This window comes from Parasediminibacterium schistidii (assembly GCF_046546515.1).
Lineage (GTDB): Bacteria > Bacteroidota > Bacteroidia > Chitinophagales > Chitinophagaceae > Parasediminibacterium.
Genome location: NZ_JBKHKJ010000015.1, coordinates 1 through 57,671, shown reverse-complemented (window position 1 = coordinate 57,671; position 57,671 = coordinate 1). Strand labels below are relative to the sequence as shown.

General features: G+C 39.8%; 49 protein-coding genes and 1 riboswitch. Of the genes, 24 read left to right on the top strand and 25 right to left on the bottom strand.

Features of this window, described 5'->3' with window-relative positions; translation table 11 throughout:
- The first annotated feature begins 424 nt into the window (after nt 1-424).
- A complete protein-coding gene (locus tag ACHFIY_RS10295; RefSeq protein WP_410846004.1) occupies nt 425-2,272 on the top strand; it encodes an amidophosphoribosyltransferase in 1,848 nt (615 codons plus the stop codon).
- 159 nt (nt 2,273-2,431) lie between these two features.
- Here ACHFIY_RS10295 and ACHFIY_RS10290 read toward each other — a convergent pair whose 3' ends face one another.
- The 8 genes from ACHFIY_RS10290 to ACHFIY_RS10255 all read right to left on the bottom strand — a co-directional run bounded on the left by ACHFIY_RS10290 (nt 2,432) and on the right by ACHFIY_RS10255 (nt 8,285).
- Nucleotides 2,432-4,366, bottom strand: a complete 1,935-nt coding sequence (locus ACHFIY_RS10290; protein ID WP_410846003.1) for a TonB-dependent receptor plug domain-containing protein — start codon at nt 4,364-4,366, stop codon at nt 2,432-2,434.
- 209 nt (nt 4,367-4,575) lie between these two features.
- Nucleotides 4,576-4,810: riboswitch (cobalamin riboswitch) on the bottom strand.
- Nucleotides 4,811-5,032: 222 nt separating this feature from the next.
- Nucleotides 5,033-5,449, bottom strand: a complete 417-nt coding sequence (locus ACHFIY_RS10285; protein ID WP_410846002.1) for a hypothetical protein — start codon at nt 5,447-5,449, stop codon at nt 5,033-5,035.
- A 407-nt stretch (nt 5,450-5,856) separates the two neighbouring features.
- Nucleotides 5,857-6,102 (bottom strand): hypothetical protein, encoded by a 246-nt coding sequence (locus ACHFIY_RS10280; RefSeq protein WP_410846001.1) that lies wholly within the window; start codon nt 6,100-6,102, stop codon nt 5,857-5,859.
- 60 nt (nt 6,103-6,162) lie between these two features.
- Complete coding sequence (locus ACHFIY_RS10275; RefSeq protein WP_410846000.1) at nt 6,163-6,408, bottom strand: transposase; 246 nt, start codon at nt 6,406-6,408, stop codon at nt 6,163-6,165.
- A 195-nt stretch (nt 6,409-6,603) separates the two neighbouring features.
- Nucleotides 6,604-6,777 (bottom strand): hypothetical protein, encoded by a 174-nt coding sequence (locus tag ACHFIY_RS10270; protein WP_410845999.1) that lies wholly within the window; start codon nt 6,775-6,777, stop codon nt 6,604-6,606.
- A gap of 28 nt (nt 6,778-6,805) precedes the next feature.
- The gene (locus ACHFIY_RS10265; protein WP_410845998.1) at nt 6,806-7,192 is read right to left on the bottom strand and encodes a hypothetical protein; all 387 of its coding nucleotides are present in this window, start codon (nt 7,190-7,192) and stop codon (nt 6,806-6,808) included.
- A 158-nt stretch (nt 7,193-7,350) separates the two neighbouring features.
- Nucleotides 7,351-7,605, bottom strand: coding sequence for a hypothetical protein (locus tag ACHFIY_RS10260; RefSeq protein ID WP_410845997.1), 255 nt, complete (start codon nt 7,603-7,605; stop codon nt 7,351-7,353).
- A gap of 134 nt (nt 7,606-7,739) precedes the next feature.
- Entirely contained in the window at nt 7,740-8,285 is a 546-nt protein-coding gene (locus tag ACHFIY_RS10255) for an REP-associated tyrosine transposase (protein WP_410845996.1), read from the bottom strand.
- 711 nt (nt 8,286-8,996) lie between these two features.
- On the opposite strand from ACHFIY_RS10255, the gene ACHFIY_RS10250 reads away from it, so the two are divergent.
- A complete protein-coding gene (locus ACHFIY_RS10250; RefSeq protein WP_410845995.1) occupies nt 8,997-9,896 on the top strand; it encodes an alpha/beta fold hydrolase in 900 nt (299 codons plus the stop codon).
- 93 nt (nt 9,897-9,989) lie between these two features.
- Here ACHFIY_RS10250 and ACHFIY_RS10245 read toward each other — a convergent pair whose 3' ends face one another.
- From ACHFIY_RS10245 to namA, 3 genes are all read right to left on the bottom strand, one after another.
- Nucleotides 9,990-10,718 (bottom strand): alpha/beta hydrolase, encoded by a 729-nt coding sequence (locus ACHFIY_RS10245; protein WP_410845994.1) that lies wholly within the window; start codon nt 10,716-10,718, stop codon nt 9,990-9,992.
- A 182-nt stretch (nt 10,719-10,900) separates the two neighbouring features.
- Nucleotides 10,901-11,584, bottom strand: coding sequence for an HAD family hydrolase (locus ACHFIY_RS10240; RefSeq protein WP_410845993.1), 684 nt, complete (start codon nt 11,582-11,584; stop codon nt 10,901-10,903).
- Nucleotides 11,585-11,691: 107 nt separating this feature from the next.
- Nucleotides 11,692-12,759: an NADPH dehydrogenase NamA gene (gene namA, locus ACHFIY_RS10235; protein ID WP_410845992.1), complete on the bottom strand. Its 1,068-nt coding sequence runs from the start codon at nt 12,757-12,759 to the stop codon at nt 11,692-11,694.
- A gap of 158 nt (nt 12,760-12,917) precedes the next feature.
- Between namA and ACHFIY_RS10230 the strand changes: the two genes are divergently transcribed.
- The 4 genes from ACHFIY_RS10230 (at nt 12,918) to ACHFIY_RS10215 (ending at nt 16,140) form a co-directional block, all read left to right on the top strand.
- Nucleotides 12,918-13,418 (top strand): Xre family toxin-antitoxin system antitoxin, encoded by a 501-nt coding sequence (locus ACHFIY_RS10230; protein WP_410845991.1) that lies wholly within the window; start codon nt 12,918-12,920, stop codon nt 13,416-13,418.
- On the top strand, nt 13,418-13,876 hold the full coding sequence (locus tag ACHFIY_RS10225) for an RES family NAD+ phosphorylase (RefSeq protein WP_410845990.1): 459 nt from the start codon (nt 13,418-13,420) through the stop codon (nt 13,874-13,876). The genes ACHFIY_RS10230 and ACHFIY_RS10225 overlap by 1 nt, the downstream gene beginning before the upstream one ends.
- Nucleotides 13,877-13,989: 113 nt before the next feature.
- On the top strand, nt 13,990-15,393 hold the full coding sequence (gene fumC, locus ACHFIY_RS10220) for a class II fumarate hydratase (RefSeq protein WP_410845989.1): 1,404 nt from the start codon (nt 13,990-13,992) through the stop codon (nt 15,391-15,393).
- 168 nt (nt 15,394-15,561) lie between these two features.
- On the top strand, nt 15,562-16,140 hold the full coding sequence (locus ACHFIY_RS10215) for a hypothetical protein (protein ID WP_410845988.1): 579 nt from the start codon (nt 15,562-15,564) through the stop codon (nt 16,138-16,140).
- A gap of 67 nt (nt 16,141-16,207) precedes the next feature.
- Here ACHFIY_RS10215 and ACHFIY_RS10210 read toward each other — a convergent pair whose 3' ends face one another.
- On the bottom strand, nt 16,208-16,723 hold the full coding sequence (locus ACHFIY_RS10210; protein ID WP_410845987.1) for a DUF8685 domain-containing protein: 516 nt from the start codon (nt 16,721-16,723) through the stop codon (nt 16,208-16,210).
- Nucleotides 16,724-17,076: 353 nt separating this feature from the next.
- On the opposite strand from ACHFIY_RS10210, the gene trmB reads away from it, so the two are divergent.
- Entirely contained in the window at nt 17,077-17,772 is a 696-nt protein-coding gene (gene trmB, locus ACHFIY_RS10205; protein WP_410845986.1) for a tRNA (guanosine(46)-N7)-methyltransferase TrmB, read from the top strand.
- Between the two features lie 290 nt (nt 17,773-18,062).
- Nucleotides 18,063-20,273, top strand: coding sequence for a phosphoribosylformylglycinamidine synthase subunit PurL (gene purL / locus ACHFIY_RS10200; protein ID WP_410845985.1), 2,211 nt, complete (start codon nt 18,063-18,065; stop codon nt 20,271-20,273).
- 17 nt (nt 20,274-20,290) lie between these two features.
- Here purL and mnmE read toward each other — a convergent pair whose 3' ends face one another.
- The 11 genes from mnmE to ACHFIY_RS10145 form a co-directional block, all read right to left on the bottom strand.
- Nucleotides 20,291-21,673, bottom strand: a complete 1,383-nt coding sequence (mnmE, locus tag ACHFIY_RS10195) for a tRNA uridine-5-carboxymethylaminomethyl(34) synthesis GTPase MnmE (protein WP_410845984.1) — start codon at nt 21,671-21,673, stop codon at nt 20,291-20,293.
- A 73-nt stretch (nt 21,674-21,746) separates the two neighbouring features.
- Nucleotides 21,747-22,577: an energy transducer TonB gene (locus ACHFIY_RS10190; RefSeq protein WP_410845983.1), complete on the bottom strand. Its 831-nt coding sequence runs from the start codon at nt 22,575-22,577 to the stop codon at nt 21,747-21,749.
- A 64-nt stretch (nt 22,578-22,641) separates the two neighbouring features.
- On the bottom strand, nt 22,642-23,175 hold the full coding sequence (locus ACHFIY_RS10185) for an ExbD/TolR family protein (RefSeq protein WP_410845982.1): 534 nt from the start codon (nt 23,173-23,175) through the stop codon (nt 22,642-22,644).
- Between the two features lie 58 nt (nt 23,176-23,233).
- A complete protein-coding gene (locus ACHFIY_RS10180) occupies nt 23,234-23,977 on the bottom strand; it encodes an ExbD/TolR family protein (RefSeq protein WP_410845981.1) in 744 nt (247 codons plus the stop codon).
- A gap of 59 nt (nt 23,978-24,036) precedes the next feature.
- Nucleotides 24,037-24,891, bottom strand: a complete 855-nt coding sequence (locus ACHFIY_RS10175; protein WP_410845980.1) for a MotA/TolQ/ExbB proton channel family protein — start codon at nt 24,889-24,891, stop codon at nt 24,037-24,039.
- A gap of 109 nt (nt 24,892-25,000) precedes the next feature.
- Nucleotides 25,001-26,059 carry a type IX secretion system ring subunit PorN/GldN gene (gene porN, locus ACHFIY_RS10170; RefSeq protein ID WP_410845979.1) on the bottom strand — a complete coding sequence of 353 codons (1,059 nt, stop codon included), beginning with the start codon at nt 26,057-26,059 and terminating at the stop codon, nt 25,001-25,003.
- Nucleotides 26,060-26,063: 4 nt separating this feature from the next.
- On the bottom strand, nt 26,064-27,611 hold the full coding sequence (gene porM, locus ACHFIY_RS10165; RefSeq protein ID WP_410845978.1) for a type IX secretion system motor protein PorM/GldM: 1,548 nt from the start codon (nt 27,609-27,611) through the stop codon (nt 26,064-26,066).
- Between the two features lie 56 nt (nt 27,612-27,667).
- Nucleotides 27,668-28,417: a type IX secretion system motor protein PorL/GldL gene (gene porL, locus ACHFIY_RS10160; RefSeq protein ID WP_410845977.1), complete on the bottom strand. Its 750-nt coding sequence runs from the start codon at nt 28,415-28,417 to the stop codon at nt 27,668-27,670.
- Between the two features lie 73 nt (nt 28,418-28,490).
- Nucleotides 28,491-29,777 carry a T9SS ring complex lipoprotein PorK/GldK gene (porK, locus tag ACHFIY_RS10155; RefSeq protein WP_410845976.1) on the bottom strand — a complete coding sequence of 429 codons (1,287 nt, stop codon included), beginning with the start codon at nt 29,775-29,777 and terminating at the stop codon, nt 28,491-28,493.
- A 205-nt stretch (nt 29,778-29,982) separates the two neighbouring features.
- Nucleotides 29,983-32,031 (bottom strand): thioredoxin domain-containing protein, encoded by a 2,049-nt coding sequence (locus ACHFIY_RS10150; protein ID WP_410845975.1) that lies wholly within the window; start codon nt 32,029-32,031, stop codon nt 29,983-29,985.
- 180 nt (nt 32,032-32,211) lie between these two features.
- Nucleotides 32,212-32,430, bottom strand: a complete 219-nt coding sequence (locus ACHFIY_RS10145) for a hypothetical protein (protein WP_410845974.1) — start codon at nt 32,428-32,430, stop codon at nt 32,212-32,214.
- A gap of 24 nt (nt 32,431-32,454) precedes the next feature.
- Here ACHFIY_RS10145 and atpD point away from each other — a divergent pair, with 24 nt between their 5' ends.
- The 5 genes from atpD (at nt 32,455) to ACHFIY_RS10120 (ending at nt 35,656) form a co-directional block, all read left to right on the top strand.
- Entirely contained in the window at nt 32,455-33,954 is a 1,500-nt protein-coding gene (gene atpD / locus ACHFIY_RS10140) for a F0F1 ATP synthase subunit beta (RefSeq protein WP_410845973.1), read from the top strand.
- Nucleotides 33,955-34,039: 85 nt separating this feature from the next.
- On the top strand, nt 34,040-34,291 hold the full coding sequence (gene atpC / locus ACHFIY_RS10135; protein ID WP_410845972.1) for an ATP synthase F1 subunit epsilon: 252 nt from the start codon (nt 34,040-34,042) through the stop codon (nt 34,289-34,291).
- 50 nt (nt 34,292-34,341) lie between these two features.
- Nucleotides 34,342-34,542, top strand: coding sequence for a hypothetical protein (locus ACHFIY_RS10130; RefSeq protein WP_410845971.1), 201 nt, complete (start codon nt 34,342-34,344; stop codon nt 34,540-34,542).
- A 164-nt stretch (nt 34,543-34,706) separates the two neighbouring features.
- Nucleotides 34,707-34,829, top strand: a complete 123-nt coding sequence (locus ACHFIY_RS10125; RefSeq protein ID WP_410845970.1) for a hypothetical protein — start codon at nt 34,707-34,709, stop codon at nt 34,827-34,829.
- Nucleotides 34,830-35,062: 233 nt separating this feature from the next.
- The gene (locus tag ACHFIY_RS10120) at nt 35,063-35,656 is read left to right on the top strand and encodes a hypothetical protein (RefSeq protein WP_410845969.1); all 594 of its coding nucleotides are present in this window, start codon (nt 35,063-35,065) and stop codon (nt 35,654-35,656) included.
- Between the two features lie 68 nt (nt 35,657-35,724).
- Here ACHFIY_RS10120 and ACHFIY_RS10115 read toward each other — a convergent pair whose 3' ends face one another.
- Both ACHFIY_RS10115 and ACHFIY_RS10110 read right to left on the bottom strand, forming a co-directional pair.
- On the bottom strand, nt 35,725-39,522 hold the full coding sequence (locus ACHFIY_RS10115) for an SNF2-related protein (RefSeq protein ID WP_410845968.1): 3,798 nt from the start codon (nt 39,520-39,522) through the stop codon (nt 35,725-35,727).
- 280 nt (nt 39,523-39,802) lie between these two features.
- Nucleotides 39,803-40,570, bottom strand: coding sequence for a hypothetical protein (locus tag ACHFIY_RS10110; protein WP_410845967.1), 768 nt, complete (start codon nt 40,568-40,570; stop codon nt 39,803-39,805).
- Between the two features lie 962 nt (nt 40,571-41,532).
- Here ACHFIY_RS10110 and ACHFIY_RS10105 point away from each other — a divergent pair.
- The 11 genes from ACHFIY_RS10105 (at nt 41,533) to ACHFIY_RS10055 (ending at nt 57,670) form a co-directional block, all read left to right on the top strand.
- Nucleotides 41,533-42,234, top strand: coding sequence for a YjjG family noncanonical pyrimidine nucleotidase (locus tag ACHFIY_RS10105; RefSeq protein WP_410845966.1), 702 nt, complete (start codon nt 41,533-41,535; stop codon nt 42,232-42,234).
- A gap of 229 nt (nt 42,235-42,463) precedes the next feature.
- Nucleotides 42,464-46,045 carry an Eco57I restriction-modification methylase domain-containing protein gene (locus ACHFIY_RS10100; RefSeq protein WP_410845965.1) on the top strand — a complete coding sequence of 1,194 codons (3,582 nt, stop codon included), beginning with the start codon at nt 42,464-42,466 and terminating at the stop codon, nt 46,043-46,045.
- Between the two features lie 240 nt (nt 46,046-46,285).
- Nucleotides 46,286-47,704, top strand: coding sequence for an endonuclease (locus tag ACHFIY_RS10095; protein WP_410845964.1), 1,419 nt, complete (start codon nt 46,286-46,288; stop codon nt 47,702-47,704).
- 175 nt (nt 47,705-47,879) lie between these two features.
- Complete coding sequence (locus ACHFIY_RS10090; protein ID WP_410845963.1) at nt 47,880-50,219, top strand: NADP-dependent malic enzyme; 2,340 nt, start codon at nt 47,880-47,882, stop codon at nt 50,217-50,219.
- Between the two features lie 131 nt (nt 50,220-50,350).
- Nucleotides 50,351-51,088, top strand: a complete 738-nt coding sequence (locus tag ACHFIY_RS10085; RefSeq protein ID WP_410845962.1) for an MlaE family ABC transporter permease — start codon at nt 50,351-50,353, stop codon at nt 51,086-51,088.
- Between the two features lie 689 nt (nt 51,089-51,777).
- A complete protein-coding gene (locus ACHFIY_RS10080; protein ID WP_410845961.1) occupies nt 51,778-52,209 on the top strand; it encodes an SPOR domain-containing protein in 432 nt (143 codons plus the stop codon).
- A gap of 94 nt (nt 52,210-52,303) precedes the next feature.
- Complete coding sequence (locus ACHFIY_RS10075) at nt 52,304-53,485, top strand: M20 metallopeptidase family protein (protein WP_410845960.1); 1,182 nt, start codon at nt 52,304-52,306, stop codon at nt 53,483-53,485.
- A 72-nt stretch (nt 53,486-53,557) separates the two neighbouring features.
- Nucleotides 53,558-54,619 carry an acyltransferase family protein gene (locus ACHFIY_RS10070; protein ID WP_410845959.1) on the top strand — a complete coding sequence of 354 codons (1,062 nt, stop codon included), beginning with the start codon at nt 53,558-53,560 and terminating at the stop codon, nt 54,617-54,619.
- On the top strand, nt 54,616-55,185 hold the full coding sequence (locus ACHFIY_RS10065; protein ID WP_410845958.1) for a DUF4337 domain-containing protein: 570 nt from the start codon (nt 54,616-54,618) through the stop codon (nt 55,183-55,185). The genes ACHFIY_RS10070 and ACHFIY_RS10065 overlap by 4 nt, the downstream gene beginning before the upstream one ends.
- Before the next feature lie 299 nt (nt 55,186-55,484).
- A complete protein-coding gene (locus tag ACHFIY_RS10060) occupies nt 55,485-57,197 on the top strand; it encodes an ArnT family glycosyltransferase (protein WP_410845957.1) in 1,713 nt (570 codons plus the stop codon).
- Between the two features lie 11 nt (nt 57,198-57,208).
- Nucleotides 57,209-57,670, top strand: coding sequence for a GNAT family N-acetyltransferase (locus tag ACHFIY_RS10055; protein ID WP_410845956.1), 462 nt, complete (start codon nt 57,209-57,211; stop codon nt 57,668-57,670).
- Nucleotide 57,671 lies beyond the last annotated feature (1 nt).

The window sequence follows — 57,671 nt, the reverse complement described above, 5'->3', positions numbered from 1 at the left end:
GCCTTTGGCATCGAACGTTTATAGTAAATGTCAACCCGCAATGTTTGTGCGACCCCGAAGGGGTCGAAGGATAGGCACATTCGCATTTCTATAAACGTAAAATCCCTTTGGGATTAATGAACTTTTTAACCAGCCGATGCCATAGGCATCAAACGTTTATAGAAAATATCATCCACCCGTTCGTTCGATACCTTCGGGGTCGAAGGAAAGCCGCATATGGTTTCTATAAACGTAAAATCCCGATGGGATTAATGTACTTTTACAGAACCGATTTTCTTTCCTCCAAAAATTACAGCATCTTTGCGGCATTATTATGACTGGTAAAATGTATTGGGCACAACGGGCAAAGATGCTATAAAAGAATAGAAGTCTTAGCCATTGTCTCAACCATTGCACCTTCATTCAAATTTACTTCCCTTGCAGAATGAGTGACGAAATAAAACACGAGTGTGGCCTTGCTTATATACGCCTCCGCAAGCCTTTTTCCTATTACTTGCAGAAATATGGAACAGTAATGTACGGGCTGAACAAGCTGTACCTGCTGATGGAAAAGCAGCACAACCGTGGGCAAGATGGAGCAGGTATAGCAGCCGTGAAACTGAACGTGGAACCTGGATACCCTTACTTGTCTAGGATGCGCAGCAGTGCGCAGCAGCCTATAGTAGATATTTTTAGCAAGGTAAACGCAGAAGTGCAGGAGCTGATAAAGTACCAGAACGATATTCCCAAACACCCCGGCCTGATGAAAGGCCATGTTTCCTTCCTTGGGGAGTTATTGCTTGGCCACTTGCGCTATGGCACACAAGGCAAGAACAATGCAGAATTTTGCCACCCATTCATCAAAAGGGATACCCAACCCGGCAGGAACTTAGCACTTGCTGGCAACTTCAACCTAGTAAATACAGATGAGCTTTATAGCGGCCTTGGCATGGTACCCGGTGAATTTCAAAAGCAGAGCGACTTGGCAGCGATGATGGAAGTAATCCATCATTTTTTAGTAAAAGGGGATGAACAAGACCCCAACAACGCCAACATTGCCACCGTTTTAAAACAAGCTACCCCATTGTTTGACGGCGGCTACACCATTGGTGGGCTGGTGGGCAATGGGCATAGCTTTGTAATGCGGGATGCACATGGCATACGCCCTGCGTATTACTATATAAACGATGAGGTAATAGTTGCCGCAAGCGAAAGGGCATCTATCCGCACTACGTTTAATGTGGGCGAAAACGAAGTGGGTGAATTGATGCCGGGCAATGCCTTGCTGGTGGACAATGAGGGCAACTACAGCATCCAGCAAATTATTCCTGCACTGGAACGCAGGGCTTGCAGCTTTGAACGCATTTATTTTAGCCGTGGCAGCGACGAAAAAATATACAGGGAACGGATAGCCTTGGGTCATCACCTGAGCAAGCGAGTATTGGAAAGTATTGATTATGACCTGAAAAATGCCATTTTTTCCTATATACCCAACACTGCAGAAGTTGCTTTTTACGGCTTGGTAAAAGGCATGGAAGACTACCTGAACCAGATAAAAGTAAAACGGATTTTGAGCTGGGGCAACGACATAACCGAGGAAAAGCTACAGGAAATGATTACCCGCAAAATCCGCCAAGAGAAAATTGCCATCAAAGATGTAAAAATACGCACTTTTATTACACAGGACGATAGCCGGAACGAAATGGTGCAGCATGTATATGATGTAACCTACGGCACAGTCCGCAATTATGAGGACACTTTAATAGTTATAGACGACAGCATTGTGCGTGGCACTACCCTGAAAGAAAGCATCGTGCGGATGCTGGCTAGGTTGAAGCCTAAGAAAATCATCATTGTTTCCTCTGCCCCACAAATCCGTTACCCCGATTGTTATGGGATAGATATGAGCAAAATGGTGGACTTTGTGGCTTTCCGTGCCGCCATAGCATTGCTAACGGAGCGGAACATGGAATATGTACTGACAGAAATACACGAAAAAATAAAAGCACTGGAAAGCATGGGCGAATTGCACACGGAAAATGTGGTAAGGCATGTTTACAAGCCTTTTACCACCGAGGAAATATCCGACAAAATAGCCCAGTTAATTACCCCCGAAGGCATAACTTTCCCAGTAGAAGTGATTTACCAAACCATCGAGGACCTGCACGATAGCTGCCCTACCAATACCGGCGACTGGTATTTTACAGGCAATTACCCCACCCCCGGCGGCAACAAAGTGTGCAACAAAGCGTTTTTGAATTACATGGACGGCAAGCACGTAAGGGGGTATTAGATTATTGGGGTGCATATTTGTGTAAGACAAGGCTACTTTCTCTATGCTTTATCGAGCAAGGCATATCGGGTTTATTGCAAGTAAAATAAAAAATCCATACAGGTTTTTAACGCCTGTATGGATTAAAGAATAGGAAACTATTTCCTGCTTTTCATAGAACTATAAGTTTAAAGTAAACCCACCATTCACAACAAATGGGATGGAATTATACCCGCTTGCATCAAAGAATTTTTTGTTTGTAAGGTTCTGTGCATCGGCAAAAAACTTGACGTATTTATTTATTTCATAGCTAGCATTAGCACCCAAAATAAAGTAGCTATCCAGTTTTACATCGGCTATGCCATAGCCACCCGCATCGTAGCGGCTGCTTACATATTTGCCACTTAGGCTTAGGTACAATTGTTTCAATGGCTGCACACCAATGGTTACATTGATGGTATTCTTTGGCCGCCTCAACAAATAATTATAACTAACCGTGTCTTTGAAGGTTGCCCTATTTTGGGTTACCTCCGTTGGTAAAAGCAAGGTATAATTGGCATTAATACTTATTTTATCCGTTGGCTTTATATTTATTTCATACTCCAGCCCATTTACTTTTTGGCTTACATAATTAAAGAAATTGCTGTTTACATAGTTAATGTCAGTGTTATAATCTATGCCATTATTTATATGCCGAATAAAATAAACAGCTCTTGTATTGAATATTTTGTTTTGAAATTGAACACCACCCTCATAATTAACTGATTTTTCTGGCAGCAACAATCCATTCAGGCTTAGCTGGTATAGGCTTGGTGCTTTAAAGCCGCTGGCAATGCTGGCAAAAACACGCCATTGCTTGTTGATATTAAAAGCAGGGTTAAATGTATAGGTATAATTGGTGTTGTAGCGGCTATGCGTGTTTAGCCTGCCCCCTACTTCCAGTATAAACTTATTTTTTTTGTCTATAAAACTTAATGAAGCATACATAGATGTTTGGCTTACAGAAGTATCGGGGCTAGTGCTTGTGTAAGGGCCAAAACTACTCACTAAATTAATGTAGTTATTATAAGAGCCATACCTATAATCGGCACCGCTAAGCAGGCTAAAGCCACTGCCCAGTTTTACTGTAGTGTAAAGCTCGGCAAACTGGCTAATGCCTTTGTAATCGTTGTAAGAAAAAAAATGGCTGCCTGCTGAATAATTATCGTCGTACAGCCTGTGCGTTTTCGTGTATTGATAATTGCCTACCAACGTTACAGCATCATTTTTATAACTGAATCCAGCCCCGCTAGTAAGATTTTTGCTCTTAGTAAATTCATTTTTTTTGTCCCCAAAAGCGGCAGCGTCCAAATCTGCCCGGTACTGGCTGTACATGGTGAATGCTTTTACCAACAATTGGCTAGTGGCTTGGTATTGCACAGAGGCGTTGGCCATGTTGCCATCGTATCCGTCTTTGTCAAACTCTTTTTTCCCCGAGGAGTCGTAAGCAGTAGAAAAACCATCGGTTTTTATTTTGGAATAGCGGGCTGTATAGGTAAGCTTATCTGCCTTGCCGTAAACCTGCACATTGCCTTTGTAGGTATTAAACTTTCCTCCGGCTACCGTTGCTTTTACGTTTATAGGTTTTGTGATGCCGCTTTTTAAGCTAATGATGTTAATTACCCCTGCCACCGCATCGCTGCCATACAGGGTACTCTGTGCACCTTTGCACACTTCTATCCTTTCTACATCATTGATTGAAAACAGGTTCAGGTCAAAATTATTGTTAATTTCAGATGGGTCGCCAATGGGTATGCCGTCTAGCAATAGCAGTACCCTGCCCGAATTTGCCCCGCGCATATAAACAGTTTGCACACTGCCCGCGGTGTTCAGTGCGCCATTAACTACAATGCCCGCCTGCTCGTTCAGCACCTGTGCTACTGTTTTTCCTGTGCTTTTTTCTAGTTGTTCTTTGCTAATTACGGTTATTACCTTGCCGGTAGTGCTTTGTTTCTGGTACAGCTTGTTGGCTGTTACTACTACCTCGTCTAGGTTGTTTGTTACTGTGTCTTGCTGTGCAAGCAATGCCGTTGCTGTAAGCAAGGCGGTAGAAAGGAGCGTGATTTTTTTGCCCATTGTCTTTTTGTTTTTAAAAAAGTTAAACAATGAGCTTTCAGGAAGGAATAATGAATAATTAAAAGTGAATAATTGATAATTGATAGAAGCATGATGCCCCTATAATTTTTCAATCATGCAAATTATATAATCACAATCCGAAAACGGAGAAACATAATCGGCTGCTGCAGCCAGCCTTTTACATTCCATGCTTTTCACCCGAAAGCCGTGAATGATGTTCGTAAAAGGCAGGTCTTCTGACTTTAGCGTTCGTTACGCCCTTCCCACCCGTTTCACGGGGCAGTGGATTACGTAATTACTTCTTTCTATTTCCCTTGTGGGGAAAAAAAGAAGCCGCCTTACAGCTACGGGGATAGTACCGGACTTACACCGGTTTCCCTTTTAATTTTTGCGTGGCTGCTAATAAAAGCCTCCATGCAAAAAACCAAATACGGTGCAAATATGCAGTTTAATAAGCAAAAAACATTTCTTTTTTGTTATAACTCACCTTACGCAGGCTTTTCCACATTTGCCAAAAAAATCACCACATATGCACAATAGGCACATAGATTCGAAAAGAATAAAAGGCCACTTAGGCAGATAGGCTAGGATATGCTTCATTTTATAAAACAAAAAAGGCTGCCACCCATTGGGTAACAGCCTTTTTTAATGTACTGCCTGCAAGCATTAAGAAGTTAATGCCGCTTTCTTTGTTTGCAAGGAAGTAATTAAGCTAGCAGCCTCTGTAATCTGCAAGGCCACTTGTGCCAATTGAAACTCGGTTTGCACCAAGGCAGAAGAGCCATAGCTTGCCTTTTTGCCGTTGAGGATTAGCTGGCGGAGCGTTAAAGCGGCTTGCTTTTTTAGGTAGCCGTCTTTTACTTTGCCAGCCCCCAATGTGCCAACAATGGTAGTTAGACCCGTGAGCTCTGTGCTTACTGCTGTTAGTTCCGTGTCCACATCTGTGGCATTACCCGAATTGTTGTCTTTTTGGTGCGTTAGCGACGTTTGGGTAAATGTCAGGTTGTCTTTTTCTTTTTGCACTGCAGCAATCACTACATCGCAATCTGCCTTTGTGGTAATCTTGTCCAATGAATACGCCATGATAGGTTTGTTTTAAATGGTTAAATAATGACCCAAAACTAAAATGCGGCTGCAACATTTTTAAATCGGCAATCCTATATGGGGGCATTTTTCCCTATTCATGGGGGAATAATGCCCCCATATAGGAAATTTGTTTTTTGGTAATTGACAGTATACAAATGGCGGTACTTTGTTGATAATGAAGGATATTGTGGATAGGCTTGTTAGTAGGTAAATGGGTTTTATCACTAAAATTGTTGCTTAATTTTACCAATGTTATTTTGCCTTATAAAAAAGGCCATTGGCGAGGTTTTTCACATCGTTTTTGCAAATTATTTCTAGTTACAAACGGGCTCAAGTGTTCAGCTTTGGCTGGCCACTTGTGCCTACCAAATAAGCCAGTTTTTAACTGGCGACACAGCAAAAAACTACAAATGCACAATCGGCAATATCCCTTCTGCTTTGCCATTATAATATTGATAGGCACTACTATATTTATACTCATGCGGTAGCCAAACAATGCCTGCCCTCACTGGGTTTTCATGCAAATAACGCAACCGCTGCTGCTGCTTTTCAACATTATCTAGTTGAATTGGATGGAACCCTTGTTGCCAGAATTGGTATTCCTTGTTTGCACTATTAGTACTGCCAGCAAACCTAAACAAATTGAGCATCCATTCTTTACGGCTTTCTTTTTCGTTAATTTCAATGGCTGCTATAATTTGCTTGGAAGTTTATTTCTTAAAATCACGCATCACATCGCTTATTGGGTGCGTATTGCTGGAAACAATCATGTGCAAATGGTTTGTCATGATTACATAAGCGTGCAAGCGCAGCCCTTTTGCCATTTGGCCATATGCCAAGCTTTTGACAACGATTTCCTTGTATAATTCCCTGCTGAACACATCTACCCAACCTACAACAGTGCAGGTTACAAAATGTGCCATCGCAGCTTCCCCAGCCTTGTATTTGCTTGACATATACTTTAGTTTTGGCTAAAATAGTTATTTTATCTATGCGAATGCCAGTTACAAACTGGCTTATTTAAAAGGCACGAGTGGCCTGCTACGCAGAACACTCGCGCCAGTGGATATAAAATAAAAGCAAAGACATAAACATAAGGAGATTCAAAAATGTGCTTAGCATAAGACAAAAACTTATCTTTATTTATCTTTTTATTTTTTTTCAAAATTAGTACCAGCCGCCGCATCACCATATAAACTTGGTATGGCTGATATCACACCCCCAGCTCCATGAAACCCATCGTTAATAAACGGCTCCGCTACGGCTCCGCCCACTAAATTTACCAATGTTGAGGATGCAGATGCTTTGTCATTCAGAAAAAGCACTAAGTTTTGCCGTACACTAGCAAGGATATTACTCGCATCTTATGTTAACAGTATCTTGTGGTTTGACGAAATAGCGCAAATAATCATCATCGTCACTTAATATTTTATGGTTATTGGGATTTTCTTTTTCCACCACTATCAACAAAGTATTATTTCCTTTTTTATAGTTGTTATACGTTGTTTCAGGAGAACTCTCATTAAATTCATATTTTTTCCCTTGATAATAAAAGGAGTATATAGCATTAATCCCTTTACCTGCACGCATTTCTAAAATTTTACCACATAGAATGATATGGTTATTTCGTAATTGAATGGAAAATTTATTTGCCCGTATATTAAATAATAAGATAATCACTATCACTACTGCTAACAATATGATTTGATAACGCATAGAATTATATTTTCTTTCTTCCATTTGCTTTTGATTATTTACTTTGAAGGAGGGTTCATAAATTCATTGAAATTTCCTTGAATTATTGCATTTGTTGCATCACCCCAAAAACTTGGTATTGATGAAATAGCTCCAGCAGCTCCTATGAAGCCATCTTTTTCAAAAGCATTCGTTGCGCTTCCTCACACCATATTAGCTATTGTTGAAACTGCAACAGTCGATACAGACGCATTTTGGTCAATACCCACACTAAAGGTATTATAATTGAAAGTTGTAGCACCAGATAAACTATATGTAAGTGGCCCAAAAGTACTGCCTATGACTTGAATAGGATTTATACTATGTTTTTCAAATAATTGTAATGAGGCATCAGTCGCCATTAATGCGGCTTTAGTACCTAGCAAATTTTGCGACCAAAACAAACTTGGGTATTCCATAATAAGTAAAGGTGAACCAATTAGCAAAACAGCACCTAATCCATTTTGCTTCCATTCTTTGGTAGCAATATCTCCCCGCTCGGCGTAGTCTCCTGACTACGTCGGAGTGTACGCAAATCTCCTGATTTGCTTTACTATAACAAATCAATTTCAATTAAGCCTTTCCTGCCAGCATAATTCATTGCACTAGTATACAAATAATCTTCTGGCTTATCAACAATTGCAGCCCTTACAGGGTTGTTATGGATGTATGCTAATTTTTGTTGTGCAAAATAGGCACTAATTAGTTCTATTGCATGGTTTTCATGTGTCCAAAATTGGTAATGGCTATTTCTTTGATGGGCAGCCGCTCCAAATCCAAAACGTTTTAACATCCAATCTCTTCTGCTTTCTTGTGTACCTGCTAAAAACGGCAAAATTTGATTAGCAGTAAACTTTTTAAAATCGCGTACTATATCCGAAAGCTGACAGCTTTCTTTAGCCCGTGCTATCAAGTGTACATGATTGGTCATGATAACATAACCAAACAATTGCAACCCCTTATTTTTCCTACAAAAGTTAAAACAATCTGTAACAATGTTTTTATAAGCAGGACGGGTGAACACATCTACCCATTCTACTACCTGAAAAGTAAGAAAGTAGGCAGCTTGCTGGTTGTATATCTGATAACCTTGTGGCATAGGATAAAGATAAGTATTTCGCTAATTATGCGGATATGCAAAACGCAAATCAGGAGATTTGCAAACGTTGCGACGTAGTCGGGAGACTACACCGAGCATCACTTTTTTTGGAACTCTACACCAAGCTGAACTAAAAAAGGTAGCAAAAAGAGCAATGTTTCAAAGGAATCGCAATACAAAGAAAACAAATATTGCGCTTCTCTCTTTTTTGAGTGATGCTTCTAGCCTTCATGAATTGCCGGTCAATTTTTTTTGCAATATTTTTTTTGCAATAAATAAAATTATGACAAAAATTTTATTACAATATTGTAATAAAATTTTTCGAATAAATTAAATTATTTCAAAAAAATTATTACACTAGGAATTGGCTATAGGAATTAAAGGGAAAAACATGGCTTGTCGAAGGAAATTTTTGCTTTTTTCCTTTCTGTTTCACAAAGCACAGTTGCTAATGAAGCGTATATTGGCCTATCCTGCCTAAATGTCCTTTATTCTTTTCAAATCTATATGCCTATTATGCCTATGTGGTGATTTTTTAGCAAATGTACAAGGTCAGTTAATTATATTATAAATTACAAAAGCCTTTCTTTTCGTTTAAAATGCCGATAACCTTCCACTAAAATTGTGGCATTGTTTGCCCATTAAAAACCAGTGCCTAGCCAAAAGATAATGGCATAGTTATTATGGCTATTATTTCTAAAATTTAAAAACATGAAATACATAGAAGTGCAAAACAGCAGTGATGCCGAAAAAATAAAACTGGCATATTGCGATAATGGATCAGGAAAGCCAATTGTGCTGATACATGGCTGGCCATTGAGCAAAGAAATGTGGGAATACCAAGAAGAACCTTTGGTGGATGCTGGTTTCCGTGTAATAACTTACGACAGGCGTGGCTTTGGCCAATCAGACAAACCATGGAATGGCTATGATTACAATACCCTTACGGCAGACTTAAAAGCTGTATTGGAACAGCTAGACCTTCAGGATGTAACCCTTGTGGGTTTTTCAATGGGGGGCGGCGAAGTAGCCCGCTATTTTAAAAATTATGGCGGCGAACGCATTTCAAAAGTAGTATTGATTTCTAGCATACTACCTTATATGCCTAAAACAGACAATAACGAAGAGGGCGTTCCTACCGAAATGTTTCAGGAAATGATGGACAATATCAATGCCGACCGTGTAGGCTTTCTGGATACATTTGGCAACCAATTTTTTGGCATTAATATGCTCAACCATCCTGTAAGTGCGCCGTTACTGGACTATTACCGTATGCTTTGTGCAGTAGCTTCGCCAAGGGCTACAAGAGAATGCCTGGAAGCATTTGCCTATACTGATTTCCGTGACGACACGCCACTAATTAATGTACCTACGCTAATTATACATGGCAATAGCGACAAAACAGTACCTATTGAAGTAAGTGCAGACAAGGCTTCGGAATTGATACCTGAAAATGAATATTTGGTGTATGATGCTGCCCCACATGGCCTATTCTATACAGAAAAGGATAAATTGAATGCCGATTTAATCCAATTTATCACTAACGACACTTTAACAACAGGAACACCTGCTTATGCTACTGAAGAGGCAGCAACAGGCACTATCTATTAAACACGATATTATTTTTAAAATATGGGCGCAAGCATTAATAGAATGCTTGCGCCTTTTTATGATTTTTCCTGTCAGTAGCGTTCTCGCCAAACGCTAGGAAAATAAACCAGCAATATCAGCAGCATATTGCTCTTTTAATAATTGATGCCCGGCGGGTATTTCTTTTATGGTAGTCAGATTGCTAGTTCCTTTAAACGCCAAGCCAGCTTTGGAAGGGATTACCCTGTCAAATTGCCCAAAAAGCATGTTTACAGGTATTTTATATCGCTCAATTAGTTGCTTTAGCAAATGGGTATTTGTGGAGAAATCCCGCATTGTCAACCACCGCTTATACAAAGCCTTCCGTTCTTCTGGATTATTTATGTGATTCTGTGCAAATTTTGCGATGCTTTTATTGAGCAACTTGATGCGAGCAGCAAAATTAATAAGCCCAAACAGCCAATTTGGGTGCAGCATTGTGTAGTGAAACAATCTCCTACCAGCAGCATATTGCGTAGCCAACTGTTGCCAAAAATTGTGGCGGAGGCCATCTGGTGCTATCAAAACTACTTTCTTTATTTGGGCAGGCACAGCCTGCAATACATGCAAAGCTACCCTGCCACCCATGCTATACCCCAGCAAGCTAAATGCTTTGCCTTGGCAAGGATGCACCTGTTGCATGATATCCAATAAATCCTCCGTTGCCATTAACAACCCTTCCTGCCAAATAGTGCTGCCGTGAAAAGGCAGATCTATGCAAATCAATGTGTACTCATGTCCTAACACGGGCTCTAAAAAAGCAAAGCTGCTGCCATCTAGCCCATAACCATGGAAACAAAACACTACTGCTGCCCCATTGCCATATTGGTAATAGGTGATGGAGGAGGATTTGTATGGGATTGTTCTATATATAATACAAAATTTAATAAATAGAATCTTTAGTTTCTCAATCTAAAAGAGATTTGTACTCCTTTTTCCTTGTGCTTCTTCGTGTTTTTGTGCCTTCGTGGCTAAACACTTTGTGGCTAAAACAAATGCCCTATCCCTTGGCCTGGCTGCAATAATTTGCCAGCAATGCCAAAATTAGTTGCCCCCATCAGGTCGGCAAATTCATTGTCGCCAATATGCAAAATATCCTTTTTTGTAATTGTTTTTATTTTTGAAACTTCTTGGAACATACGCTCATACACTTGCGGGCTAGGCTTGGAATATTGCATTTCATCAGAGTACAATTGGAAACTAAAATAAGGGCTAATATGTAACTGGTCCAATAACTTGCGCAGGAAAACACTGGTAGTAAACGCCGTATTGCACAAAAGGCTAAGGGTATGACCCTCGGCTACCAAACGCTTGAAAATATGGGGGGTGCTAGGCTCAATTAAAACGGGAGGGTATTCAAAAAACAGTTTTTCTGTTGCAGCAACAAATGCGTCAATTTGTGCCTTGCTTATTTTTTTGATGTCAACCTGAAGGTCGTTCAAGAAAATAAGCCATAATTCATAAGCATCTAAGTTCCTGCCTGTAATCTCATTAACCTTATTAAACAACTTGTCAAATTTGCTATAGGTAGCACTTACAACAGAAAGCTCGGCATCAATGTTAAAAAAATCAATCAGCAACTCGTTCCTTTTCTGCTTGTGATAGGGGTTTGACTGTATTAACGTTAACCATAGGTCGAAAGAAATGTGCTTGAATTGCCGATAATCCATTAAATAATTGATTTGTATAAGTATATTAAGCCTGCGAAAATATGGCTATTTGTGGCAATATTTGTGGAGTTTTTCTCTCTTTGCCCCTTTGCCTATTGCCCCTTTCCTTATTTCTTCGCCCTTTCATATTGCACTGGCCAAGCCATTTCTTCATAACCCAGTTCTTGGGCGGCTTCGAATGGAAAATAAGGGTTGCGCAGCAATTCCCTGGCCATCAAAACCAAATCTGCCTGACCTGTTGCAATTATGGCTTCTGCCTGTGGGGCATCTGTAATCAGCCCTACCGCCCCGGTTAGTATACCTGCCTCTTGTTTTATTTGCGCTGCAAAGGGAACTTGATATAATGGTCCCACCGGTATTTTGGCATGGGAAATATTGCCCCCGGACGAACAGTCTATCAAATCAATGCCTTTCTCTTTTAGCAAAGCAGAAACACTTACAGAATCTTCTATCGACCAGCCGCCTTCAACCCAGTCTGTGGCGGAGATGCGCACAAACAACGGCAGGCTTGCTGGCCATACAGCTTTAATGGCATCGGTTATTTCCAATAAAAACCGTACCCTGTTCTCAAAACTGCCGCCATATTCGTCGGTGCGGGTATTACTTAGGGGCGATAAAAATTCATGTATCAGGTAGCCATGCGCTGCATGTATTTCCACAATTTCAAACCCTGCTGCCAATGCCCTGCTGGCGGCCTCTTTAAATTTGGTTACCAAACCCTTTATTTCGGCTATGGTTAATGCCTTTGGCGGGGCATAATGGCCGTTAAATGCTAACGCACTGGGAGCCACGGGCTGCCAGCCGCCTTCGTTTTCAGATAACAATACATTACCTGCCCATGGGCTACTTACGCTGGCTTTCCGCCCAGCATGGGCTAGTTGTATTGCTGGTACGGATCCTTGTGCTTTTACAAATTGTGTAATACGCAGCAGGTTTTCAATATGCCCGTCTTTCCAGATGCCAAGGTCAGACGGGGTAATCCTCCCTTCGGGAACCACCGCCGACGCTTCCATGATAATTAAACCAGCACCACCCACAGCCCTGCTGCCAATATGCACTAGGTGCCAATCGCTTGCAAAGCCATCCACGGATGAATATTGGCACATGGGCGAAATAGCTATCCTGTTTTTCAAAACAATACCTTTTATGTGTAGTGGCGTAAATAACTGCGACATAGGTATCCTTTTTGTTTGTTGCAAAGGAATTGTTTTTACTTGACCCAACATGGGAGGGCTTGAAGGATTTCCATAATTCGCATGTGGCTATGCTAAGAAAACAAGGTTGTTATGGAAATTTGTCTTAAATTTGTGGACAAGTGTCTAAAAAGAGGTATATGGCAACAGTAACAACCAGTATTACAACTAAGCTTGACAAAGAAATAGCTAATATAGTTAAAGGCTCAAGCTTTAATAAAAAGTTTATATCCCAGACAAAGGATATCACTTATGCGGATTTTCTGTCTAATAAAATGCTTATGATTTCGGTAATTAGGTTGGGTGTTCCTTATTCCTTGTTTAACCTAATTCAGGATTTTACGCCTTTTACAGATGATAATTGGGCTGACTTTTTGGATATTTCTACCAAGTCGCTTCACCGGTATAAGCAAACTTCGAGAAGTTTTAAATCCATCCAGTCCGAAAAAATAATTGAAATGGCAGAAGTTACCAATGTTGGCCTTGAAGTGTTTGGGGACATGGAAAAATTTAAACTATGGATAGAAACACCAAGTTTTGCTTTAGGTAATTTAAAGCCATTGGACCTTTTAAGAGATTCTTATGGAAAGGAATTGGTAATTAGCGAATTAACAAGAATTAACTACGGCATTTTAGTTTAATGGAGGCTTATAGGTTATCAAAGAAAATATATGCCTCAACTTTGTCGGGCAAAGGGGCTGCCATAAAAGGGGCGAGGTGGAATTCTATTGGGGTAGAAATTATTTATACTGCCATCAATAGGTCATTGGCCATGGCAGAGATTGCAGTTCATTTTAGTTTGGCGGCACTTCCAAGCGACTACATGATGGTAACAATTTATGTACCGGATGATATTTCGCTATTAAAATTAATTCCTACTGATTTGCCAACCGATTGGAATGCATTTCCCCATCCTTCAGCTACACAGGCAATTGGCGATCAATTTATTGGTGACAACAAATACTGCGTGCTACAAATTCCTTCTGCAGTAACCCAAGGCGACTATAATTTATTAATTAACCCCAATCATCCCGATTTTATAAGAATCAAGATAATTTCGATAGAAAACTTCCCCTTCGATAAAAGGATTTTTAAATGATAACAACCCAAAATTACTGCTCTTGATAAAAAATTTAAAATTCAAAATTCAAAATTTCGTATGCTACTTTTGCACCGCAAAAAGAAATACTCAAGAAAATAAAAACAGCCATCATGGAATTTAGGATTGAGAAAGACACAATGGGCGAGGTAAAAGTGCCTGCCAATGTATTGTGGGGCGCACAAACACAACGCAGCATAGACAATTTTAAGATTGCGCAGGACATTAATAAAATGCCAAAAGAAATTATCAAGGCATTTGCTTATTTGAAAAAAGCGGCGGCCTTAACCAACTTGGAAGCGGGCGTACTGAGCCAAGAAAAGTCTGATTTGATTGGGCAAGTTTGTGATGAAATTTTAGAAGGCAAACTGGATGAATATTTTCCATTGGTGGTTTGGCAAACAGGCAGCGGCACCCAAAGCAACATGAATGTGAACGAGGTAGTTGCTTACCGTAGCCATGTGATAAAGGGCGGCGCATTGACCGACAAGGAAAAATTTGTGCACCCAAATGACGATGTAAACAAATCGCAATCGAGTAATGATACCTTCCCAACAGCCATGCACATTGCTGCCTATAAAATATTGCTGGAAGTAACCATACCAGGCATTGAAAAGCTGAGGGATACACTGCAAGTAAAAAGCACCGAGTACATGCATGTGGTGAAAATAGGCCGTACCCATTTTATGGATGCAACGCCATTGACAGTCGGCCAGGAGTTTAGCGGATATGTTAGCCAATTGAACCATGGGCTGCGAGCCATTAAAAATACATTGGCACACCTTAGCGAACTGGCTTTGGGCGGCACGGCAGTAGGCACAGGCATCAACACGCCGAAAGGCTATTCAGAAAATGTGGCAAAATATATCGCTGCCCTTACAGGGCTTCCATTTATAACTGCTGAAAATAAATTCGAAGCATTGGCTGCACACGATGCCATTGTGGAAGCACATGGCGCATTGAAAACAGTAGCCGTGAGCCTGATGAAAATAGCCAACGATGTGCGTATGCTAAGCAGCGGCCCCAGGAGCGGCATAGGCGAATTGTATATACCAGACAACGAACCAGGGTCCTCCATCATGCCGGGCAAAGTAAACCCTACGCAGTGCGAGGCATTGACCATGATAGCTGCACAGGTAATGGGCAATGATGTGGCCATAAACATAGGTGGCAGCATGGGGCATTTTGAACTAAATGTGTTTAAGCCAATGATGATTTACAATTTCCTGCACAGTGCCAGGCTGATTGGGGATGGCTGCGTAAGCTTTAATGATAAATGCGCCATCGGAATAGCCCCACTGGAAGCCAATATTAAAAAGCATGTGGACAATAGCTTGATGCTGGTAACCGCCCTAAATACAAAAATAGGCTATTACAAAGCAGCAGAAATAGCCCAGACAGCACATAAAAACCATAGCACGCTAAAAGAAACAGCAGTAGCCCTAGGCTATGTAACCCCTGAAGAATTTGACCAATGGGTTGTTCCTGTGGAAATGGTGGGGGAGATAAAAGATTAGTCGTAAGTGGTAAGTCATAAGTCGTAAGTAAGGCTTAAGGTATAGGGTATAGGGTTTAGGGTTGGTGCAAGCAAATGCTCCCGCCCGCTTCATTTATAAAAAAGTTGCCAGCCTAGGGAAGGTTGGCAACTTTTTTACATATTTTGTTTTTTCACTAATCAACACAAATTGAAGGCAAAAACATCATCCTTGTTTAAAAATGAAGGCATCCAATTTATTGGATGGTTTTTATGCTTGTTTGTGTTGTTTTATTACTTCAACCTGTTTTTTATTAGTATTACCGCAAGGGGAAGCAACCCTTTGTATCTTTTTCTGCGGGATGATTTGAATTATATCGATTGGCTGCGTTCTTCTATCCTGCATACAAGCCAGTTTTTTTGTGGTTTTATAGGGATAAAAACCCATGTGGAAAAAGTATTTATCCTGAGGAGCGATACTAGCCATATTGGGCTGCGGATGGTGTACCGCTGTATAGGCTATGGTGTGATGAGTTTTTGGACTGCTTTTGTCATTGCCAATAAAGGGCATTGGCAAAAAAAAACAATCTGGTTGGTAGCTGGCTGGGTAACCATTTGGCTCATCAATTGTTTTCGCATGACACTTTTGATGGTTGCATTAGAACACCACTGGCCCATAAATAAATTCATGGACCACCATTCACTTTTTAATATCGTGGCTTATATTTTTGTTTTGCTGCTTATATTTTTGTACATAAAGTTTGATAAACCTAAAGCCCACAAAAAGTAGGCTTTAATAGGGCTTATGCAATATGCCCCTACCAAGAACTTATGACTAATCACTTATAACTTATGACTTACACCCCTTCAAAATAATCCGTCTTGTGCTTAAACAGCACATTGAATGTAGTAAGCGAACCATAAATACGGGTAATGTATTGCTGCATGTTTACCTTGTCTTCGTCCGTTAGTTTTTCATGGCTGTTGATACGCTGTTCCATAACCCGCAGCCTGTCGCGCAGCATCACTATTTTGTGGAAAAACACGTCTATCGGTATTTCTTTTTCCTTTAAAGTATCCGAACCAGGCTTTAGCACCAGCACGCCACCCACCCATTTATCGCCCAAAGGCACTACTTCTGTCATGTCGCCCCATTGGCGGAGTATCCGCATCAAGGCATCTTCTGCTTCGCTAAAGCTTTCTTTGTATTCTGGCTCTAGGCGTTCAGTAACCTGCATGTTAAAGTCTTTGCTTACCATTTTAATGCCCGATTCCATAAAACACACTTCATACACCCTTTTGTGCATCCGCACCACAACACCAGCACCAAAAGAAGGGTGTACCACCCTGGACCCAACGCCTAATAATTCCATGATTATGATTTATACCAATGATTAAATGATTTGACTGATTCTAATAATTGAAGACGTTTATTTTATAGTCAGTGCATAATATTTTTTCCAGTTGACCCATGTTTGCTAGCCTTTTGAAGGTTGGCAGTAAATACAAATACGGCAACTATTGTAAAAATAAGATTGGGTTGCTACATAAGCAAATTTGCAGTTGCATTTTAAATATTTCCACCAATTTTTATCTTCTACTAAAATGCCATGGCTATGGCATTTACGAATTGTTGCAAAATAAGTTATGTACCTACCTACTGACCACTCACCACTGATTACTCACCACTGATCACTTATGACTTACACCTATCTTTGCCCCTATTATGGGACATAAGAAACTCGTTCGGTTTGAGGCAATAAAAGGTTTTGGGAATGTATTGGAAAACCCAGAAGGGATGCAGGGGCAATGGCATACTTATTTTAAAAACAACAACCCCATTACCTTGGAACTTGCCTGCGGCAAAGGCGAATATGCCGTGGGCCTAGGTAGGATGCACGCAAACCGAAATTTTATTGGGGTAGACATAAAGGGCAACCGTATATGGAGGGGGGCATTAACGGCTTTGGAAGAAGGGTTGAGTAACGTGGCTTTTTTAAGGATACCTATTGACAATCTGCCTGCTTTCTTCGGAAAGAATGAAGTAAGCGAGATATGGATTACTTTCCCAGACCCCCAGCTCCGTTTGTCAAAAGCCAAGAAAAGGCTTACCCACCCAAAATTCCTTAGGCTGTACCAGCAACTTACAGAGCAGGGCGCATTGATACACCTGAAAACGGATAGTCCAGATTTGTACGAGTTTACAAAAAAGGTAATTGATTTGTACGAATTGCCCTTATTGGTAGATTATTGCGATGCCTACCACGAAGCCAATATAAGCCCAGAGCTGCAAATAAAGACTTATTACGAAAGCCTAGACATTGCCAAAAGCAAGCGGGTGCATTACTTGCAATTTAAAATAGACAAAGAACTGCCATTGGAAAAAGATGCGGTTTTGAAAGAGATGGTAGAGGGAGAATAGGTATGGGGGCAAGAAGCATGCATTTTCTTTTAGTTTTAAGCATATGTTTCCATCATATAATTTCAGAAAGTAGCTTGGCAAGAATTTAAATAGTTTCTGCTTTTCTTTTATTATATAAATGCAAATACAACTTTTTTGCAATCCCTCAATCAAAAACTAATTTTTCTGCAACCTTGCCTCTCGTTAAAACCTTTATAGTTCAATGGCTTACATTTGCGGCAACTGTTACAAGTAATAGAGATTAAGGCACACAGCTTTATACATTGTGCATCATCATTACCTCAAGAACAATGGAAATAACCGTACAAACCGCCCAGCAGCTCCGCCTTACGGCCGAGGAATTTGAAGTGATAAAGGAAAGAATGGGTCGTACCCCAAATTTTACAGAGCTGTGTTGTTTCAGTGCTATGTGGAGCGAGCATTGCAGCTACAAAAACTCTATCAAGTGGCTTAAGACCCTTCCACGGGATGGCGGCAAAATGCTGGTAGCCGCAGGCGAGGAAAATGCTGGGTTGATGGATATTGGCAACGGCTTTGGCGTAGTGTTTAAGATTGAAAGCCATAACCACCCTAGTGCCTTAGAGCCTTTCCAAGGTGCAGCCACTGGCGTGGGGGGCATACAAAGGGATATTTTTACCATGGGTGCAAGGCCTATCGCTTCGCTGAATAGCCTGCGTTTTGGCAATTTGAAAGACAAAAAAACGCAACATTTGCTAAGCGGGGTGGTGCATGGCATTGGCCATTATGGCAACTGCTTTGGCGTGCCTACGGTTGGCGGCGAAGTGTATTTTGAAGAATGCTACCATACCAACCCATTGGTAAACGCCATGAGCGTGGGTATTGTAGAAAAAGGGAAAACTGTAAGTGCCATTGCCCTTGGCGAAGGCAACCCTGTATTCTTTGTAGGCAGTGCCACAGGCAAGGATGGCATAGGCGGGGCAAGCTTTGCCAGTGCCGACATTACCAAAGACAGTGTGCAGGAGCTGCCCGCCGTGCAGGTGGGAGATCCTTTCCAAGAAAAGAAACTGCTGGAAGCCTGCCTGGAACTATTACAAACAGACGGCGTAGTGGGTATGCAGGATATGGGGGCGGCTGGTATTATTTGCAGCACGGCCGAAATGAGCGCAAAGGGTGGCGTGGGCATGAGGATAGACCTAGACAAAGTGCCTACCCGCCAGCAGGACATGAAAGCATGGGAACTGCTACTAAGCGAAAGCCAAGAGCGGATGTTAATGGTGGTGGAAAAAGGAAAAGAGGCAGCCGTGCTGAGCATATTTGAAAAATGGGACTTGAGTGCCAGCAATATTGGCGAAGTAACTACCGATGGGATGTTGCAATTTTACAGGCATGGCGTATTAGAAGCCATGCTGCCAGCGGAAGAATTGGTATTGGGCGGCGGTGCGCCTCAATATTCAAGGAACTACCATGAACCAAAATATTTTGAGCAAATAGCCGCTTTTAACCAAGATAACATACCAGATATTGCCAGCAAAGAGGAATTGAAGGCAGTGGTAGGTCAGGTAATACAGATACCCAACATTGCATCGAAAAGATGGATATATACCCAGTATGACAGCATGGTGGGTGCGGCAAATATGAGTACCAACGACCCAAGCGATGCCTCTATTGTGCTGGCGAAAGGCACAGGGAAAGCATTGGCCATGACGGTTGACTGCAACAGCCGTTATGTTTACGCTAACCCATACGTTGGGGGCATGATAGCCGTGGCAGAAGCTGCCCGCAATATCGTGTGCAGTGGCGGCGAGCCCTTGGGCGTAACCAACTGCCTGAACTTTGGCAACCCTTACGACCCCGAGGTTTATTACCAATTTGTAAAAGCAATAACGGGCATGGGTGATGCGTGCAGAAAATTCAACACCCCTGTAACAGGCGGCAATGTTAGCTTCTATAACCAGAACCCGGATGGGCCAGTTTACCCAACACCCACCATTGGCATGGTAGGGGTGTTGGATAATCCCGAGCAAAAAATGACCATGTATTTTAAAAATGCAGGGGCTGTTATTATACTGATAGGCAAACAAGCCAATGATATTGCTTCCTCCGAATACCTGCATAAAATAAAAGGGATTGAATATTCCCCTGCCCCGTATTTTGACTTGGAAGAAGAGTTTATCATGCAGCAGTTTGTTGCTAGCATCAGCCAGCAAGGTTTGATAGAATCTGCCCACGACATCAGCGAAGGGGGCTTGATTGTAAACTTGCTGGAAAGTGGTTTCCACAAAGGATTGGGCTTTGATGTACAATCTACTTCCGAAATAAGGCAGGATGCTTTTTGGCTAGGCGAAGCACAAGGAAGGGTGGTAGTAAGCACTAGTGAAGCACAAAAAGATAAGTTGAAGACAGTTTTGGCTGGATCCGGCTTGCCGTTTATTGAACTAGGTACTGTAACAGTAGGCACTGTAAGTGTAAATGGCGAAAACTGGGGAAATATCCAAGAATGGGGTGAAAAATATGACACGGCTATAGAGCAATATTTGTAAAATCATTTTTTTTGGGGTTACTTTCCTATACAGAATTTGGTAAAAATAAAATCTAATTGATCTTCATTCGTTACTTCACCTGTTATAAGTCCCAGGTAGTGGAGGCATTGCCTTATGTCCAGCGCTAGCAAATCGCCGGGCAAGTTATTGTCCATGGCTTGCTGCACATCTGCTAAAGCATTGCTCAATTTTTTAAGAGCTTCATAATGCCTAGCATTTGTTACAATTGTCGATTCTGTGTTTAATTTTCCGCCAATAGCCAAGCTAAGCAGTGTATGTTTTACCAAATCTATATTGGCATTTTGCTTTGCTGAAATAAAAATCAGGTCTTTGAAATTTGCAAATTGATTTGCAGTACCTTCAGTTTGCTGGTCGTGTTTATTGGCAACCAGTACATACTTTATTTTTTGTTTCTCAAAGTCTTGACACACTGTTGTTAGTTCTGCGGTGCTTGTTTCATTAACGTCAAACAGGTATAACACCAAATCGGCCATGCGCATTTTTTCATAGCTTTTATCTATTCCCAAATTTTCAACAACGTCTGCCTGGTGCGCCCTAATGCCTGCCGTGTCAATTAGCCTGAACAAAATGCCTTCAATATTTAGCACTTCTTCTATAGTATCCCTTGTAGTTCCTGCAATAGCACTTACAATAGCCCTATCCTCGTTTAAAAGTGTATTTAGCAAAGTTGACTTACCAGCATTGGGCTTGCCAATAATAGCTACTTGTACCCCATTTTTAATTGCATTACCAAAATGGAAAGATTCTAGTAATTGGTTAGTACTAAATAAAAGTGTAGCAATTAATTCTTGCAATTGTAACCTGTCAGCAAATTCTACATCTTCTTGGGCAAAATCAAGTTCCAACTCTATCATAGCAGAAAAGCGAATTAACTTTTCCCGCAACCCACTCAAGGTTTTAGAAAAACCTCCTCTCATGCTTTTTATAGCCGTATCCCTACTTGCATCTGTATTGCTTGCAATAAGGTCAGCTACAGCTTCGGCCTGCGTCAAATCTAGTTTTCCATTCAAAAAAGCTCTTTGTGTAAATTCACCAGGTTTTGCCAGCCGACAGCCGTTTTGAACCAAAGCATCTAATACTTTTCTTTGAACAAAAGGTGACCCATGGCAGCTAATTTCAATAATATCTTCTCCTGTGTATGAAGATGGATTCTTGAATATTCCAATTACCACCTCGTCTAGCACATCTTTCCCATTCCTTAGCAACCCCACATGCAAAGTGTGCGAAGGCTGGTTGCCCAATTCTTTTGACAGGAACATTGCATTTACAATTGAAATTGCCTTTGTCCCACTTATGCGTATTACGCCAATGGCTCCTATACCCTGTGGCGTAGCAAGTGCTACAATTGTATCCTCCCACCCACCTAACTTATCCTGCATTATAAGTAATTTAAAAATAAAAGAGCCTTCTCCTTAGAGAAAGCTCTTTTGCTATAGAATTTTATAAGCTTATTTATTCATCAGCAACCATAAAAGTAATTGCCTGTCTTGCACGGTAAGTAACATTCCTACCGTTTTGAACAGCTGGTTTCCAGGCTGGACCTTTTTTAATAACTCTTACAGCTTCTTCAGCAGTGCCATATTTAGGGTCATTTTCTGCTACTACGTCACTTATATTACCATTCTTGTCAACAATAAATGATACCACAACAGTATATTTTCCCGGAGGTGCAGAATTATCTGCTGGAAGATTGTTGTTTAAATTCTTCTGTAAGTACTTTACCCAAGCTGCCTGCCCACCAGGAAATTCTGCAACAATTTGAACAGAAGTAAATACTTTATCATAATCCTCTTCCTGTTTAGGAGCTTCTACGACACCAGTTCCTTTGCTTTCAACAGGTGGGGCTACAACACCTTCGTCTTTTGCACCTTCTTGGTTAATAGTACCAATTTTGGTATCTTCCATTTTAGCTACCTCTGGAGGTGGTTCTTTAACCTCTTCATCCTTTACTATCTTAGGTGGTGTAAACTTCGTAATTTCAACCTTCGGTGGCTCTTGCTTAGGGGGTGGCGGCGGTGGTGGTGGCTCTGGTTTTTTTTCATCTTTCTTTACATCCTCTAATGAAACATCTTGAACAATAATTTCATTTTTGGTGTTTTTCTTGAAAGAACTAGCCAAAATAGACCCTATAAAAATAAGCAATATAATAGCAATTGTAGTTAGCATTGCATATGTTATACGCTTATTGTATGACTTTCTCAGTTCATAAGCACCATATTCCTTGTTCTTACCATCAAAGATAATATCAAGTATATCAGCTGATAATATTTTATTAACTTCCATTTTACAAACTGCTTAAATACAATAAAACTTAAATTCCAGAGGTATAAAATTCAAAAAAATTAACTTATTTACTAGCAGCTTCCGTAGCTTTTACTAATTGATTTTCACCAACAGAAATATCAACAAGGGCGTACCTTTTTACAACATTAATTGCCATCTCATCTAGTAAATCAATGACATTCCTGTAAGTACATTCCTCATTAGGCTTTATTACAACGAAAAAATCTTTATCCGGAGTACTTCTTTTTTTTGCAATTATTACATTGCGTATGTCTTTGAATGATGATGAAAGAAAATTCTTTCCTGCAGGATCCAATGTGCTTTCATAATAAAAAACATGATTATCTTTTCCTAACAAAATAGTTAAGGCACCAGTCTCTTTAATTTTTGTTTCATCTTGAGGCTTGTCTGTATCTTTAGGCAAATTCAACTTGAAAGCCGTAGGCTGGCTCATAGTTGTAGTAAAGATAAAAAAAGTTATTAGGAGAAAGCCCAAATCAACCATCGGTGTCAAATCTATCCTAGTAGAGAGCTTTTTACTTTTTTTTACTCCTGGGCCTTTTTTATGGCCACCACCCGAGGTATCCATCTCTGCCATAACAAAAAATTTAGGTTATGCTGAAAAAATATTTTACTAAGATCAAATAGCTAAAAGATTACTCTTCTTTTGAAGACTGACCAGTTTTAGCAAATTCGTTCAACTTTGCCAAATCAGTTCCCAATGGTACACTTTCAGGATTAGTAACCATTTGGAATTTTAAAAAATCATTTTTCTTAAAAGCAACAAGCACATTTTGAAATGCTGGGTATTTCGACATATTGTCACCTTTTAATAACAAATTCATTTTTTGACCTCTGTAAGCATCATTAACAATACGCAACCATTCAGTCAATTCATTATTAATGCTATCTTTACATGGTATGCCTGGCAGTAGATTCCCTTTACGACCCTCCTCTGGAATTGCTAAAAAAGAACTCATCTGTGTAAAAGGAGCGCCATAAAAATTGGCTTTTGCAAACTTCTTCACATCCAAATTGAGGTTCTTGGTTGTATTCAAAGTTGTAGCAATATATTCTTTCTTAGATTCATCATCCATTGAAAGAAAAACTTTCCCATCTTTATCTATAGTTATTAAAACCAAATCTTTGTCTGGTGCTACTTTAGATGCAACAGAACTAGGCGTAACAACAGTAATAGCTTCAGAAGGCTTAAACTTTGTTGTTAAAATGAAAAAACTTAACAAAAGAAAAGCGACATCGCACATTGCCGTCATATCAATTGAAGTACTTTTTCTTGGTAATTTAGGTCTAGACATTTTCTCAACTTTATTTATACCAATGATTAAAATGATTTTATTAATTCTGACGATTAAACCCTTGCACAAAATACGAAGAATCATTTTTTTTTGTACCTATCCTTAAGATTCAAGTAGTACAAAATTCCATAAATAATTTACACTTATTTATAATTAGCTGCAAAACTTTGTGTAAGTGTAAAACCAGATTCATCTATACCATAGGTAATTGCATCGATACGAGTAGTAAATACATTATAAGTAATAATGGCTATTGCAGAGGTACCGATACCTAAAGCGGTGTTGTATAAAGCTTCGGATATACCTTGCGATAGCTTTTGAGCAGCCTCACCCCCACCACTATCACCTAATGCAGAGAATGAACGTATCATACCTAACACTGTACCTAGCAAACCAAGCAACGTTGCTACCGAAGCAATTGTGGACAAGAACACCAAATTCTTTTCAAGCATAGGCAATTCCAGTGCAGTAGCTTCTTCTACTTCTTTTTGGATATTTAATACTTTTTGCTCCGTAGTTAATTCAGTGTTGCTAATCATGTCCTTGTATTTATGCAAGCCCCCTTTCATGACGTTGCCTACTGCACCTTTTTGCTTGTCGCACTCAGCTATTGCTTTGTCAATTTCTTTGTTGGCTAAATGGAACTGCACTTTGCGTATAAACTCGGCAATATTGCCTGTCCCAGCAGCCTTAATAACTGTCAATAACCTTTCAATAACAAAGGTTAAAACAGTAAGGAAACAACCAATCAAAATAGGAACAATGATACCACCTAGGTACATTTTAGAAAAACTTCCGATAGGCCCTTCATGGTTAGGCCAAAAACCACCACTTGGATCGGGCTTGGTGAAATTACTAGCACTACCAATAACAAAACGCCAAATAATATAACCCATTAAAATACAAACCAGTGGCGCAATTGATGCGATAATGTTACTACTTTTTTTAACTTGTGTGGATGAAGTAGGCTTTACTCCTGTTGCTTTAATCTCAGCCATGATTTACTTTAATTAATTTTCAAGAAATTAGATACAAAAATGATAAGCAATAAAAATAATAATTAAAAAAAATAAGTATCTTTTTGTTTAGGAAAGATACTTATATAAGTTAATAAGACCACAAATCTTGCTCGTAATTAAAAATCTTTTCCTTTATTGCTTCGCCTTCCAGCAATACAAACAAAGAATTTTTGCCATATTTTTCTTTCAAACTTTGGTCGAATGGATTGTCCATAGTTGTTTTTGTTATATAACTACCAAACATCCTTTGTTCAAATAAGTCTTCCCAACTCATCCTTGCCCCAAAGTTTTTTGGATTGTAAACTTCATATTTAGCTAATGTTTCCCTTAAATCAGGGTAATATAACCAAAATAATTTAACCATTTGCCCTAAAGAAGTACCTTCAGAAGTTGTTAGTGGCATCATCGGGGCAATACCCAAAATTCTAGTAAATAGCCTAGAAGATTCTTTATCAAACACAACCTCTTCTTTTATTACATATTTATAAATAGAGTCTAAATCAGGTTCTTTGTTTACAACTTTACGTTTAATAACATTGCCCTCCATATCCTTTATATCAATAGTATCAGCTTTTTGACCGCCAGAAAACTTAGCCAAAGCTTGCTCTGTAGTTAAAGGGGTGGTGAACCTATCATCAAAATTTGCATCAAAAGCAACAACACCAGATTTAATGGCATTAATAAGGATAGAAATAAACCTTTGACTACCATTATTCTCTATTAGGGAATATCTGAATGGGAGATTAATTTTTTCCCTTGTGTCTATTTCCCTCCAAATCCTTTGCTTGTAAACTGCATCATCTTCCCTAATTTTTTTGTAGGTTAAAGGAGCCCTATCCTTTACCAAATTGCGTTCTATTGCATTATCATTACGCAAAGAAACTTTTGCTGAATCATTTATACCCCCACCAGAGCCTTTATTAGAAGCAATTTCAAGTGGTATATTAGAACCAGTATTACTAGTTTCAGGTGCTTTGGGTTGACTATCTTGGGAATTACTTGTAACACCTTTTTTAGGCTTTTTTGAACTACGGGTAGCCGCAGCAGCCCTAACAGGCTTTTTTTTGCCCTTCTGTGCATATAACATATTATTAAAGCTTACAGAAGATAACCATACCAAAGACAATACTAAAAGAAACTTCTTCATACTATTAATTTAAATTAAATGCAATTGTAGGCAAAGACCTAGTACGCCCATCGGGTCCTACAGCCTTAATATTGTCAATAAACACAGCCGTACCCTTTACACATCTATCAATTACACCTCTTGCTTCAGAACCAAACTCGGCACCATTATTCTGTGCAATACCAGGATTTTCACTAAACCCTTTGCCAGTGGCAATCACTTGATAATTAACAACCTTATATTTAACACCTTCAAATATAAAATTTTCTAATTCAGCCCTAACACCCAGCTGAGCCTTAAATTCATTTGCAGCCATTTTACCACCTTTACTGGACCCAATCATAGCAACAGGATCAGGAATTTGTTTTACCCTAAATTTAAAAGGTGTACTTGCACCGCCATCAACATTAACAGTAACAATAGCTTCTGTACCACTGGTAACGGTAACGTCATATTTACCCGCACCATCACCAGGAGCAATAGAGCCATTACTGATAGAAACATGTGTTTTTTCAGCTCCCGCAGTACCACCAGACACCGTAATTGGATTTTTCAATCCTACATAAAAAACCTTAGTGGCATCTGCACTTACACTAGCACCAGTTGGTGAACCCACAGTGTACTTTATCTCTTTAGTCAAAGTACCTTTTTCACCGTTTGGTTTTAGAAAATTGATAGTAACATTTTTTGAGTAAGAACCTGGACCTCCAACTTTAGTTTTATATTCCGCAACCCCGTCTGCGTTTAGAGCAATACTAGAACCATCAATGGAAACAATAGGCTTTGCAGCACTACTGAAAGCCCCAACGCCACCAGTAATTGTCAACTCTTGATCTGGCATTAAATATTCAGAACTTTGACTAGCTATAGCTTGGAATTTGTCAAATACAATTTTAACTGCCCCAATTTTTTTATGGCATGCCTCTACAACTTCAGCTTCACTATTCTTTACGTCATTTTGAAATTTACTCAAAATAGTTACAGCCGCTACAGTAGGTGTCATATGGAAATAACTGTATGCCCAATCTCCTTTTACTTTGCTGCTAGTTTCTGGTATAGTCAAATCTAATGGAAGATTAGCTTCTACTTCTGCCCTAATTACTGGATCTATTGCAAGTAATTGTTCCTTATACTCAGTCAACTTTTGCAATAATTCTTCACCACGTTTTTTTGCTTCCGGACCTTCAACAAAATATTTAGTTGCTGCATCCAAATTATCATAGCTATAAACATTTTTGCCATCAACAACTTTAGGCTTAGACTTTTTTATCAATTCAGCCTTTATTCCATCTAAGTAAGTTGAAAGACCTTCTGCTAACTCTTTTGCCTTCAACGCTTTTGGTGCCCATACTGCTGCTGAATCCTTTGTTCTAGGATCTTTCAACATCTCTTCAAAAGATGTGAAAAGCGTTTGATTTTTTTTGTCCGTTATTCCATTAGAAGTTAACAAACTATTATTTACCGTTTTAAATGCATTCAAGATTTCGGCAGATACATTCAATGCTAACAATGCAGTTAGCACCAAATACATCACGTTTATCATCTTTTGCCTAGGTTCTTTAGGTAATGACATACTTAATTATTTATTAATTTTTGTTTCCTTTAATCGTTCAAATTATGAATTTAAGACTAGCGCCCTTGCATAGCCGTAAGCATGTTGCCATACACTTGGTTCAATTTACTCAAGTTATTAGCCAAAGCCGAAATTTGTTCTTTTGCTTTTACAGCATCTACAGCACTGCTTTGCATTGCGGCAGCCACTTGCTCTAATTTTCCATAGAATTGATTGATTGCTTTCAAGTGATTGTTGCTTTCTTGCAGTTCTAATTCATATATAGTATTTACAGAAGCAAGATTTTTAGTCAAGGTTTGTATTTGACCGTGGAATTGCTTGGTACTTTCAGCAGCACCATTAAAAGAAGACAAAGAAGCAGTTGCAGTATTTGCAGCACCAGAAATTGCACCTAAGGAGTCAGCAGCCAATTTAGTTTTTGCACTAAAGTCGCCAGTTGATTTTACAACATCGCTGATTTCGCCCATATTACTTACAGTAGTACCTAATTTTTTAAAGCCATCGCTCAATTTGGAAAGATTAGTTGGAGTGATGTCTGCTTCAGAAAGCATTTTCTCCATTGTTTTTAAAGCAGGGTTGCCTTTAACTTGTTCAACTGGTGCAACTGCATGTCCAGCATCGGGTGGCGGTAAGATAGCGTAAACTAGAAATATTAAAGCTTCTGTACCTAAGCCAATTGGCAAAATGATATCAGAACCTTCATAGTGCTGAATTTTGAAAAGGGCACCAATAATTACGATTGCTGCACCCACACATACGAAAACATTTAAAAGCCTGTTACCCAATGGAGAAATTCCTGCTGACATGATACTTAATTTTTGTTGTTTGTTTAAATTGTTTGTTTTTATAAACGATAAATACTTAAAAATAGAAATGAAATTATCTGCCCCTTGGCACTAAATCAATAACGCAACGGAAACCTATGTACGATTTTGCTGTATCTTGATATTCATAGCTTCTAGTACTTGTTTGCAAATAAAACCCTACATCTTTCCAGCTACCACCCCTTACCACTTTTCTTTTCATTCGTGGCGGATCAGAATCTTTTGCATCATAGCGCACATCAGGGCTCATATCGTGCATAAAGTTGTAAGAACTTTCATTAAAATAAGATCCGGTCCATTCAGCAACATTTCCAGCCATATTAAACAAGCCAAACCCATTAGGCCAATAGGCATCTACCCGTACTGTGTAAAAACCACCATCTTCTGCATAGTTACCCCGTCCTGGTTTAAAGTTTGCAAGTAAACATCCTTTTTTGTTTCTTAAATAATAATTACCCCAAGGATACATAGAATTTGACCTACCACCACGTGCTGCGTATTCCCACTCTGCTTCACTTGGCAACCTGAAATCACTTTCAACAGCCATTTTCTTTTTTTCGAGATAAGTATTCAAATACTTAGTCCTCCAATTACAAAACGCAACAGCCTGTTTCCAGTTCACCCCAACAACAGGATAATTGCCAAAAGAAGGGTGAGCAAAATAACGCTTAGTCATTGGCTCATTGTAGGAGTAAGCAAAAGAATTCATCCACACTGTAGTGTCTGGGTAAATAGCCACTTTATGAGGATCTACAAATGATAATGGGTTTTTCTTGAAAGCCTCCCTATTTTCAGCATAGGCAGCCTCTGGCTTCATCTGAGAATAAAAATAAATCAATTTTTCAGGGTTGAAAAAAGGCTTTGTGCTTTGTGCATCTACTTTAATGAAGTAACCAGCACCTGCCAACTGATCCCTGAATTTAGGGTCTTCGTATTTTATATTTTTTATTTGGTTCCAATGAACAGATGTATCATAATATGGCGCACCTAGCATTACGGCAACGCAAGAATCCCTAACCCAATTAACAAACTGGCGGTATTTGTTATTAGTCAATTCTGTTGCATCCATCCAAAAACCTGGTATAGACACCTCCCTGTTCCTTGAAGTGAAGGTATAATTAATATCTTCATCGCTTGGCCCCATGTGAAAAGTCCCAGGCGGCACATACACCATGCCCAAAGGCATAGTCATGCTCATCTTTGCGCTAGGTGCAATGCCATGCACTTGGCCATCATCTATCACCCCGCCTTTTTTAGATGAGCCACTTTTACCCTTACAACCCGCAAAGCCAAAAGCAAGTACAGTAGTTATAGTAATAAAAAACAAATAATTTTTAATCATAAAAAATAATTACTAAGTATCGCAAATATATAGTTTACCCCGAAATTTAAATCAAGTTTAAAATTATTAATCTTCCTAATAAAGAACAAAGCATTTAAGCCCACTTAAACTTTTTTATAAACAAATCATCAATCATTTATATTTTACACATTTCAATCTCTTCGTGCAAAATAATACATTTTACAATGTGATACTTATTTTTTTCCTATAAAAACCCTAAAAAAACATCAATATCGTGTACTTCTCTTGAGCATGAATAGTTTTCGCAAAGATAGAACGTGCTATCGGCAACAACCATTTTGCACGCAAGTAAAGGATAATTTCCCATTTCTTTATTTGCCGTTTGTAATATTTTATTAGGAATGTACTTTTTTAACATTTTTGGCAAATCTTTTAAGATTTGATGCCCTGTTAATACAATTTCCTTTGTGCCATTGCCAATGTTTTGCATTGCACAAGCCCAAATACCAAACGATGTAGGGTAGCGTACAATGGCCGTTTCTAATGAGTGTATCATTTGCAATGACCTTTCTCCCCAGCTATTTTCGTCGAAAATAATTGATAAGTAATGCAGGTTGCCAGCCATTATTGCATTGCCAGACGGCACAGCACCATCATAAACTTCTTTTTTCCTTACTATCACATCTTCCTGATGAAGATGGGTATAGTAAAAATAGCCAGTGCCTTCCTCGCTGAAATAAAGCGTTACAAACTGCGTTAATTCCCTTGCATGTTCCAAATATAGGGAGTTGCCGCTTATTTCCTGCAAATGAATATATGCTTGTATCAAATATGCATAGTCATCTAGGAATGCATTGATTTTTGCTTTGCCCGCTTTGTAAGTATGCCAATAACTGCCATCTGTATTTTTTAACTTTTCCTCTACAAATGCAATCGCCCTCACGGCCTTCTCCTTATACTGTATTTCCCCAAGTGCTGCATATGCTTTGCAATAGGCAGTTATCATCAAAGCATTCCAGCCTAGCAGTATTTTGTCATCCAATTGTGGCCTTACCCGCTTGTTTCGCTGCATTAGCAGCAATGCTGAGGCATTTTTTAACAAAAAATGCAGCCTTTCTTCTTCAATGCCATTTTCTGCTGCAAAGTCCTTGGCGTTTTTTTGCACCCACAATATGTTGCTATTTTCCCAATTCCCGCTTTCTGTAACATCGTAATAAGCACAAAAAACCTTGCTTTCCTCTTTTCCAAGTATTTTTTCAACCTCCTCTTTGCCCCAAACATAAAACTTCCCTTCCACCCCTTCGCTGTCAGCATCCAAGGCACTATAAAAGCCCCCATCTTGGCTTTGCATCTCCCTTTCTATAAAACCTAGTGTTTGCCTTATGGCATTTGCGTACACTAGGCTTTCTGTTATTTGATACGCTTCTGCCAATACGTTTATCAGCAAAGCATTGTCGTACAGCATTTTCTCGAAATGGGGGGCAAGCCATTCATTGTCTGTGCTATACCGTGCAAATCCACCGCCTAGCTGGTCGTATATACCCCCACAAATCATTTTGTCCAAGCTCAGCAGAGCCTGTTTCAAAGCATTCTCATCTTTTGTAAAATGATAGTGCCTTAGTAAATATTGTATAGTAAATGTCTGGGGGAACTTTGGAGCTTTGCCAAAACCGCCTTTTACTGTGTCTGCTTGTTTCAAAAGGTTTCCTGCAATCAATTGCAGGTTTTCTTGCGAAAAAAACACATCTTTTACTTCCGATGGTGCCGATAAGCCAAAACCATTTGCATCTAGCAAATGCCCGGTAAGCTTTTCTGCTTGCTCCTCTACCTCGTCTCTTTTTTCAGCAAACAATTGCTGTATGTTCATCAGCACCTCTTTCCAGCTGCTCCTATTATAAGCCCTTACTGGCGGGAAATAGGTGCCGCCAAAAAAAGGTTTCTTATCTGGGGTTAAAAAAACATTCAATGGCCACCCCCCACTGCCAGACATTGCCTGCACTGAGTCCATGTATATATGGTCTAGGTCAGGCCGCTCTTCCCTGTCTATTTTTATGTTGACGAAGTACTTGTTCATTATCTCAGCGGTGCGCTCGTCTTCAAAGCTTTCCCGCTCCATCACATGGCACCAATGGCAAGCAGCATAGCCAATGCTTACCAAAATAGGCTTTCCTTCAGTTTTAGCTTTGCGCAGCGCCTCCTCGCCCCAAGGGTACCATTCCACCGGGTTGTGGGCATGTTGCAGCAAATAAGGGCTTGTTTCGTTTATTAAATGATTGGTATGCTGATGTTCCATAATTATTAAAAAATCTCTACCCATCAAAACTACAACTTGAACTGGCAAATCTTGCAAAACCAAATCTTTTAAATTGGCTGGCAAGCATACCTCCAAGAAAACTTTCTATTAGTGGCAACCGTTAATATTCATAATAGCACAGCGTAAAATTAACAGTGTTTTTTGCTCAACTATCCCGTACTATACTGTTTTACTCAAAAGTTGCAATCTACCCCTCCCTGCCCCTTTACCTAATGCCTCCTTGCCTCCCTCCCCCCTTTGTCTTACGTCCCTTTCCCTTTCCTTTCCATCCTTTTTTTTATTTTTCAATTTGCTTATTAACAGCATACCCTTACTTTTGCAGCCGAATTGTGGAAGCACATTAACAAAAGCTTGTAATAATTCACTTTTTATCTTCATAAATTTTAAAACACTTACTGTATTATGGCTTCTGTAGGTAAGATCAAACAAATCATTGGCGCAGTAGTGGACGTACACTTCCCCAATGACAATGTATTGCCAGATATTTACAACGCTTTGGAAATAACCAAAGACAATGGCGATAAACTAATTTTGGAAGTACAACAACACCTTGGTGAAGACAGTGTGCGTACCATTGCGATGGAAGGTACCGAAGGTCTTGTGCGTGGGATGGCAGTAGTAGATACAGGTATCCCTATTGCTATGCCAGTAGGTGAAGGCATCAACGGCCGTTTGTTCAACGTTACAGGCGATGCCATTGATGGTTTACCACAATTGAGCAAAGTAGGTGGCCGCCCTATCCACAACAAACCACCAAAGTTTGAGGATTTGAGCACTGCTACTGAAATACTATTTACCGGTATCAAAGTAATTGACCTGATTGAGCCTTATGCAAAAGGTGGTAAAATCGGTTTGTTTGGTGGTGCGGGTGTAGGTAAAACTGTATTGATCCAAGAATTGATTAACAATATCGCTAAAGGTTACGGTGGCTTGTCTGTATTTGCAGGCGTGGGCGAACGTACCCGTGAAGGAAATGACCTATTGCGTGAAATGATTGAAGCTGGCATCATGAACTATGGTGACAATTTTAAACATAGCATGGAAGAAGGCGGATGGGATTTGAGCAAAGTAGATTTGGAAGGATTGAAAGAAAGCAAGGCTACTTTCGTATTCGGACAAATGAACGAACCGCCAGGTGCCCGTGCAAGGGTTGCCCTAAGTGGTTTAACGGTTGCTGAATATTTCCGTGATGGTGATGGCACAGGCAAAGGAAAGGATATCCTTTTCTTCGTTGATAATATCTTCCGTTTCACACAGGCAGGTTCTGAGGTATCGGCTTTGCTAGGTCGTATGCCATCTGCGGTGGGTTACCAACCAACATTGGCTACTGAAATGGGTCTGATGCAAGAGCGTATCACTTCTACCAAAAACGGTTCTATTACCTCTGTACAAGCGGTATATGTACCCGCGGATGACTTGACCGATCCGGCTCCGGCTACAACATTTGCCCACTTGGATGCAACTACGGTACTAAGCCGTAAAATTGCAGATTTGGGTATCTATCCTGCTGTGGATCCTTTGGATTCTACTTCACGTATCCTTACTGCTGCTATCGTTGGCAACGAACACTACGACACGGCCAACCGTGTAAAATTGATTTTACAACGTTATAAGGAATTGCAAGATATCATCGCTATCCTAGGTATGGACGAGTTGAGCGATGAAGATAAAACAACTGTATCTCGTGCAAGGAAGGTACAACGTTTCCTAAGCCAGCCTTTCCACGTAGCTGAGCAGTTCACTGGTTTGAAAGGCGTATTTGTAAGTATTGAAGATACCATCCGTTCATTCAATGCAATATTAGATGGCGAGGTTGACGAATACCCAGAAGCGGCTTTTAACTTGGTAGGTACGTTGGAAGATGCTATTGAGAAAGGCAAGAAAATGATGGCGCAAGCGTAGCCCCCATCCCCTAAAGGGGGAAGGGAACGCGTGTTGAATCAAATCATTGAATTAAAATTAAAATTCCCCTTTAGGGGATAGGGGTATGACTTTAGAAATATTAACACCAGAAAAGAAAATATATAGCGGTACTGTTTACGGCGTGCAGCTTCCGGGTATTGATGGTTTGTTCGAGGTATTGAACAAGCACGCCCCTTTGGTAAGCGCATTATCTAAAGGCAACCTTAAAATATTGAAAGACAAAACAAGTTTTGAAACCTATACCATACAAAGCGGATTTGTAGAAGTATTGGACAACAAAGTAACTGTTTTGGTTGAAGGTGCTGTGTTGGTATAATATTTACAATATTTATAAAGAAAGCCATCCATTAGCGTAATAGCTGATGGGTGGCTTTTTTTGTTTTAGTTATTATCTTTACAAAAAAAAGGCATGAAAGAACAGCAAAAAAAAAGAGGCACGTATTAGCCCTACCGCAATTAAAAAAAGCAACACCTAAAGCAATAAAAATAAAACTTGAATCAGGCACAGTAGAAGCCATGAAACTTGCAGATGCCCTGGCAAAAAAAATGAACTATCAATATGGCTAAAAAGTTAGCACCACCAAAAGTTTGTCCCCCAAAAGCCGTCAAATCAATTATAACCTTAAAACAGTCATAATAAAATTCTTCTTCTTCTTGTTGCTTGCAGTTGTGGTAGCCAATCTTATTTCGCAGAAAAAACGCTTGGGCAAGCAAAAGGGAGCGATGATTTTTTGCACACAGAGAATGTGTTGCTGGTTGACAAGCAATTGCGCATAAGGGGCATTTACAACGGCACTTTGCCTTTTGACATGGAACAATTGATAAAAGACATCAGGCAACTGGAAGTGGAATAGCAAAGGTTTAACTAAAAACTAAAAGTATTTCATCTTTTAGTTTTTACATTTTTTGAACTTAAATGAAATAAAAATAAAAAAGCAGGGTCTTTTGTTGCATTATTGTTTAATTATTAAATGAATAATTAAGTAAATCAATTTTAAAAAAATATGTAGTTTAAAAATATACGACTTGATTTGCATTTTGGTTCGGGATTTGTATTATTGGTAAATAGAATCTAAAGCAAACGTTTATGAACGCAATAACAAACGTATTGAACCCTAGGCAGCAATTTTATCAGTCCATTTTTAATACTGCTTCTGGCAGGGTTATAAACTTGGACAATCCCACCCGGGAAATGATTAATATAGAAGATATAGCCAATAGCCTTAGCAAAAAATGCTTGTTTGGCGGGCATACTTCCCACTTTTATTCTTTTGCACAACATAGTGTATTGGTTGCAAAAATGATTGAAAGCAGCCAGCCTACTAAAAAAGGCCGGCATTTGCTGGAAGCATTATTGCATAATGCAAGCAAAGCCTACTTGGGTGACTTTATAAAACCTGTTGAAAAAACATTGCATCCTGTTTTTAAACGCATCAGGCATGCCATTGCAGCTAAGTTTGGGCTGAACCAATCTGCCCGTACCCAAGCCCTTATTAATAAATACGAAAGCAAGGCAATGGAACTAGAGCGGATTGCTTTTCAGGAAGGCAATACAGAACCATTAATCGCTGAGTTTAAAAAATATGGCTTGTACCTTGGTGGTGCTTCTAACTGGAGTGTGCTGGATGCAAAGTTGTTATTCCTTAAAACATTTAAAGAAATGGGGGTGGGAGTAGATTAAAGATAGGAATAGCCAATAATTTAAAAATAAAAAAGAGGCTGGAAAAACCAGCCCCTTCGATAAATCCCCTACGAAAACAAATACTCCACATCTTCCCGGCTGAGGCTTTTTACAAAACCTTCATCATCGGTTATGAGGTCACGTGCTAGCGCTCGCTTGCGTTCTTGTAGTTTTAATATTTTGTCTTCTACTGTATCTGTACAAATCATCCGGTAAGCAAATACGTTTTTGGTTTGTCCTATGCGATGCGTACGGTCAATGGCTTGCTGCTCCACGGCAGGGTTCCACCAAGGGTCCACTATATATACATAGTCGGCAGCAGTAAGGTTCAGCCCCACGCCACCTGCTTTTAAAGAAATTAGGAAAACACGGCAAGTATCGTTGTTCTGGAAATTTTGTATAGCCCTTTCCCTTTCTATGGCCGTGGTGCTGCCATCAAAATATTCAAAAGGCACGCCTAAATCACGCAGTTTCTCTTTTATCAAAGCCAGCATTCCCAAGAATTGGGAGAACACAAGGGCTTTGTGGTTGCTAATGTTTTCAGTTATTTCGCGGCCTATTTCTTCCAGCTTTACAGACACATTTGGGTAGCGTTCCGACTCGTTCATGATATAGGGGCTGTCGCAAATTTGGCGCAGCTTCATCAACCCTTGCAATATGGTCAATTGCGATTTGCCAACCCCTTGTGAATCAACCACGCCCAATATTTTGTCCCTAAAGTCATTACGGAAAGCATCGTATATTTTGCGCTGCTCGCTGCCCATTTCGCAGAACAATACCATTTCCTGTTTCTCGGGCAAGTCTTTGGCCACTTGTTCCTTAGTCCTCCTTAAAATAAAAGGATACAGCAACCTGCGTAGATGTTCTTTTTGTTCCTTTTCGCCAAACTTGTCAATGGGTATCGCAAATTCTTGTTTAAAGAACTCCACGCTGCCCAACATGCCGGGGTTCAGGAAGTTCATCTGGGCAAATATGTCGAATGTATTGTTCTGCAATGGCGTACCGCTTAGGCAGAGGCGGTTTTTCGCCCTTAGCAGGCAAGCCGCTTTTGCTACTTTGCTGCTTGGGTTTTTAATGGCCTGGCTTTCATCTAGCACCACATAGTCTAGGTTAAGGTCCACAAATTGTTTTATATCGCTTCGCAGCGTGCCATACGTGGTAATAATCACGTCTATATGGTCTTGCTGCAAGCTCTCCCTAAGGCGACTACCACCATGGTGAATATAAAAGGTAAGCGTTGGCGTAAACTTTATTATTTCATTCTGCCAGTTGTACATCAGTGTGGTAGGGCAAACCACCAATGCTTTCAGCGTGCCTAGTTCTTGCTTTAAATGATAGATATAGCTAAGTGCCTGTATTGTTTTGCCAAGCCCCATGTCATCGGCCAATATGCCGCCCCAGTTCACTTCGCGCAAATAATTCAGCCAGCGGAAGCCACTTTCCTGATAAGGCCTTAAAATAGGCTTTAAATGGGCTGGTGCTTCAATATCTTTTATCGCAAAGTTTTCTTTTAGGTTCTCGTATTTTTCTTCGAGCTCAAAGAATAATTCTTCCTCGTTCCTTTCGTTGTACAGTTCTTCTATCACGCTAAAATGATAGCGACTTAGCTTGATGTTGGTCGATTTGCCTTCGCCTACCCTGAACAGCAACGAGTATTTTTTCAACCATTCCTCTGGCAAAATACCCAACGAGCCATCTGCAAGCTGCACATATTGCTGCTTGCTCATCAGTGCTTTTTTAATATCGTCAACCGTTACCTGCTGGTTGCCAAAGCTTATTTCTATCTTGGCATCAAACCAATCGGTGTTGCTGCTGATGAATATTTTGGTGGAAGGCTTTGCAGTGTTGAACCGGAAATGTTTCAGCGCATCGAAACCATAAATGGTTACGCTCATGTCTTTCACGGCATCAATAAATAGAAAGAACCAGTTGTCTTTCAATACATCCACGCCTTTCAGTGCAAGGTTGTTGGTGTCTGCAGGCTTTATAAAGTTGGAGTGCAGGTTTTCTATGCGTTTTACAAAAGCATTTTCAGCTTCTATGTTCCGCTGTATCACCAATAGTTTTTCTGCTACAGGCAATATTATTTTTTCTTTGTCCGAATGCCTTATTTCATAACCCTTGTAGCTAAATATGGGTTCTAATACTAAATAATCGCCTTTTTCTTTCAGCAATATCTTGCAATCGGGCAATACATCTTTTATCTCCTCTTTTTCAAGGTTGCCAAAATTTACATTATAAGTTTTGCTTAGTGGCAGCACAAAATCCTGAAGCTTGGTAGCCCAGGCCCGTTCTTGTATTACCATTTTGCCAGTTGGCAAAAACTTGCTTGCCACCGCTACGTCTTCACTGTTTTCCCAAGTGAAAAATTGGTTGTGGTATTGGAAAAGCAGTGGACTAGAACATTCGTTTTCTTGTATGTCCAGCTCTGCCAAAGGCAGTTTCACATAGCATTCTATGGTATAAGTGCCATTTTCATAATAAATGGTAAAAGCCGGGGAAATAAACGTGGCCGAAAATTCAGCCTGCTGCAGGTTGGCTGTGATAAATGGCTTGCCTGCGGGCAGGTAAAATAGGAAGTTGCTGCCTGCCAGCTCACCTAGCAATTTCTTGTACTTGGGGTGCAGGTATTCATTGATGATGTTGCGGGTTTCCTCGGGCAACTCGTCATTGTCTTGCTGTATAATGTTTTCCCAAACGCCCGTGAAGGGCGAGTTGCGGTTAAGGTATTTGTTTACCTCTATGCCCATCAGCTTGCGCAACTGCTGCACCATTATTTTATCGTCTTCATTAAACACTTCTGTATTAATGAATTTGTTCAGATCTATCTTTTCTATTTTCCCTGTATATTTAGAAAAATCATCGTCCGTTTCTGCCTGTACCGCCTCTATTGTTATATATGGGTATTGCTGTTGGTTGGTGGTTACTACCAGCCCTAGTTTAAAAGCCGCTTTTTGCATGGCAGGCGATGCTACCGCAACAGATTCGTAGGCTTCTTGGTGTTGTAGCTTTTGTTCTACTGCTAATACTGGCTTGGGCTTTATGATGTCAACTGGCCCCACGGTGGCTGCTATTTTTTGTATAGAACTGTCCAGCACCCTTAAAAAAGGCTTGCCTTCGGTATAGGTAAATTCAAACTTCCCTTTTAAATCATCGCTTAGCGAATAGCCATATAGGCTCAATAATTTATTTTTTACGGCATCCCAATTACGTATCGTGTCAAAATAATTAGCACCTTTTGCTTTTAGCAATTGCATGAACACGATGGTCTTGTGTACGCACAAGGGGTGCTTAGTATCGCTGCTGCAAGTGCAACTGGTATCAAAATTCCGTTCTTCGTTTTTTTGGATGATTAGTTTAAACGTAGTGCCATCTATTGCCACTTCTGCTACCACCCGCTCTTCTTTAGCGCTAGCTATTTTGGCTTTGTTGCCACCAGCAATAAAAACTTCTGCTGCTGTAAATGTTTCTGGGCTTGAAAGCATCCGTATCACTTTCAAGTCTAGCTGCTTCATTTTTACGACCGTGTGCTTCTGGTCATATATCAGTTCCCTTTCGCCCAACATGTTCCTGTCCATCAGGTCTTGCAGGGTAAACAAAGCCCCTGCTTTGTGCCTGCATATCTCGCTAAGGTTGTATGGGCAGGTGCAGCGCAGTTTTAGTGTAGCTGGGTCTTTAAAATGCGTTATGTACACTTTGTAATAGATGGAGTAGTTGTCATCTTTCACTCTGAAGGTGATAGATGACATTAATTCGTCGTACTCCATAAGGTCCACATGCCCAGACGAATAGATTTTTTTTCCACGACGGATTACTTCCTCGGAACCATTGTTGTAGATATGCTTGACGAGATAAGGTAAAGCCATTTAATATAAGGAATTGATTTTACAACCAAGCTAACTGCTAGCCGATACTGTAAAAAATGCAAGTTACAAAGGTATAGTCAAGATACACAGCCTAAGAAGGAATAATTTATATTTATTAACGAAATTGGTTATTAATGGTGGGTTTGCATAGTAAATTAGCCACAAAGACTCGAATATCCAAAGTAGCACGAAAGGAAAGCAAAGAAATTAATGAAGCAATTTGCAACCTTATTTTTTTTCTTAGTGCTACTTAGCGTCTTTGTGGCAATCCCCTTCTATGCTACCACAAAAACAACGGCACTAACCAAAAAGGCGAAACATAATAAGGGTCGTAGTAATAAGGCTCGTAATAGCTTGTTTCCTCAACCACCGTTTCTACAACGTTATTGCTTTGGTTGTTGGCATATTCATATTCTTGCTGTTCCTTGTTGTGTGCGGCTTCTTCTTTTAAAATATTGATTAACAATGCCGAGCCTTGCGCCACCATGTCTTTCATGGCATCGTCGCCAAGGTCGGCTGGCTTTATGGCTGTTGCACATATTTCCTCTATCTCGTCCCAGATGGCATTCGATACCAAATCAAACTGCCAGCCTGTTGACTGCGTGTCAAATCGGTTTTCATTGATGAAGGACATGAAAACAATTTCTGCTGGGTTTAGCTTTTTGAACATGGCAACAGCTATCCGCAAGTCTTCAAAGCGGCTTTCAGACTTAAATATGTCCCATTCCTGGTCATTGTCAAAATCGAAGTAGCGGCTAAAGGCAAATTCCCCTTTTTCCAAATCAACAAACGCAAAAATATCATACAGCTTCAAGGCTTCGGTATAACGCTGCATAAATACGTCAAATGCTTGCTTGCCTTTGTCTGTTATTGCGTACTTACCTCCCGCTACAGATAGATAGCTTTTTCCAAGCAGTTCTATCAACAAAGGTTCTAGTACTTTGTCGGCTGGCTCTAAGCTAGTGGCAAAAACACTGTCTTTGTTTAGTATCTCATCCAAGAGGATGATCGAGGCAAAATTCTTTTTATCTGTATCACTAACGTACATAGGTGTTTTTGTAATTTTAGCCACAAAGGCTCAAAGTGGCACGAAGGGAATAAGTAAAACTTTCAAAATAACTTTTCCATTTCCAAAAGCATCATTTGTAAATATAAAACAACAAACTTTGATTATAAATTATAAAACATTTTTTGTTGTAACTAAATACAAAACTCCAATGATTGAAGCAAATATAAAAATAATAGGTTACCCCTTACCAAATTGGGGTGCATTTCAAATCTTCGTTTTTTATTTAGCAGTAACACATTTAACCTAACCCCAGCCCTACCCGAAAGGAGAGAAAGAAAGAACAAACAGGGGAAATTGAAGAACTAAGCAAACAATTGAAATGGATTTTTTTCTTCTTTTTCCATGATTTATTTTTTTTTCGAGCCTATCCTTTTTCTTGTAACTCATTGTTATTCAAATATTTTTTATTTTTTAAGCCTCATTTTTTATAATAATTTAAGTGAATTTTATGATACTTTATCGATAATAGAATGATAGTTTTATTATAGGAAACTGATAGTTTATTGATAAGCAACTGATAAGATTTTGATAGTGAATTATCATTTTCCTAAGTCAACTAACATCCGATGTGTGAGGCGAGGCCAAGATGCAGTAGTTGCTGGTTTAATGTAAAAATCGCATGCTTAGGTATATAAACCAAAATAAAAATCCTATATGGGGGAAATATGCCCCCATGCGTATCCCAAATTGCCCCCATATAGGATGCTTGATAAACCCATATTTTACAGTTGAAATCTACTGCAAGCCCCATCTATTTCAAACCCAAAGACGAAGGAGGCTGCTTATTTAAATAAAATTAAATATCGCCTGTATCTGCCAAATAGAAATCAACAAAAAAGTGAGATTTGAAATGCATCCTATCAACGACCCTTTTATTCTTTGAGCTGTTTTGCCCAAAAAAACCTAACTTCAACCCTTTTTTTAATTAGCTAGTCAGAAGTATGAGCAGCCGCTACAAGCACCTTTTTTTCGATTTGGACCATACTCTTTGGGATTTTGAAACCAACTCAAGGGAAACACTACACGAATTGTACCACCATAATAACTTGCAAGCCAAAGGCATAGCCGATTTTGATGCTTTTTTTGAGCAATACAATTTCCACAACAACCGACTGTGGGACAGGTACTCCAAGGGGTTCATCAAGCAAGATGAACTACGATGGAAGCGCATGTGGCTTACTTTGCTGGAATATAAAATTGCCGATGAGCCGCTTTCAAAGCAGCTTTCTGTGCAGTTTTTAGAGCTATTGCCCACAAAAACAGCCCTATTCCCCTATACCAACGAAATTTTAACCTACCTGAAACTAAAGGGGTACCAGTTGCATTTAATAACTAATGGGTTTGAACTGGTACAGCGTAGCAAGCTGGCTAAAAGCAACCTGAATAGTTATTTTAAACAAATCATCACATCCGAAGCAAGCAATGCGGTAAAACCGAATAAGGAGATATTTGATTACGCCTTCCTGAAAGCCCATACAAAAGCTGCTGAAAGCATTATGATAGGCGACAACTTGGATGCAGATATACAAGGTGGCATCAACGCTGGTATGGATACTATTTTTGTAAACCATATCAACGCCACGCCACATATAAAAGCTACCTACATGGTAAGGGACTTGAAGGGGTTGGAGGGGATATTTTGAGGGATTTGTTTTGTGTTTTAAGTTTTGTGTTTTAAGTTTTGTGTTTTAAGTTTTAGGTTGGGATGGCTCAATATACTTTCCAATGGGTTTCAACCCATTGTATATATATGCCATGACAATGGGTTGAAACCCATTGGAGTATTCCTAAATTTTACTAAGGTGCCATAATTATAAACAGTAGACCTAAAAGTATTAATTTGCCCTTCATTACCTAGCTCTAAATATAGATATGAGTCTTTTCCAAAATTCAGTAGAAACAAAATATTTAAACCAACTTGACGCAAAGCGACTTGAAACAAAATTCAAAGAGTTTAAGGCACATTTTGGAAATGCTGCAATACAAGAGAACATCCGTAATTGCAAGGAAGAACAATATCAAGGGGAATTTTTGATTGATCTGTTTGTGAATATTCTAGGATATACCAAAAGCCCTACGCCCAAGTACAACATTACCACAGAACATAAAAACATAAAAGACAGCAAAAAGGCGGATGGGGCTATTATCATTGATGGCGAGGTGAAAGCTGTTATTGAATTAAAGGGAACAAACACCACTGATTTAAGCAAGATAGAGGCACAGGCATTTGGGTATAAAAACAACCAGCCCGAATGTGTGTATGTAGTTACCTCCAACTTTGAAAAGCTCCGTTTTTATATTGACAATGCTATTGAATGGTTAGAGTTTAATCTGTTTACGCTCACCAAAAAGGAGTTTGGTTTACTGTATTTGTGCCTGTCATTCGAGAGCATTGAGAAGGGAATTCCTAAGGTGGTAAAAACTGAATCTGTAAATCAAGAGGAGGTAATTACCAAGCAATTGTATCAGGATTATTCTTTGTTTAAACGGGAATTGCATCAGGATTTGGTGAAACAAAACAGGCAATATGACGCATTGACGTTGTTTAAAAAATCGCAAAAGCTGCTGGACAGGTTTTTGTTTTTATTTTTTGCAGAAGACAGGCAATTATTACCACCCAACTCTGTGAGATTGATACTAAACGATTGGAAAGATTTACAGGAAAGGGACGTGCAGATACCCTTGTATGACCGATTTAAGAAGTATTTTGAGTATTTGAACACTGGGTATAAAGGCAAGCGGTATGATGTGTTTGCCTACAATGGTGGTTTGTTTAAGCCCGATGATGTGTTGGACACCGTTAAAATTGATGATGAACTGTTGTTCACGCATACCCTTCGCCTATCCGAGTACGACTTTGCAAGCGAGATAGATGTGAATATACTTGGGCATATTTTTGAAAATTCGCTGAACGAGCTAGACGAGATAAAGGCGACATTAGAGGGTATTGCCATTGACAAATCAAAAACAAAACGCAAGAAAGATGGTGTGTTTTATACGCCAAAATATATTACAAAGTATATTGTTGACAACACAGTTGGTAAACTGTGCACCGAGAAAAAAGCAGCTTTGCAAATTGTAGAAGCTGACTATACAAGCGATAAGAAAAGACAAATAAAAACGAAGCAAGGGCTATTAGACAAACTTAATTTATATAAAGCATGGCTACTATCGCTTACAATTTGCGACCCAGCCTGTGGGAGTGGGGCATTCTTGAACCAAGCATTGGATTTTTTGATAACCGAGCACAGATATGTGGATGAGCTTACAGCCAAGCTGCTTGGCGTGCCGATGATTCTGAGCGATATTGAAAAGAGCATTCTCGAAAACAACCTATTTGGGGTGGATTTGAACGAAGAAAGCGTGGAAATAGCCAAGCTGTCGCTCTGGCTGCGCACCGCACAGCCAAATAGAAAGCTGAACGATTTGAACAACAACATAAAATGTGGCAACTCGCTGATAGACGACCCTGCCATTGCAGGCGAAAAGGCTTTTGATTGGCAAAAGGAATTTCCGCAAGTGTTCAAGCGAAAAGAAATGAGGGCATACCATCTTGTGTTCACTACCCACAATTCAAGGGCTTCGCAAAGAATGATTGCCTATAATGTGCCAAAAGGTGAACCATTGGAACTAACCCTTGAAAAAGAGATTGCCCTTACGGAAATAATAGGCGGCATTATTACAGAAAATAAATACAGGTGCATAGCTTACAATATCTGTAAAGACCATGCCCACCTTGTTTTGGTATGTGCAGCAGATGAACTAAATGATATAGTAAAAACGATAAAAGGAAAGTCGGCATATTTGTTTAATAAAATCAATTCCAATGGGTTGAAACCTATTGGAAATACCGAAGCCAATGGGGAAAGCAATGGGTTAAAGCCCATTGGAGAAACAAAAACCATTGATAACGATATACATCACGGCCATTTATGGTCGCAGAAATTCTTTAGGGCATTTTTGGATGAGTGGGAGTTGGTATCGCTTTCTTCCAAGCCTGGCTGGGGATATAATGAAACTTACCTAACCAATGCCATCAATTATGTGCAAGGCAACAGGGAAAAGCACGGGCTTGCCTATTCCAAAACCCTGAACGACATTATTGCCAGTTTCTGCATGGATACCAAAAAAGCTTTTGAACAAAAGTATAGTGGTGGGTTTGATGTGGTGATTGGGAATCCGCCGTATGTACTATGTCAGCCATCAAATACTGATGAAACTACATTAGAAGAATACAAAAAGTTTCAAGTAGCAAGTTACAAAATAGATTTGTTTCATCTTTTTTATGAAAAATCTATTAATTTATTAAAAGACAATGGGAAATTAGGCTTTATTACGCCAAATACATTTTTGACCAATAAATATATTCAAAAACTAAGAAGTTTCATATTAACAAAAACAAGTGTAGAAATTTTGGTTAACCACACAAACACTGTATTTATTGATGCTGGAGTTGATGTAGCTACACTTGTTCTAACTAAAGCAAGTGTATTAAATGATAAAATTCAAATTTTTAATTCAATAAATGGTGAATTACGGTTAGTTTACGAAAATAGCCAATCAGAATGGTTAAATAGTTCGGAACAAGTTTTTAAGATAAAAAAGAGTTTTGAGGTTGAATTTAAAGAATGTATAACCTTTGATGAAATAGGTAAAACATATTTTGGGATTCAAGCTTATGACAGAAAAAGCTCTATCTGCAGTGAAAAATTAGCAGAAGCTTATATACCTATGATTGACGGGGCAGATGTATTAAGGTATCAATATTCGATACCAAAAATGTTCTTTAATTTTATTAACTCGAACATAAAAAGTGGAGGCGATAGTGAAGTATATGACAGAGATAGGATTGTAATTAGACAAATAGGGCAAGTGCCAATTGTGGGCTATTGTACTAAAAATATTGTAACTTCAAATACTATCTATAACTTATACCTAAGCGATGAAAATTATTCCTTGAAATTTGTTTTTGCTTTACTTAATTCAAATTTAATTCGTAAATATTGGTTAGCCCAATTCAATGATAACAAGGACTTATTTCCAAAAATCAAAGGGTATCAATTAAAACAACTTCCAATCAAAAAAGCATCGCTATTTGAACAACAACCATTTATCGACAAAGCAGACCAGATGCTTTCTTTAACAAAAGAACTTCAACAAGCATCCCAAAAATTCCAGCGCACTATTAAGCGCAAATTTTCATTAACGGAATTGCCGGGTAAGCTGCAAGATTGGTATTTGCTAAGCTATGATGGGTTTATAAAAGAATTGGGCAAGAAAAAAGTAAAACTGTCCTTGTCTGAGGAAGCAGAATGGGAAGGCTACTTTTTACAGGAGAAACAAAAAGCTGTTGAGTTGAAAAATGAAATAGATAGTACGGACAAAGCCATAGACCAAATGGTGTATCAGTTGTATGGGCTTACACCAGATGAAATAAAGGTTATTGAGCAATAGGAAGCTCAAATATTTGCTTTTTTTTACATTTTATAATTATACTATTCAGAATAGACATTGTGGTGGTTTAGTACGGTTTGCACTGGGTTTCAACCCAGTGTTATGGCATATTTTCAATGGATTGAAACCCATTGAAATACACATAAATTTACATTTTTTGCATTAAAAATAACCAAATATTGCAAATAGTGTAGCAACCCTTTCAGCATTGGTTTATATTCGCTGCTTTAAATTATTACAATGAAAAAAATATTACCTTTTTTGTTTTCTCTTTTTGCCTTATCTTTTGCAGTTGCCCAGGCTCCGGGTGGCCCAGGTGGCTATTATGATGCCGCTGCCAATAAAAGCTGTGCAGATTTGAAAACAGCCTTGAAAACCATCATCTCTACAGGCGTTACACCAAAGTCTTATTCTTCTTTGTGGACGCAATACCCCTTGACGGATATAAAACCCCGCACGGTGGGCACGGGTTCTGCAAATGTTATTTATGATATATACTCTACAATAGAGGGCGGAACCGATCCGTATCAATTTACGCCAGGTGGCAGTGGTTCTGGCGGGCAGTGCGGCACTTATTCAGGCGAGGGTGGCTGTTACAACAGGGAACATTCAGTACCCCAAAGTTGGTTCAATGGAAATACAGGTAGCAGCGGCACGGCTACCGATTATAATTTCATATTCCCTACGGATGGTTCTGTAAATGGCAAACGATCCAACTACCCGTATGGCGAAGTAGCCACGGCAAGCTATACCAGCAAGAACGGCAGCAAGCTAGGCTCATCGGCAGTAGCGGGCATTCCAGGTACCGTGTTTGAGCCTAGGGATGAGTTTAAAGGCGACGTAGCAAGGGCATTTTTGTATTTTGTAACCATGTATGAGAACAGTATCCCTAAATGGTCCACTAATCCTGATGCTGCAAAATCTTTTGACAGCAGCACTTTCCCGGCAGTAAAACTCCCCTTCCTGCAAATGATGATTAAATGGCACAACCAAGACCCTGTGAGCCAAAAAGAAATAGACAGGAACAATGGCACTTATACTTACCAGCACAACCGAAACCCTTTTATCGATAGCCCCCAATATGTAAACCAAATATGGAACAATACCTGCCCTGGTTTGTCAACCCTGCCAGTAAGTATAGTGTTGTTCAGCGGTAAACTAATTGGCGGTACCATTGCTTTGCAATGGCAGGTAGCCAATGAAATAAACCTAAGCGGCTATGAAGTACAAAAAAGCGTAAATGGCACTGATTTTTATGCAATTGGGTCTGTAAAAGCCGATGGCAGCAGCAATTATTATTTTAATACAGATGCTGCAAGCAACAGTGGTGGCAGGGTATATTTCCGTTTAAGGAAAATAGACAAAGATGGCAAGTACAGCTACAGCGAAGTATTTACCATACATATACCGTTTAGCTTCAAGGTAAGCGTTTACCCCAACCCTGCCAGCAGCTTTATCCATGTTTCAGTGAATACGACTTCAGCATCGGCACAAATTGTGCTTACGGATATTATGGGCAAAAACATCTTGAGCAAAGCATACAATGTATCCAACAATATAATTGATATACCCACCAGCCATATTGCCAATGGCAGCTATTACTTAAAAGTTGTATTGGGCAGCAGCAGCTACACTCAGAAAATAGTGATAGCTAAATAATTAGGAATTAGGAATTAGGAATGGAGAATTAGGAATGGGCAGTACAATCTAACCATTCCTATTTCCTAATTCTAAATTCTTTTCACACGCGTTACAGTAAATCCAATAATAGCACTATAATTGTAATTGCTATTAAATAGCATTTCAATTAAATGAAAGATTAACCTAAGAACGTATGGAAAAAAAAGATGCCCGTTGGGAACAGGCTTTGGAATACCACGCCATGGGCAGGCCAGGAAAAATAGAAGTAATACCTACTAAAGAAGCCAAAACGCAAAGGGACCTTAGCCTTGCTTACAGCCCCGGCGTAGCTGCGCCTTGCATGGAAATATTCCGCAACCCAGAAGATGTTTATAAATATACAGCCAAAGGCAACCTTGTAGCTGTTATCAGCAATGGCACTGCCGTATTAGGACTGGGCGACATAGGGCCAGAAGCAGGCAAGCCTGTAATGGAAGGTAAGGGTGTACTGTTCAAGATATTTGCCGATATTGACGTGTTTGATATTGAGATAAACGAAAAAGACCCTGAAAAGTTTGTCCAGATAGTAAAAGCATTAGAGCCCACTTTTGGCGGCATCAACCTAGAAGACATTAAAAGCCCTGAATGTTTCTACATAGAGGAAAAGCTAAAGGAGCAATTGAAAATACCCGTGATGCACGATGACCAGCATGGCACAGCTATTATTAGTGCAGCTGCCTTGTTGAACGCACTGGAAATACAAGGCAAAAAAATAGAAGAAGCACGTATAGTGGTAAATGGTGCTGGTGCGGCTTCCATATCTTGCTGCAAGCTATATGTAGCATTGGGGGCAAAGCCTGAAAACTTCTTGATGTTCGATAGCAAGGGCGTTATCCATATTGGCAGGGAGGGCTTATCGGACAATAAAAAGCTGTATGCCGCCAAAAGTGCAGACTGGACGTTTGAAACTGCCTTTAAAGATGCCGATGTATTCATTGGCCTAAGCGTGCCAAACGTGGTAAGTACAGAAATGCTAAAAAGCATGGCGCCCAACCCCATTGTTTTTGCAATGGCCAACCCAGACCCAGAAGTAACTTACGAAATAGCCATAGCAGCCCGTACCGATATTATCATGGCCACAGGCCGCAGCGATTACCCTAACCAAGTAAACAATGTTTTAGGTTTCCCTTATATATTCCGTGGCGCATTGGACGTACGAGCTACAAAAATTAATGAAGAAATGAAGCTTGCTGCCGTGAAAGCCCTAGCAGCATTGGCCAAAACGCCTGTGCCAGACATGGTGAACATGGCCTATAACCAAAAAAATATTGTTTTCGGCCCAGAATATATCATACCTAAGCCATTGGATCCACGGTTGCTTAGCACCGTAGCCCCTGCAGTAGCCAAGGCAGCCATAGAAAGTGGCGTGGCACAAAAAGAAATAACCAATTGGGATGCTTATGTAATAGAGCTAGACAAACGCCTTGGGCTAGACAACCAATTGCTAAGGGCAATGGGTGGCAAGGCGAGGAAAGACCCTAAACGCTTAGTATTTGCAGAAGCCGATAATGTGAAAATATTGAAAGCGGCCAGCATTGCTTATGACGAAGGCGTGGCTTACCCTATCCTCTTAGGCGTTGAAGCTAAAATAAGGGCAATAGCTGAGGCCAATGATATTGACATTTCAGACTTGCCTATTGTTGACCCACGCAGTGAGGCAATGGAAGAAAAAAGGCTAGCTTATGGGGAGTTGTATTTTAAAAAGAGGTGCCGTAAGGGTGTAAACCTATACGAAAGCCAAAAAATAATGCGCGACCGAAACCATTTTGGCTGCATGATGGTGGAAACAGGCGATGCAGATGCCATGATTAGCGGCCTTACCCGCAATTATGCCGATGCCATCAGGCCTGCATTGAATATTATTGGAACAGAAGAGGGGGTGCGAAAGATAGCCGGCATGTATATGCTTATTACCAAAAAAGGTCCTTTGTTTTTGGCAGATACCACCGTAAACTTTAACCCTACCGCTGAGGAACTGGCGGATATAACCATGATGGTAGCCAAAGAAGTGCGCAACCTAAACGTGGTGCCACGCATTGCCATGCTTAGTTATAGCAACTTTGGCAGCAGCGACAGCCCCGAGGCCAATTTGGTGGCCAAGGCAACCAAACTGGTAAAAGAGCAAAACCCATCCTTGATTATTGATGGCGAAATGCAGGCAAGCCTCGCTTTTAGCAACGATATTTTAAAAGACAATTACCCATTCAGCGAATTGGTAGACCAGAATGTGAACGTGCTGATATTCCCCAACCTGACGGCGGGCAATATTGCATACAACCTGATGAAGGAAGTAGGCGGGGCAGATGCTATTGGCCCTATTTTGCTGGGCATTAAAAAACCTGTGCATGTGCTACAATTGGGCAGCACTGTAAGAAGCATTGTAAACATGGCATTGGTAGCCGTAGTAGATGCACAGCTAAAATGCAAATCAGACACGGTGGCCGCCGTGGAAAAAACGGAATGGTGGGGAAGACTTAAAGACAAGCGGAAATAATTTTTCTTGTTTTAAGTTTTGTGTTTTAAGTTTTATGTTACATTGTGTTTATATTTTTTACAAATTACAAAATCATTGTGGACAGTTTTCTTAAAACACAAAACTTAAAACATAAAACTTAAAACAAACCCATGAGCCTTTTCTCACATCTCGGCGCTTATTTTTTAATGTTGAAAGGCATGTTTAGCAAGCCCGAAAACTTTAAAATGTACTGGAAGGAGTTTATGCACCAATGCGTGGAAATAGGCATTGGCGCTTTGCCAATTGTGGTCATTATCTCTTTGTTTCTTGGGGCAGTGTCAACCGTTCAAACGGCCTATCAACTGGTAAGCCCATTGATACCCATGACCACTGTTGCCCAGATTGTAAGGGACAGCATGATATTAGAACTATCTACCACTGTGCTAAGCATTGTGCTGGCAGGCGTTGTGGGTAGCAAGATAGCCAGCGAACTAGGTAATATGCGCATCAGCGAGCAGATAGACGCATTGGAAATAATGGGCATTAACCCCAAAAGTTACTTGGTGCTACCCAAAATATTGGCCGGCCTGCTTGTCATACCTGGGTTAATTGTCATTTCTGCTGTATTGGGTATTTGGGGCGGCAAGTTGGCTGGCGACCTTACGGGAATACTTGCCCCTGATTTGTACGATATTGGCCTGCGCCAAAATTTAAAAATATACAATATCCAGTTTGCTTTGTACAAAGCCTACACTTATGCTTTTCTTATTTGCAGCATCCCGGCATACTATGGCTTCCATGTAAAAGGTGGCTCTTTGGAAATTGGGCGAGCCAGTACCAGTGCAGTGGTAGTAAGCTGCATCATGATATTGCTGGCAGATTATACCTTAGCGGCTTTGTTCTTGTAAAGGTCAGTTTCTTGATGCTGGCTTCTTGTTACAAGGACTTGTACACCTGAAACCAATAACCTTTAACTTTGGTTGCATAAAATTTTTCACTTTGTCCTGATAACCCTCAATCTATAAAAAACTTATCTTTGTGCTAGAAATGCACATGATACAAACTACTTACCAAGCTAGTGTCTTGGCATCCCAATCGTAGCTCTTTTTTTACTAATATTAAGATAGTTGTAGTCCTAAAATTTGGTCTTGTATTTATGGCTGTAAAATATGCACAAATCAAGCACAAAATGAGCATAAAATACGCACAAAGCAAGCACAAATTACTCAAAAAGTACGCATAAAATACGCACAAATCACGCACAAAAATTTGATGTTATTGTTGATAATCAATGACTTACAAGCACAGCAACGATTTTTGAAAAAAAAGAAACAGCAAAAAACCTAACAAAAATGGCAAAACTGAAACTATTTTAATATAACACTAGTAGATATTGATATTATTAAAAATATATACATATCTTATTCTTTCCCTGATCCTGCTACCTTTTCCTTTACCTAACTTGTCCCTACCTTTTAAGTGGGGTGAGGTTGATTTTTTAATAAAAAACAAAAAACTTTTATGTACCCTGTAACTTGTATCACAAAACACCGTTTCCCCCAACTTCCTTAACTTGCGTGCTTTAAATGGACATAGTATGAAGTTATTGGTTATGCTTTTCGCTTTTTTATTGGTAGGTAATTACCTATTAGCAAACGACACAATCATCGTACGCAAGGATCCCCGTTTAGATGTGCTGGTAAGCAAACAGGCACAAATGAACAAACGGCTTTCAATGATGACAAGCTCGGGATTATACAAAGGCTATAGGATACAGATAGTAAGCACTACCAACCGGGACCAAGCAAACAAGATAAAAGCAGATATATTATCGAAATATACAGATGAGAAGGCTTACTTGCTGTATCATTCCCCTTATTTTAAAGTGCGCATAGGCAATTTCCTGAAAAAAGAAGATGCCGAAAAATTCCGAAAGGAGCTAAATAAAACTTACCCACAAGGCGTATATGTTGTAGAAGATGCCATAGAATATTCCATGAAGGATGATGATGAAGTGGTACCAAAGTAAAGTGGTATGTCATAAGTAGTAAGTGATAAGTAGAAAGCAGTGAAGGATAGGTTTAATTCCTAATTCCTAATTCCTAATTCCTAATTAAAAAACTTTGTTATTACAAAAAATAAAAGAACTGGCTACCGCTTTTGCCCCTGAATGTATTGCCATCAGGCAGCACTTGCATGCAAACCCCGAATTGAGCTATAAAGAATTTAATACCAGTAGTTTCCTTCAAGAAAAGCTAACAGCATTAGGTATCCCTTTTGAGGTGAAAGCCACTACTGGCATTGTTGCCTTGATAAAAGGCAAAAATCCTGAAAGCAGGGTTATCGCCCTTCGAGGCGACATGGATGCCTTGCCCATTTTGGAAGAAAATAATGTGCCGTATAAATCACAAAACATAGGCGTTATGCACGCTTGTGGGCACGATGTGCATACAACAGTAATATTGGGGGCAGCCAAAATATTGAACGAATTAAAAGACGATTTTGAAGGTACTGTAAAGTTAATCTTTCAACCGGGTGAAGAACGCAACCCAGGCGGCGCCAGCTACATGATAAAAGAAAGGGCATTGGAAAACCCAAGGCCACAAGGCATTATCGCCCTGCATGTGCATCCCGGATTGGACGTGGGCAAGCTAAGTTTCCGGAAAGGCCGTGTGATGGCCAGTGCCGATGAAATATATATTACCATCCGCAGCAAGGGCGGGCACGCCGCTGCACCGCATTTAACGGCCGACACCGTATTGATAGCTTCGCACTTGATTGTAAGCCTACAACAAATTATTAGCCGCAACAACAACCCGCTTTCCCCATCAGTATTAAGTATTTGCAGCATACAGGGCGGGCATACCACCAACGTAATACCTAGCGAAGTAAAGCTAATGGGTACTTTCAGGGCAATGGATGAAGCATGGCGTTTCAAGGCACACGATTTGATTACCAAGCAAGCAATAGGATTGGTAGAAGCCATGGGAGCAGAAATAGACCTAAAAATAGATGTTGGCTACCCTACTGTTGACAATGACCCTGCCTTTACAGAAATTGCTTGGCAGCAGGCAATAGCCTACATGGGGCAGGACAATGTGGAAGAAACAGAAATACGCATGGGGGCAGAAGACTTTGGCTATTATACCCAAGTAATACCGGGCTGCTTTTATAGGTTAGGTGTGCGCAACGAAGCCGCAGGCATTATACACAATGTGCATACCCCCAAGTTTAATATTGACGAAAGGGCTATTGAAACAGGTATCGGCATGATGGCATGGCTGGGAGCCTCGGTAAAAATATAGTTTGTTTATTTGCGAGTATAGACTATTGTAGGACATTGCTTACAGATTATAACAAAAGGAAAAAAACTGCAAATGAAGAAATATCCTAGCCTCAATGGATTAAGAGCAATTAGCATCATTATAGTAATTATCCATCATTTTTCATATCATGGTTATATCCCTTCAATTTTACAAAATTCAAAATGGCTATACCTTATCTTTAATTTGTTAGAAGACGGGCAATTTGGGGTTAACGTTTTTTTTGTAATTTCTGGCTTTTTAATCACTTCCTTGATGTTGAAGGAAGATGCTAAAACAGCAACCATAGGATTGCCACATTTTTATATAAGAAGGGTATTAAGGATTTTTCCTGCTTACTATACACTTTTATTGTTTTATTTTATTGTGCAGCAATTTGGCTACATAAAAATCAGCAATGCTTCGTGGGCAACTGCAATTACATACACAAAGGACTTTAATTTCCTTGCAGGTTGGGATTGGTACACCGCACATGGGTGGTCATTAAGCGTGGAAGAACAGTTTTATTTATTATGGCCAATCATTTTTCTTCAAGGAGATACATTTAGGAAAAGGGCATCGGTAATTTTATTTCTTATGGTTCCATTCCTTAGGTTTTTTGCGGCTATTTATAAAATCCATTGGGTTGCTGATCAAAGCATTTTTACAAGGATAGATGCCATATCCATTGGTTGCTTCTTTGCTTTGTATAAAGATGAGCTATTAAAGAAAATAAGCCCCTATTGGAACATTATCTTTTATGTATGTATTTTTTATTTTTTATTTTTCCCATTTATTGTAGGGCTTTTTTATAAAACTAGATTCACTGCCATTTTTGTGCCGCTGTTGTCAAGGCATGCTACCATCTCAAATGTATTGATTGCTTTAATAATGATGTATTCTATTTTTGGTCCTCAAAGAACATGGTTTAAATTTCTTAATTTGAAGCTGGTCAATTATATAGGTTTATTGTCTTACAGCATTTATTTGTGGCAGCAATTTTTTATTTGCAAAACCGCTTTTTGGGTCAATCAGTTCCCGCAAAACATAGGCATGATTATAGTATCTGCTTTGGTTTCTTATCATGTTATAGAAAAGCCTTTTCTTAGTCTAAAATCAAAATTTTCAAGATCATGAGCGAAATAGCAGAAACAATACAAGAATCAGTAAGCCACAGTAATGAAAGCAAAATAAATGCACTAGTGGCAATATTTGTGTCGCTTACCGCTACCTTCATGGCTATTTGCAATATAAAAGATGGCAATATTGTACAGGCCATGTCGCAGGCACAGGCGCATTCTATTGATGCTTGGTCATACTACCAAGCCAAAAGTACCAAGCAAAGCCTAGTGGCCAACACGATAGAAATGATGCAGCTGCAGCACCTGCCCGGCAGCGACAGCCTGATAAAAAAAGCAGAAGCCAAAATAGCCCAGTACGAAAAAGACAAAGCCGAGATAAAAAAGCAAGCAGAAGGCTATGCCAAGGAATATGACGACATCAATGTTTTCGACGACCAGTTTGACATGACGGAAGCTTTTCTATCCATTGCTATTGCCCTGTTTGGCATCACGGCGCTTACGCAAAAGAAATGGCTGCTCTATTTTGCCGCAAGCCTTAGCATATTGGGCTTTATTCTGGGCATGACAGCTTTTTTAAAAATTAGCCTACACTCAGATTTTATTTCAAGGATATTGGGGTAAATGGAATATCATGTTTCAAGTACAATTTGGAAAAACTAGCCACGAAGCCTCAAAAACACGAAGTAAAGGAGGTTAAAAGCTATTGATAACATAATTTTTTTCTTTTTTTCTTTTATTCTTCCCTTAAAACTTTGTGCCTCTTTGTGTCTTCGTGCCTTCATGGCAGATTAACCAAACTTGCATCTTCGAGACCTTGTGCCTTTGTGGCAACTTTAACCTGCACTATTCCTTTCCTAACTATTGGCAATCGCACAGCAGTTGCTTATATTCGCCTATATTATTAAACAATTGCCTGGATAATGCTGGAAAAGGAAACAAATAAATGGGGTGCATGGCTAGATAAATGGTTTTATGTACTGCTATTCCTAGGCGTGGCAGTAAATGCCTCTGGCTTGTTTATCACCATACTCGATTCTGACGGCACTTTATACGCCTGCATTGCCAAGACAATGGCACAAACGGGCGATTTCATCAATTTAAAAGTAGTTGGCACCGATTGGCTCGACAAGCCGCATTTCCCCTTTTGGATGGCTGCTATCAGCTATAAAATATTCGGCATCAATACTTTTGCTTACAAAATACCAGCTTTACTGTTTTGGGGCATGGGCGGTGCCTATACTTTTTTGTTTGCAAGCAAGGTAAATGGCAAAAACATTGCAAGGGTTAGCGTGCTGATGTACATAACCGCTACACATTTGTTTATATCTAATAACGATGTGCGGGCAGAACCTTACCTCACAGGACTGTTAATAGGCAGCATATACCATTTTTATTTGGCATCGGGCAGTAGCAAGTGGTTTAAAGATATAGTTATCGCTTCATTTTTTGCTGGCTGTGCCGCCATGACCAAAGGGCCTTTTATACTCATACCCATTGCAGGTGGCTTTATAGTAGAGTGGGCAATTAAAAAAGAATGGCAGCAATTGTTAAGCATCAAATGGTTGGTGGCATTGGCATTGGTATTGGTATTTACTTTGCCCGAGCTATATTGCCTGTATGTGCAGTTTGACCTTCATCCCGAGAAAATTGTTTTTGACAAAACCGGGGTTTCAGGTCTGCGTTTCTTTTTTTGGGACAGCCAGTTTGGCCGTTTCTTCAACAATGGACCTATCCGTGGCGAGGGCGACAAGTTTTTCTATTTCCATACCATGCTTTGGGCATTTCTGCCCTGGAGCCTGGTATTTTACATGGCTTTTGGCTGGAAGCTTTGGACAATCAAAAAAGCCAAGGAACTTACCCCCGCAGCCCTCCGCCTTACGCCTTATCTATACCAGGAATATGTAACATTGGGCAGTGGAGGGCTTATGTTTCTTATTTTCTCTTTGTCGAAGTTTCAATTACCGCATTACCTCAATATTCTTTTTCCTTTTTTCTCCATTATTACTGCTCAGTATATTTGCCAAGTAAAAAGGCCTGCAGTTGTTTCCATTGTCCGCTGGGTGCAGTATGTAGTAGTAGGCGCCATGCTGCTGGTAGGTGGCTTGTTGCTTATTTTCTATCGGCCAGAACATAATTTATTGGCAATTATTTTGCTGGCTGGCACAGCTACTGGCAGCTTGTTGTTGTTTAATGGCGATATATTAACAGCCGCTATTGGCAAAAGCTTTATTACTGCCATTGGGGTATTTGCTTTTCTCAACTGCTGTATTTACCCATCATTGATGCAGTACCAAGCAGGTAGTAAAGCCGCTTTTTATATAAATGAAAAAGATACTGGCGTAGCCGCAGCTACTATGTTTAACGAGAATTCCTATTCTTTTACTTTTTATACCAAGGCACCTATCTTTTTTGGGGGGATAGAGCAATTGAAAGTAAAAGCAAAGCAAGTACCCATTATTGTTTATACCAATAAGGAAGGCCTTGATTCTTTACGAAAAGTTGGGTTCAGCACCAATATACCTGTGGCGTTTAATTTCTTCCATGCCAGTGAATTGACTGGGGAATTTATTAATTACAAAACAAGGGCAGGCGAGCTGAAGCAACATTATATAGTAAAAGTGAGATACCCATAAGCACAAAAAAAATGCTCCAATTTATTTGCAAACCATTTGATGAACTTTCCCTAAAGGAACTATATGCCTTGCTGCGCCTGCGTAGCGAAGTTTTTGTAGTGGAGCAAAACTGCATTTTCTTAGATATTGACAATAAAGACCAAACCTGCCACCATGTATTGGCTTATGATAATGATACATTAGTGGCGTGTACCCGCTTGCTTGCTCCAAATACAGCGTACATGCAAATGAGCATTGGCAGGGTAGCAAGTTCGCTTGGGTATCGGGGCACGGGGGCTGGTAAAGCTATCATGATGCAATCTATTCAATGCTGCTACCAGCTGCTTGGAAAAGGCGATATTAAAATTGGGGCACAGCTTTACCTACAAAAGTTTTATGGCAGTTTTGGTTTTGAACAAACGAGCGAAATTTACTTGGAAGATGGCATTGAACATATAGAAATGATAAAACCATATATTGGAAATATTAGTTAAG

Coding starts and splice junctions, on each gene's coding strand:
- ACHFIY_RS10295 (WP_410846004.1), top strand. CDS start 425: ATGAGTGACGAAATAAAACACGAGTGTGGCCTTGCTTATATACGCCTC.
- ACHFIY_RS10290 (WP_410846003.1), bottom strand. CDS start 4,366: ATGGGCAAAAAAATCACGCTCCTTTCTACCGCCTTGCTTACAGCAACG.
- ACHFIY_RS10285 (WP_410846002.1), bottom strand. CDS start 5,449: ATGGCGTATTCATTGGACAAGATTACCACAAAGGCAGATTGCGATGTA.
- ACHFIY_RS10280 (WP_410846001.1), bottom strand. CDS start 6,102: ATGCTCAATTTGTTTAGGTTTGCTGGCAGTACTAATAGTGCAAACAAG.
- ACHFIY_RS10275 (WP_410846000.1), bottom strand. CDS start 6,408: ATGTCAAGCAAATACAAGGCTGGGGAAGCTGCGATGGCACATTTTGTA.
- ACHFIY_RS10265 (WP_410845998.1), bottom strand. CDS start 7,192: ATGGAAGAAAGAAAATATAATTCTATGCGTTATCAAATCATATTGTTA.
- ACHFIY_RS10260 (WP_410845997.1), bottom strand. CDS start 7,605: ATGGAATACCCAAGTTTGTTTTGGTCGCAAAATTTGCTAGGTACTAAA.
- ACHFIY_RS10255 (WP_410845996.1), bottom strand. CDS start 8,285: ATGCCACAAGGTTATCAGATATACAACCAGCAAGCTGCCTACTTTCTT.
- ACHFIY_RS10250 (WP_410845995.1), top strand. CDS start 8,997: ATGAAATACATAGAAGTGCAAAACAGCAGTGATGCCGAAAAAATAAAA.
- ACHFIY_RS10240 (WP_410845993.1), bottom strand. CDS start 11,584: ATGGATTATCGGCAATTCAAGCACATTTCTTTCGACCTATGGTTAACG.
- namA (WP_410845992.1), bottom strand. CDS start 12,759: ATGTCGCAGTTATTTACGCCACTACACATAAAAGGTATTGTTTTGAAA.
- ACHFIY_RS10230 (WP_410845991.1), top strand. CDS start 12,918: ATGGCAACAGTAACAACCAGTATTACAACTAAGCTTGACAAAGAAATA.
- ACHFIY_RS10225 (WP_410845990.1), top strand. CDS start 13,418: ATGGAGGCTTATAGGTTATCAAAGAAAATATATGCCTCAACTTTGTCG.
- fumC (WP_410845989.1), top strand. CDS start 13,990: ATGGAATTTAGGATTGAGAAAGACACAATGGGCGAGGTAAAAGTGCCT.
- ACHFIY_RS10210 (WP_410845987.1), bottom strand. CDS start 16,723: ATGGAATTATTAGGCGTTGGGTCCAGGGTGGTACACCCTTCTTTTGGT.
- trmB (WP_410845986.1), top strand. CDS start 17,077: ATGGGACATAAGAAACTCGTTCGGTTTGAGGCAATAAAAGGTTTTGGG.
- purL (WP_410845985.1), top strand. CDS start 18,063: ATGGAAATAACCGTACAAACCGCCCAGCAGCTCCGCCTTACGGCCGAG.
- mnmE (WP_410845984.1), bottom strand. CDS start 21,673: ATGCAGGATAAGTTAGGTGGGTGGGAGGATACAATTGTAGCACTTGCT.
- ACHFIY_RS10190 (WP_410845983.1), bottom strand. CDS start 22,577: ATGGAAGTTAATAAAATATTATCAGCTGATATACTTGATATTATCTTT.
- ACHFIY_RS10185 (WP_410845982.1), bottom strand. CDS start 23,175: ATGGCAGAGATGGATACCTCGGGTGGTGGCCATAAAAAAGGCCCAGGA.
- ACHFIY_RS10180 (WP_410845981.1), bottom strand. CDS start 23,977: ATGATTCTTCGTATTTTGTGCAAGGGTTTAATCGTCAGAATTAATAAA.
- ACHFIY_RS10175 (WP_410845980.1), bottom strand. CDS start 24,891: ATGGCTGAGATTAAAGCAACAGGAGTAAAGCCTACTTCATCCACACAA.
- porN (WP_410845979.1), bottom strand. CDS start 26,059: ATGAAGAAGTTTCTTTTAGTATTGTCTTTGGTATGGTTATCTTCTGTA.
- porM (WP_410845978.1), bottom strand. CDS start 27,611: ATGTCATTACCTAAAGAACCTAGGCAAAAGATGATAAACGTGATGTAT.
- porL (WP_410845977.1), bottom strand. CDS start 28,417: ATGTCAGCAGGAATTTCTCCATTGGGTAACAGGCTTTTAAATGTTTTC.
- porK (WP_410845976.1), bottom strand. CDS start 29,777: ATGATTAAAAATTATTTGTTTTTTATTACTATAACTACTGTACTTGCT.
- ACHFIY_RS10150 (WP_410845975.1), bottom strand. CDS start 32,031: ATGGAACATCAGCATACCAATCATTTAATAAACGAAACAAGCCCTTAT.
- ACHFIY_RS10145 (WP_410845974.1), bottom strand. CDS start 32,430: ATGAAGATAAAAAGTGAATTATTACAAGCTTTTGTTAATGTGCTTCCA.
- atpD (WP_410845973.1), top strand. CDS start 32,455: ATGGCTTCTGTAGGTAAGATCAAACAAATCATTGGCGCAGTAGTGGAC.
- atpC (WP_410845972.1), top strand. CDS start 34,040: ATGACTTTAGAAATATTAACACCAGAAAAGAAAATATATAGCGGTACT.
- ACHFIY_RS10120 (WP_410845969.1), top strand. CDS start 35,063: ATGAACGCAATAACAAACGTATTGAACCCTAGGCAGCAATTTTATCAG.
- ACHFIY_RS10115 (WP_410845968.1), bottom strand. CDS start 39,522: ATGGCTTTACCTTATCTCGTCAAGCATATCTACAACAATGGTTCCGAG.
- ACHFIY_RS10110 (WP_410845967.1), bottom strand. CDS start 40,570: ATGTACGTTAGTGATACAGATAAAAAGAATTTTGCCTCGATCATCCTC.
- ACHFIY_RS10105 (WP_410845966.1), top strand. CDS start 41,533: ATGAGCAGCCGCTACAAGCACCTTTTTTTCGATTTGGACCATACTCTT.
- ACHFIY_RS10100 (WP_410845965.1), top strand. CDS start 42,464: ATGAGTCTTTTCCAAAATTCAGTAGAAACAAAATATTTAAACCAACTT.
- ACHFIY_RS10095 (WP_410845964.1), top strand. CDS start 46,286: ATGAAAAAAATATTACCTTTTTTGTTTTCTCTTTTTGCCTTATCTTTT.
- ACHFIY_RS10090 (WP_410845963.1), top strand. CDS start 47,880: ATGGAAAAAAAAGATGCCCGTTGGGAACAGGCTTTGGAATACCACGCC.
- ACHFIY_RS10085 (WP_410845962.1), top strand. CDS start 50,351: ATGAGCCTTTTCTCACATCTCGGCGCTTATTTTTTAATGTTGAAAGGC.
- ACHFIY_RS10080 (WP_410845961.1), top strand. CDS start 51,778: ATGAAGTTATTGGTTATGCTTTTCGCTTTTTTATTGGTAGGTAATTAC.
- ACHFIY_RS10070 (WP_410845959.1), top strand. CDS start 53,558: ATGAAGAAATATCCTAGCCTCAATGGATTAAGAGCAATTAGCATCATT.
- ACHFIY_RS10065 (WP_410845958.1), top strand. CDS start 54,616: ATGAGCGAAATAGCAGAAACAATACAAGAATCAGTAAGCCACAGTAAT.
- ACHFIY_RS10060 (WP_410845957.1), top strand. CDS start 55,485: ATGCTGGAAAAGGAAACAAATAAATGGGGTGCATGGCTAGATAAATGG.
- ACHFIY_RS10055 (WP_410845956.1), top strand. CDS start 57,209: ATGCTCCAATTTATTTGCAAACCATTTGATGAACTTTCCCTAAAGGAA.